55 protein-coding genes, 2 pseudogenes and 1 riboswitch (2 of these 58 cut by a window edge) are annotated in these 55,397 nt (G+C 71.9%); of the genes and pseudogenes, 28 read left to right on the plus strand and 29 right to left on the minus strand.

What is annotated here, in order from left to right:
* Positions 1 to 257: the 3' end of a CocE/NonD family hydrolase gene (locus ACXJMZ_RS00645; RefSeq protein ID WP_457027958.1), read on the plus strand. Its footprint begins 1,354 nt before the window's first position; 257 of the gene's 1,611 nt are visible here — the last part of the coding sequence; its start codon lies off the left edge, out of view; the stop codon is at positions 255 to 257.
* 8 nt (positions 258 to 265) lie between these two features.
* Here the strand turns inward: ACXJMZ_RS00645 and ACXJMZ_RS00650 are convergent, their stop codons facing one another.
* From ACXJMZ_RS00650 to ACXJMZ_RS00675, 6 genes are all read right to left on the minus strand, one after another.
* A complete protein-coding gene (locus tag ACXJMZ_RS00650) occupies positions 266 to 457 on the minus strand; it encodes a YybH family protein (RefSeq protein WP_457027959.1) in 192 nt (63 codons plus the stop codon).
* Between the two features lie 37 nt (positions 458 to 494).
* Positions 495 to 917 carry a hypothetical protein gene (locus ACXJMZ_RS00655; protein ID WP_457027960.1) on the minus strand — a complete coding sequence of 141 codons (423 nt, stop codon included), beginning with the start codon at positions 915 to 917 and terminating at the stop codon, positions 495 to 497.
* Positions 918 to 987: 70 nt separating this feature from the next.
* Entirely contained in the window at positions 988 to 2,091 is a 1,104-nt protein-coding gene (locus ACXJMZ_RS00660) for an ROK family glucokinase (RefSeq protein ID WP_457027961.1), read from the minus strand.
* Between the two features lie 54 nt (positions 2,092 to 2,145).
* On the minus strand, positions 2,146 to 2,952 hold the full coding sequence (locus ACXJMZ_RS00665; RefSeq protein ID WP_457028049.1) for an ATP-binding cassette domain-containing protein: 807 nt from the start codon (positions 2,950 to 2,952) through the stop codon (positions 2,146 to 2,148).
* Complete coding sequence (locus ACXJMZ_RS00670; RefSeq protein ID WP_457027962.1) at positions 2,919 to 3,938, minus strand: ABC transporter permease; 1,020 nt, start codon at positions 3,936 to 3,938, stop codon at positions 2,919 to 2,921. The genes ACXJMZ_RS00665 and ACXJMZ_RS00670 overlap by 34 nt, the downstream gene beginning before the upstream one ends.
* Positions 3,935 to 4,945 carry a substrate-binding domain-containing protein gene (locus tag ACXJMZ_RS00675; RefSeq protein WP_457027963.1) on the minus strand — a complete coding sequence of 337 codons (1,011 nt, stop codon included), beginning with the start codon at positions 4,943 to 4,945 and terminating at the stop codon, positions 3,935 to 3,937. The genes ACXJMZ_RS00670 and ACXJMZ_RS00675 overlap by 4 nt, the downstream gene beginning before the upstream one ends.
* A gap of 305 nt (positions 4,946 to 5,250) precedes the next feature.
* On the opposite strand from ACXJMZ_RS00675, the gene ACXJMZ_RS00680 reads away from it, so the two are divergent.
* Positions 5,251 to 6,330 carry an alpha/beta hydrolase gene (locus ACXJMZ_RS00680; RefSeq protein ID WP_457027964.1) on the plus strand — a complete coding sequence of 360 codons (1,080 nt, stop codon included), beginning with the start codon at positions 5,251 to 5,253 and terminating at the stop codon, positions 6,328 to 6,330.
* 71 nt (positions 6,331 to 6,401) lie between these two features.
* On the opposite strand, the gene ACXJMZ_RS00685 is transcribed toward ACXJMZ_RS00680, so the two are convergent.
* Complete coding sequence (locus ACXJMZ_RS00685; protein ID WP_457027965.1) at positions 6,402 to 7,994, minus strand: PucR family transcriptional regulator; 1,593 nt, start codon at positions 7,992 to 7,994, stop codon at positions 6,402 to 6,404.
* 401 nt (positions 7,995 to 8,395) lie between these two features.
* Between ACXJMZ_RS00685 and ACXJMZ_RS00690 the strand changes: the two genes are divergently transcribed.
* The 6 genes from ACXJMZ_RS00690 to ACXJMZ_RS00715 all read left to right on the plus strand — a co-directional run bounded on the left by ACXJMZ_RS00690 (position 8,396) and on the right by ACXJMZ_RS00715 (position 15,523).
* Positions 8,396 to 9,283, plus strand: a complete 888-nt coding sequence (locus tag ACXJMZ_RS00690) for an FAD binding domain-containing protein (RefSeq protein ID WP_457027966.1) — start codon at positions 8,396 to 8,398, stop codon at positions 9,281 to 9,283.
* Entirely contained in the window at positions 9,280 to 9,765 is a 486-nt protein-coding gene (locus tag ACXJMZ_RS00695; protein ID WP_457027967.1) for a (2Fe-2S)-binding protein, read from the plus strand. The genes ACXJMZ_RS00690 and ACXJMZ_RS00695 overlap by 4 nt, the downstream gene beginning before the upstream one ends.
* Positions 9,762 to 12,122 carry a xanthine dehydrogenase subunit D gene (pucD, locus tag ACXJMZ_RS00700; protein ID WP_457027968.1) on the plus strand — a complete coding sequence of 787 codons (2,361 nt, stop codon included), beginning with the start codon at positions 9,762 to 9,764 and terminating at the stop codon, positions 12,120 to 12,122. Before ACXJMZ_RS00695 ends, pucD begins: the two co-directional genes overlap by 4 nt.
* A gap of 251 nt (positions 12,123 to 12,373) precedes the next feature.
* On the plus strand, positions 12,374 to 13,858 hold the full coding sequence (locus tag ACXJMZ_RS00705; protein WP_457027969.1) for an NCS2 family permease: 1,485 nt from the start codon (positions 12,374 to 12,376) through the stop codon (positions 13,856 to 13,858).
* A gap of 84 nt (positions 13,859 to 13,942) precedes the next feature.
* A complete protein-coding gene (locus ACXJMZ_RS00710) occupies positions 13,943 to 15,118 on the plus strand; it encodes an XdhC family protein (protein ID WP_457027970.1) in 1,176 nt (391 codons plus the stop codon).
* Positions 15,119 to 15,229: 111 nt separating this feature from the next.
* The gene (locus ACXJMZ_RS00715; protein WP_457027971.1) at positions 15,230 to 15,523 is read left to right on the plus strand and encodes a hypothetical protein; all 294 of its coding nucleotides are present in this window, start codon (positions 15,230 to 15,232) and stop codon (positions 15,521 to 15,523) included.
* 7 nt (positions 15,524 to 15,530) lie between these two features.
* Here ACXJMZ_RS00715 and ACXJMZ_RS00720 read toward each other — a convergent pair.
* Both ACXJMZ_RS00720 and ACXJMZ_RS00725 read right to left on the minus strand, forming a co-directional pair.
* A pseudogene (locus tag ACXJMZ_RS00720) lies at positions 15,531 to 17,085 on the minus strand (putative PEP-binding protein).
* 17 nt (positions 17,086 to 17,102) lie between these two features.
* On the minus strand, positions 17,103 to 17,381 hold the full coding sequence (locus ACXJMZ_RS00725; protein ID WP_457027972.1) for an HPr family phosphocarrier protein: 279 nt from the start codon (positions 17,379 to 17,381) through the stop codon (positions 17,103 to 17,105).
* 211 nt (positions 17,382 to 17,592) lie between these two features.
* Here ACXJMZ_RS00725 and ACXJMZ_RS00730 point away from each other — a divergent pair, with 211 nt between their 5' ends.
* From ACXJMZ_RS00730 to ACXJMZ_RS00750, 5 genes are all read left to right on the plus strand, one after another.
* Positions 17,593 to 18,354, plus strand: a complete 762-nt coding sequence (locus tag ACXJMZ_RS00730; RefSeq protein ID WP_457027973.1) for a DeoR/GlpR family DNA-binding transcription regulator — start codon at positions 17,593 to 17,595, stop codon at positions 18,352 to 18,354.
* Positions 18,351 to 19,292, plus strand: a complete 942-nt coding sequence (gene pfkB / locus ACXJMZ_RS00735; protein ID WP_457027974.1) for a 1-phosphofructokinase — start codon at positions 18,351 to 18,353, stop codon at positions 19,290 to 19,292. Before ACXJMZ_RS00730 ends, pfkB begins: the two co-directional genes overlap by 4 nt.
* 109 nt (positions 19,293 to 19,401) lie before the next feature.
* Entirely contained in the window at positions 19,402 to 21,318 is a 1,917-nt protein-coding gene (locus tag ACXJMZ_RS00740; RefSeq protein ID WP_457027975.1) for a PTS fructose transporter subunit IIABC, read from the plus strand.
* Between the two features lie 124 nt (positions 21,319 to 21,442).
* Entirely contained in the window at positions 21,443 to 21,694 is a 252-nt protein-coding gene (locus ACXJMZ_RS00745; RefSeq protein WP_457027976.1) for a ribbon-helix-helix domain-containing protein, read from the plus strand.
* Positions 21,691 to 22,128: a PIN domain-containing protein gene (locus ACXJMZ_RS00750; protein WP_457027977.1), complete on the plus strand. Its 438-nt coding sequence runs from the start codon at positions 21,691 to 21,693 to the stop codon at positions 22,126 to 22,128. The genes ACXJMZ_RS00745 and ACXJMZ_RS00750 overlap by 4 nt, the downstream gene beginning before the upstream one ends.
* 18 nt (positions 22,129 to 22,146) lie before the next feature.
* On the opposite strand, the gene ACXJMZ_RS00755 is transcribed toward ACXJMZ_RS00750, so the two are convergent.
* Both ACXJMZ_RS00755 and ACXJMZ_RS00760 read right to left on the minus strand, forming a co-directional pair.
* Complete coding sequence (locus tag ACXJMZ_RS00755; RefSeq protein WP_457027978.1) at positions 22,147 to 22,593, minus strand: MarR family transcriptional regulator; 447 nt, start codon at positions 22,591 to 22,593, stop codon at positions 22,147 to 22,149.
* Positions 22,590 to 23,084, minus strand: a complete 495-nt coding sequence (locus tag ACXJMZ_RS00760) for a MarR family winged helix-turn-helix transcriptional regulator (RefSeq protein ID WP_457027979.1) — start codon at positions 23,082 to 23,084, stop codon at positions 22,590 to 22,592. Before ACXJMZ_RS00760 ends, ACXJMZ_RS00755 begins: the two co-directional genes overlap by 4 nt.
* A 70-nt stretch (positions 23,085 to 23,154) precedes the next feature.
* Between ACXJMZ_RS00760 and ACXJMZ_RS00765 the strand changes: the two genes are divergently transcribed.
* The 3 genes from ACXJMZ_RS00765 to ACXJMZ_RS00775 are packed head-to-tail and all read left to right on the plus strand — an operon-like array spanning position 23,155 to position 24,642.
* A complete protein-coding gene (locus ACXJMZ_RS00765; protein WP_457027980.1) occupies positions 23,155 to 23,604 on the plus strand; it encodes a protein-tyrosine phosphatase family protein in 450 nt (149 codons plus the stop codon).
* A 22-nt stretch (positions 23,605 to 23,626) separates the two neighbouring features.
* Positions 23,627 to 24,112 (plus strand): hypothetical protein, encoded by a 486-nt coding sequence (locus tag ACXJMZ_RS00770; protein WP_457027981.1) that lies wholly within the window; start codon positions 23,627 to 23,629, stop codon positions 24,110 to 24,112.
* Positions 24,113 to 24,159: 47 nt separating this feature from the next.
* Positions 24,160 to 24,642, plus strand: a complete 483-nt coding sequence (locus ACXJMZ_RS00775) for a hypothetical protein (protein WP_457027982.1) — start codon at positions 24,160 to 24,162, stop codon at positions 24,640 to 24,642.
* 150 nt (positions 24,643 to 24,792) lie between these two features.
* Here the strand turns inward: ACXJMZ_RS00775 and ACXJMZ_RS00780 are convergent, their stop codons facing one another.
* The 15 genes from ACXJMZ_RS00780 to ACXJMZ_RS00850 all read right to left on the minus strand — a co-directional run bounded on the left by ACXJMZ_RS00780 (position 24,793) and on the right by ACXJMZ_RS00850 (position 40,324).
* The gene (locus ACXJMZ_RS00780) at positions 24,793 to 25,281 is read right to left on the minus strand and encodes a DUF1203 domain-containing protein (protein WP_457027983.1); all 489 of its coding nucleotides are present in this window, start codon (positions 25,279 to 25,281) and stop codon (positions 24,793 to 24,795) included.
* A gap of 56 nt (positions 25,282 to 25,337) precedes the next feature.
* Positions 25,338 to 25,955: a LysE family translocator gene (locus ACXJMZ_RS00785; RefSeq protein ID WP_457027984.1), complete on the minus strand. Its 618-nt coding sequence runs from the start codon at positions 25,953 to 25,955 to the stop codon at positions 25,338 to 25,340.
* A gap of 6 nt (positions 25,956 to 25,961) precedes the next feature.
* Entirely contained in the window at positions 25,962 to 26,171 is a 210-nt protein-coding gene (locus ACXJMZ_RS00790; protein ID WP_457027985.1) for a cold-shock protein, read from the minus strand.
* A gap of 85 nt (positions 26,172 to 26,256) precedes the next feature.
* Entirely contained in the window at positions 26,257 to 26,778 is a 522-nt protein-coding gene (locus ACXJMZ_RS00795) for a hypothetical protein (RefSeq protein ID WP_457027986.1), read from the minus strand.
* A gap of 109 nt (positions 26,779 to 26,887) precedes the next feature.
* A complete protein-coding gene (locus tag ACXJMZ_RS00800) occupies positions 26,888 to 28,597 on the minus strand; it encodes an SDR family oxidoreductase (RefSeq protein ID WP_457027987.1) in 1,710 nt (569 codons plus the stop codon).
* The gene (locus tag ACXJMZ_RS00805) at positions 28,594 to 29,427 is read right to left on the minus strand and encodes a M24 family metallopeptidase (protein WP_457027988.1); all 834 of its coding nucleotides are present in this window, start codon (positions 29,425 to 29,427) and stop codon (positions 28,594 to 28,596) included. Before ACXJMZ_RS00805 ends, ACXJMZ_RS00800 begins: the two co-directional genes overlap by 4 nt.
* Before the next feature lie 3 nt (positions 29,428 to 29,430).
* Entirely contained in the window at positions 29,431 to 30,504 is a 1,074-nt protein-coding gene (locus ACXJMZ_RS00810) for a PDR/VanB family oxidoreductase (RefSeq protein ID WP_457027989.1), read from the minus strand.
* A gap of 168 nt (positions 30,505 to 30,672) precedes the next feature.
* Positions 30,673 to 31,569, minus strand: coding sequence for a metal-dependent hydrolase (locus tag ACXJMZ_RS00815; protein ID WP_457027990.1), 897 nt, complete (start codon positions 31,567 to 31,569; stop codon positions 30,673 to 30,675).
* A gap of 132 nt (positions 31,570 to 31,701) precedes the next feature.
* Positions 31,702 to 32,466, minus strand: a complete 765-nt coding sequence (locus tag ACXJMZ_RS00820) for an IclR family transcriptional regulator (RefSeq protein WP_457027991.1) — start codon at positions 32,464 to 32,466, stop codon at positions 31,702 to 31,704.
* A gap of 192 nt (positions 32,467 to 32,658) precedes the next feature.
* Positions 32,659 to 34,119 carry a catalase gene (locus ACXJMZ_RS00825; RefSeq protein WP_457027992.1) on the minus strand — a complete coding sequence of 487 codons (1,461 nt, stop codon included), beginning with the start codon at positions 34,117 to 34,119 and terminating at the stop codon, positions 32,659 to 32,661.
* A 192-nt stretch (positions 34,120 to 34,311) separates the two neighbouring features.
* Positions 34,312 to 35,577, minus strand: a complete 1,266-nt coding sequence (gene alc, locus ACXJMZ_RS00830) for an allantoicase (protein WP_457027993.1) — start codon at positions 35,575 to 35,577, stop codon at positions 34,312 to 34,314.
* An 11-nt stretch (positions 35,578 to 35,588) separates the two neighbouring features.
* A complete protein-coding gene (gene allB, locus ACXJMZ_RS00835; protein WP_457027994.1) occupies positions 35,589 to 36,953 on the minus strand; it encodes an allantoinase AllB in 1,365 nt (454 codons plus the stop codon).
* A 124-nt stretch (positions 36,954 to 37,077) separates the two neighbouring features.
* Positions 37,078 to 38,220 (minus strand): glycerate kinase, encoded by a 1,143-nt coding sequence (locus ACXJMZ_RS00840; protein ID WP_457027995.1) that lies wholly within the window; start codon positions 38,218 to 38,220, stop codon positions 37,078 to 37,080.
* Positions 38,221 to 38,545: 325 nt separating this feature from the next.
* Positions 38,546 to 39,439, minus strand: coding sequence for a 2-hydroxy-3-oxopropionate reductase (locus ACXJMZ_RS00845; protein ID WP_457027996.1), 894 nt, complete (start codon positions 39,437 to 39,439; stop codon positions 38,546 to 38,548).
* Positions 39,440 to 39,481: 42 nt separating this feature from the next.
* Positions 39,482 to 40,324, minus strand: a complete 843-nt coding sequence (locus tag ACXJMZ_RS00850) for a TIM barrel protein (RefSeq protein WP_457027997.1) — start codon at positions 40,322 to 40,324, stop codon at positions 39,482 to 39,484.
* Positions 40,325 to 40,489: 165 nt separating this feature from the next.
* On the opposite strand from ACXJMZ_RS00850, the gene ACXJMZ_RS00855 reads away from it, so the two are divergent.
* The 11 genes from ACXJMZ_RS00855 (at position 40,490) to ACXJMZ_RS00905 (ending at position 51,604) form a co-directional block, all read left to right on the plus strand.
* Positions 40,490 to 40,744 carry a thiamine-binding protein gene (locus ACXJMZ_RS00855; protein WP_200948515.1) on the plus strand — a complete coding sequence of 85 codons (255 nt, stop codon included), beginning with the start codon at positions 40,490 to 40,492 and terminating at the stop codon, positions 40,742 to 40,744.
* Positions 40,741 to 41,121, plus strand: a complete 381-nt coding sequence (locus tag ACXJMZ_RS00860; protein WP_057239713.1) for a helix-turn-helix domain-containing protein — start codon at positions 40,741 to 40,743, stop codon at positions 41,119 to 41,121. Before ACXJMZ_RS00855 ends, ACXJMZ_RS00860 begins: the two co-directional genes overlap by 4 nt.
* A gap of 172 nt (positions 41,122 to 41,293) precedes the next feature.
* Positions 41,294 to 41,797, plus strand: coding sequence for a 2-oxo-4-hydroxy-4-carboxy-5-ureidoimidazoline decarboxylase (uraD, locus tag ACXJMZ_RS00865; RefSeq protein ID WP_457027998.1), 504 nt, complete (start codon positions 41,294 to 41,296; stop codon positions 41,795 to 41,797).
* A 48-nt stretch (positions 41,798 to 41,845) separates the two neighbouring features.
* Positions 41,846 to 42,181, plus strand: coding sequence for a hydroxyisourate hydrolase (gene uraH, locus ACXJMZ_RS00870; RefSeq protein WP_457027999.1), 336 nt, complete (start codon positions 41,846 to 41,848; stop codon positions 42,179 to 42,181).
* A gap of 30 nt (positions 42,182 to 42,211) precedes the next feature.
* Positions 42,212 to 43,126, plus strand: a complete 915-nt coding sequence (pucL, locus tag ACXJMZ_RS00875; protein WP_057239707.1) for a factor-independent urate hydroxylase — start codon at positions 42,212 to 42,214, stop codon at positions 43,124 to 43,126.
* Between the two features lie 251 nt (positions 43,127 to 43,377).
* Positions 43,378 to 44,841: a nucleobase:cation symporter-2 family protein gene (locus tag ACXJMZ_RS00880; protein WP_457028000.1), complete on the plus strand. Its 1,464-nt coding sequence runs from the start codon at positions 43,378 to 43,380 to the stop codon at positions 44,839 to 44,841.
* 62 nt (positions 44,842 to 44,903) lie between these two features.
* Positions 44,904 to 46,286: an 8-oxoguanine deaminase gene (locus tag ACXJMZ_RS00885; protein WP_457028001.1), complete on the plus strand. Its 1,383-nt coding sequence runs from the start codon at positions 44,904 to 44,906 to the stop codon at positions 46,284 to 46,286.
* A 209-nt stretch (positions 46,287 to 46,495) separates the two neighbouring features.
* A complete protein-coding gene (locus ACXJMZ_RS00890) occupies positions 46,496 to 48,103 on the plus strand; it encodes an aldehyde dehydrogenase family protein (protein WP_457028002.1) in 1,608 nt (535 codons plus the stop codon).
* Between the two features lie 69 nt (positions 48,104 to 48,172).
* Positions 48,173 to 48,736, plus strand: a complete 564-nt coding sequence (locus tag ACXJMZ_RS00895; RefSeq protein ID WP_457028003.1) for an EF-hand domain-containing protein — start codon at positions 48,173 to 48,175, stop codon at positions 48,734 to 48,736.
* Positions 48,737 to 49,116: 380 nt separating this feature from the next.
* The gene (locus tag ACXJMZ_RS00900; protein ID WP_457028004.1) at positions 49,117 to 50,256 is read left to right on the plus strand and encodes a glycoside hydrolase family 16 protein; all 1,140 of its coding nucleotides are present in this window, start codon (positions 49,117 to 49,119) and stop codon (positions 50,254 to 50,256) included.
* Positions 50,257 to 50,381: 125 nt separating this feature from the next.
* Positions 50,382 to 50,538: riboswitch (cyclic di-AMP (ydaO/yuaA leader) on the plus strand.
* Positions 50,539 to 50,542: 4 nt separating this feature from the next.
* On the plus strand, positions 50,543 to 51,604 hold the full coding sequence (locus ACXJMZ_RS00905; protein ID WP_457028005.1) for a glycoside hydrolase family 16 protein: 1,062 nt from the start codon (positions 50,543 to 50,545) through the stop codon (positions 51,602 to 51,604).
* A 7-nt stretch (positions 51,605 to 51,611) separates the two neighbouring features.
* Here the strand turns inward: ACXJMZ_RS00905 and ACXJMZ_RS00910 are convergent, their stop codons facing one another.
* The 3 genes and pseudogenes from ACXJMZ_RS00910 to aceB all read right to left on the minus strand — a co-directional run.
* The gene (locus ACXJMZ_RS00910; RefSeq protein WP_457028006.1) at positions 51,612 to 52,286 is read right to left on the minus strand and encodes a hypothetical protein; all 675 of its coding nucleotides are present in this window, start codon (positions 52,284 to 52,286) and stop codon (positions 51,612 to 51,614) included.
* 60 nt (positions 52,287 to 52,346) lie between these two features.
* On the minus strand, positions 52,347 to 52,733 hold the full coding sequence (locus ACXJMZ_RS00915; protein WP_457028050.1) for an allophanate hydrolase-related protein: 387 nt from the start codon (positions 52,731 to 52,733) through the stop codon (positions 52,347 to 52,349).
* Positions 52,734 to 52,787: 54 nt separating this feature from the next.
* Positions 52,788 to 54,422, minus strand: a pseudogene (gene aceB, locus ACXJMZ_RS00920) (malate synthase A); the annotation flags it as partial.
* 190 nt (positions 54,423 to 54,612) lie between these two features.
* Between aceB and ACXJMZ_RS00925 the strand changes: the two are divergent.
* On the plus strand, positions 54,613 to 55,397 hold the 5' portion of the coding sequence (locus ACXJMZ_RS00925) for an IclR family transcriptional regulator (RefSeq protein ID WP_057239692.1). 10 nt of this gene lie beyond the right edge of the window; only the first 785 of its 795 coding nucleotides appear in the window; its start codon is at positions 54,613 to 54,615; its stop codon lies beyond the right edge, outside the window.

Consider the following 55,397-nt stretch of genomic DNA (forward strand, 5'->3'; position numbering starts at 1 on the left):
TCTACGACGTGGACGCCCTCGGCATCGGCAAGCTGATCACCCACGCCCCGTACACCTTCCTCGACCACGCCGCCCCGCTCACCGCCGACTTCCCGCTCCAGGCCACCGCCTACGACGTCCCGGCCGGCCACCGCCTCGCCCTGGTCGTCGACACCGTCGACCCGCTCTACATCACCCACAACCCGGCCTGGTCCTCACTGACCTTCACCTCACCGGCGGCCGACCCGTCCTGGGTCTCGATCCCGCTGCGCGGCTAGGGCCTGGCTCACGGGGCCCCGGCGGTGCCGAAGGGGTTGTCGATGAGATAGCGCCAGTAACCGTCGGGGCCCCGGCGGGCGACGTCCGTCGCGGTGCCGGTGAGGTCGACGGGGCTGCCGTCGGGGCCCGTGCCGGTGATGGTCCAGTCGACGACCAGGAGGGCGATCTCGTCGGCGGTGTAGGTGTGCCGGACGGGCACCGCGATCGGTGCGGCCGGGTAGCGGGCTGACGCCTGGTCAGACGGCGGCCGGGTAGGCGTCGCGCAGGTCCTCGCGGTCGGCGGCGGAGAGCGGCTCGGCCGGGCCGGGGTGGCGGTCGCGGCGGCCGGTCGCGGCCGACAGGACGGTCAGCAGGACGGCGGCCGCCAGGGCCGCGTACCGGGCGGGGCTGCCGGCCGCGAGGAGCAGGCCGAGCAGGGCGCAGGCGAGGCCGCCAAAAAGGACGGGGAGCACCGGCAGGGTGGACTTCGCCGTGGTGCCGACCGCGAGCAGCAGGGCCGCCGCGGCGGGCAGCAGGAGCAGGGCGAGCCCGCCGATCAGTGACCGGTCGGCGAGCAGCAGGCCGTCGGCCACCGCGAAGGCGGCACAGAGCAGCAGACCTGCCCACCGCCCGGCGCTCACCCGGGGAATGCCGTGCCGGAGCTTCGCTATCGCTGCCACAAGCCGGATGCTAGCCGGGCTTTCCCTGCATTAGTAGGTCTTTAAACCTAATTGTTAGGGAACAGCCCGGTCACCCGGTGACCGCGCGCTCCACCCGGTGCCGCTTGATGGTCCGGAACCGCCGCGCCACCTGTCGGGCCAGGTCGGCCGCACCGACCAGACCGGCGTCGTTGCCCAGCGCCGCGTGCACGATCTCCGCCTCCGGGCGGAAACCGCGTCCGGTCAGCGTGCGCTTGAAGGCGTTCCGGGCCGGCGCGAGCAGCAGCTCCCCCGACTCCGAGACCCCGCCGCCGATGACGAACCGTCCGGGGTCCAGCGCCGCCGCCAGGTTGGCGATGCCGACGCCCAGCCAGGTGCCCACGTCGTACAGCAGCTCGGTCGCCACCGGGTCGCCGCCCCGGGCCGCCTCGGTGATCAGCGGGCCGGTCAGCCCGGCCGCCGTGCCGCCCGCCAGGGCGAGCAGCGGCTGGACCACCGGCGACTCCTCGGCGACCAGCTCCCGGGCGTCCCGGACCAGCGCGTTGCCGGAGGAGTACTGCTCCCAGCAGCCCCGGTTGCCGCACGGGCAGCGGTGGCCGCCCGGCACCACCTGCATGTGCCCGAACTCCCCGGCCAGGCCGTACCGGCCCCGGTCCACGTACCCGTCCCTGACCTGGGCGCCGCCGATGCCGGTGCCCAGGGTGAGCATCACCATGTGCTCCTCGCCCCGTCCGGCGCCGAACCGCCACTCGGCCCAGGCCGCCGCGTTGGCGTCGTTCTCCACCACCACCGGGAACCGGAGCCGGGCGCTCAGCGCGTCCCGCAGCGGCTCGTTCCGCCAGTTCAGGTGCGGGGCGAACAGGACGCGTGAGCGGTCCGCGTCCACCCAGCCGGCCGCGCCGACGCCGACCGCGTGCACGTCGTGACGGTCCGCCAGCTGGAGCACCAGGTCGACGATCACGTCCTCGACCACCTGCGGGCTCTTGCTCTTGTCGGGGGTGTCGGTGCGCAGCCGCTCCAGCACCCGGCCCTCGCCGTCCACCACGCCCGCCACCACCTTGGTGCCGCCGATGTCCACCCCGACCGTGGGCAGCCGCAGGATGCTCGCGGGCAGCGCCCGGCGCCGGCGCTCGGCCCGGGGGCCGATGCCGCCGAGCAGGGTGGGGAAGACGGCGGGGCGCTGCGGGTTGCTCAAAGGTGCTCCTTCAGCGGAGTCGGAAACGTACGGGGCCCATCCTCCCGCGCCGGATCACCGGTCCGCCTCCGGGCCCGGGCGGCCGAGCTCGTGCGAGAGCTCGGCCAGCTCGGAGCCGCCCGCCATCTCGGTGGTGAGCTGCTCCAGGGTGATCTCGGCGCGCGGGTGGCTGCCCGCCATCCGGCCCCGCTTGAGCAGGGTGAAGTGGTCCCCCACCAGGTAGGCGTGGTGCGGGTTGTGGGTGATCAGCACCACGCCCAGGCCCTCCGCGCGGGCCGCCGCCACGTACTTGAGCACCACCCCGGACTGCTTGACCCCGAGCGCGGCGGTCGGTTCGTCCAGCACCAGCGCGCGGGCGCCGAAGTGCACCGCCCTGGCGATCGCCACGCACTGCCGCTGGCCGCCGGAGAGGGTACCGATCGGCTGGTCCACGTCGGCCAGTTCGATGCCCATCCTGGCCAGCGCCTCCCGGGTGACCTCGCGCATCCGGGCGCTGTCGAGCCGGAACCGGCTGCCGAGTTCGGCGCCGAGGAAGAAGTTCCGCCAGACCGGCATCAGCGGGACCACCGCCAAGTCCTGGTAGACCGTGGCGATGCCCCGGTCGATCGCCTGCCGGGGCGAGCTCAGCCGGACCTCCTGATCCCCGATCAGATACCGGCCCTCGTCGTGCCGGTGCAGCCCCGCGATGATTTTGATCAGGGTGGACTTGCCCGCGCCGTTGTCGCCCAGCACGCAGGAGATCTGCCCCTGGCGCACCGTCAGCGAGACCCCTTCCAGCGCCCGGACGCTGCCGTAGGACTTGCCCACGTCCTCCAGTGTCAGCAGGTTCACCGGCCGCGCTCCGCCCGTTGTTTGACCCAGGAGTTGAGCAGCGCGGCCAGCAGCAGCATCGCGCCCAGGAAGAACTTGAACCAGTCCGGGTTCCACTGCGCGTACACGATGCCCTTGCTGACCATCCCGAAGATCAGCGCGCCCAGTGCCCCGCCGACCACCGAGCCGTACCCGCCGGTGATCAGACAGCCGCCGATCACCGCCGCCACGATGTAGATCAGCTCGTTGCCGACCCCCTCACCGGACTGCACGGTGTCGAACGAGAACAGCAGGTGCTGCCCGAGCACCCAGGCGCAGAAGCCGACCCCGAGGTACAGCCCGATCTTCGTCCGCCCGACCGGGACGCCGACCGCGCGGGCCGCCGCCGAGTCGCCGCCGACCGCGAACACCCAGTTGCCGTACCGGGTGCGCAGCAGCACCCAGGAGCCCACCACCACCAGACCCAGCCACCACCAGACGGTGGCCTTGAGCGTCATCCCACCCACCGTCAGCTCCGAGGCGAACAGCCACCGGCAGGAGTCGAAGCCCTGCATGTCGCCGATCGGCTTGGTGGTGACGGTGCCGGAGATCAGCTTGGTGAAGCCCAGGTTGGCGCCGGTCAGCATCAGGAAGGTGCCGAGCGTGACGATGAAGCTGGGCAGCCGGGTGCGGCCGAGCATCCAGCCGTTGAAGCCGCTGACCGCCAGTGCCACCAGCAGCGAGACCAGGACGCCGACCCAGGTCACGGCGGTCAGCTGGTAGCTGACCATCGAGGAGGTGAGCGCGGCGGTGGTGACCAGGACGCCCGCCGAGAGGTCGAACTCGCCGCCGATCATCAGCAGCGAGACCGGCACCGCCATGATGCCGATGGTCGAGGCCGCGTACAGCACGGTGCCGATCGAGGAGGCCCGCAGGAAGCTGTCGGCCACCACCGAGAAGAACACCAGCACGGCCACCGCCGCCAGCGCCGCCCCCAGCTCGGGGCGGGCCCGCCGGTGCCTGCCGGGCGGCCGGGAGACCAGCAGGTCGGAGCTCATCGGGTCCCCCGGGCGACGTACTGGGCCAGCGCGGCCGCGTCGTCCTTGGTGAGGATCTGCGGGCCGGTCAGCACCGGGCCGCCGCCGCCCAGCACGTCCAGGTTGTAGCGGTAGAGCCAGAGCAGGTCCACGCCCTGGTACCCCTGCAGGTAGGGCTGCTGGTCCACCGCGAAGCCGACCGTGCCCGCCTGGAGCCCGGTCACCACCTGGGTGCCGAGGTCGAAGGTGTCCAGCTCGACCGGCCTGCGGGCGTCCTGGACGGCCTGCAGGCCGGTCGCGGCCAGCGGGGCGCTCAGGGTGAGGACGGTGTCCACCGCCGGGTCGGCCTGCAGCTTGGCGGCGATCGCGGCCCGGGCGTCGGGCAGGTTGACCCCGTCCACGTACAGGGTCTGCAGGGTGCCGCCGAAGGCGCCCTTGGCGCCGCCGCAGCGCTGCTCCTGGCCAATGTTGCCCTGCTCGTGGATCACGCAGAGCACCGACCTGCGCCCGCGCCTGCCCAGCTCGGTGCCGGCCGCCCGGCCCGCCGTGCTCTCGTCCTGCCCGATGTGGGTGAGCGCGCCGAACCGGGCCGAGAACTCCTGGCCGGAGTTGATGCTGATCAGCGGAATTCCTGCTGCCTTCGCCTTGGCCAGTACGTCGGTCAGCGCCTCGCCCTTGGCCAGCGAGACCAGCAGCCCGTCCACCCGCTGGTCGATCGCGGCCTGGATCAGCTGCACCTGGTTCTGGGTCTGCGCGTCGTTGGAGTACAGGAAGGTGATGTTGTCCTTCGCGGCGGCCTGTTCGGCGCCCTTGCGGACGGTGTCCCAGAACGCGTCGCCCGCGCCCGCGTGGGTCACCATGGCCACCGTCCAGCGCGGTGTGTCGACCGCGCCGCCCGCCGTCGCCGCCCGGCCGCGGGCCTGTTCGGCGCGGCGGCCGCCGGTGCTGCTGCACCCGGACAGCGTCGCGGTCACCAGCAGGAGCGCGGCGAGCGGCAGGAGGACGGGGCGGAGCCGGCGGACTGACACTCCGACAGTTTCCCGTATGGGACTGTTCGAACCGGCCGACTCGCTGGGAGTCGGCCGTACCCGTTCGACGGGTACGACCATGCGAGTGGCACACTGGTCCGGGCCGTTCAGACAATTCTCACGGAATACGTGATGTTCCTCTCAGCTTTCGCCAAGGTTGGAGAGCAACTGATCACCCGTTCGGAAACGTCTGATCCCATCGAAGTGCTTCCGGGGCGATGCGGATCCGGGGCGGCGGACGATCCGGATACGAGAACTTGATGCAACTGACAGGCACACCCTTCCTCATCGTCACGATCATCCTCGTGCCGGTCTCCATCGCGGCGGCACTGCTGCTCTGGGGGCGAGTGCGCGGGCCGAAGCCGGTCCAGGTGCTGGCGAGACTGGTGATGATCCTGGTCTGTCAGGTGACGGCCGTGGTGACGGTCTTCGTGATGGTGAACAACGCCAACCTGATCTACGGCAGCTGGTCCGACCTGCTCGGCACGGGCAACCACATTCGGGCCGTGCCGAACGTCACGGCCGACGACCCGGCGGGCGGCGGCAAGGCGAGCAAGTCCCCCGAGCCGAAGGTGATCCAGTCCTTCAAGAACGTGGACGACCCGAAGGTGCCCGGTGACGTCAAGCGCACCGATCTCAAGGGGCGGCTCTCCGGCGTGGACGGCGAGGTGCTGGTCTGGACGCCGCCGCAGTACGACAAGCCCGAGTTCAAGGACAAGAAGTTCCCGGTGGTCGAGCTGCTCCCCGGCTACCCCGGCTCCTCCTCCACCTGGTACGGCACGCTGCGGGTGTCCGAGCAGCTCAAGCCGCTGATGGAGAGCGGGCAGGTGGCGCCGTTCATCCTGGTCTCGCCGCGCACCCTGCTGCTCGACAAGGGCCAGGACACCGGCTGCGCCGACATCCCCGGCAAGGTCAACGCCGACACCTGGCTCTCCCGGGACGTCCCGCAGATGGTGCTGGACAACTTCCGCGCCGACCCCTCGCCCGACCGCTGGGCGGTCGCCGGGTACTCGGCCGGCGCCCACTGCGCCACCAAGCTCGGCGCCGAGCACCCCAACCGCTACCGCGCCAGCATCAGCCTCTCCGGCTACAACGACCCCGCCCAGGAGCCCGACTCGCTCACCGCGAAGGACCCGGCGCTGCGGGAGAAGTCCAACCCGGTCAACATCCTGAAGAACGCCCCTCAGCCGCCCAAGGTCGCCTTCTACCTGAGCGGCAACAAGGGCGACGGCTACGAGGCCGCGCTCGCCCTCAAGGCGGCCTCCAAGGCCCCGACCACCGTCACCCCGGTGGAGAGCACCGGCGCCCACTCCAGCGACGTCTGGAAGCCGATGGTCCCCGACGTCTTCAAGTGGCTGACCACGATCATCCCGGCCGGCCACTGACGCACCGACACCACGCGGCCCGCCACCCCCGAACGGGGTGGCGGCCGGTCAGCGGGGCCGACCGCCCGGGCTCACGCCAGCTCGAGCGCCAGGTAGAAGTCCACCCGGTCCTCCAGACGGGAGAGGTCACGGCCCGTCAGTTCCTCGATCCGGCCGATCCGGTAGCGCAGGGTGTTGACGTGCACGTGCAGCTGGGCGGCGCAGCGGGTCCAGCTGCCGTCCGAACGCAGGAACGCCTCCAGGGTGCGGACCAGGTCGGCCTGGTGCTCGATGTCGTACGCGATCACCTTGTCCAGCAGCCGGCTGCGGAAGGCGCGGCGGACCTCGTCCGGCACCGCCGCCAGCAGCAGCACGTGCGAGGCGAGCTCCTCGGGACCGGCCACGCAGATCCGGCCGACCCGGGCGGCGGCGATCCGGCGGGCGTGCCGGGCCTCCTCCAAGGCGCCGCGCAGGCCGCCCGCTTCGGCGGCGGGGGCCGAGACGCCGAGGGTGATCCGGCCCTCCGAGCCGAGGCCGGCCTCCAGCGGGGCGAGCAGGTCGCGGAGCGCGTCGGCGGGCACGGCGGTGCCGGGGGCGGGCAGCACCACCACGGCGCCGGTGCCGGCGCCCGCGACCAGGGCGCGGTCGGAGGAGTCGGTGAGAGCTTCCTCCAGGATTGAACGGACCGCACCGTCCGGCAGTCCCGTCCCTTCCGCACTCAGCACCAGCCAGGACCCTTCGGCCTCGGCGGGCCCCACGGCGGCGCCCTCGTACCGGGCGGCCATCGCGGACGAGGCGTACAGCGTGCGGCTGATCTCGGCCGGGTCGGCGTCGCGCTGAAGCAGCGTCAGCACCTCGTCGGCGAGCCGGCGGCGCAGTCGGCGGCTCTCGTCCCTGCGGGTGCGTTCGGCGGCGGCCAGCCGGGCCAGGTTGTCAGCGAGCTGCTGGCGCTTGCCGGTCCATTCGGTGACGTCCCCGGCGACCGCGAGCACCCAGTCGGCCAGCGAGGCGTCCGCCTCGGTGGAGGCGGGGGCGGGGATCAGCGAGTACGAGCCGCTGGCGAGGCGGGCCCGGTGCGGGGGGCGGCGGCGCTGGCGCTGGGCGGCCAGGTGGGCCCGGACCAGCTGGTCCCGGTCCTCGGCGGAGAGCCGGTCGGCGGGCCCGGCGATCACCCGGCCGGTGGGGGCGAGCACCCAGCAGTCCAGGTCGATGTCGCCGCCGAGCATCTCCAGCACGGCGTCGAGCCCGCCGCCACCGGCGGCGGAGACCAGCAGGCGGTGCCGGTCGACCAGCGCGGCCAGGTCGGCGGCCCGGTCGACCGAGACCTGTCTGCCGATGAACTCGGTGACGGTGCCGAAGGCGATGTCGTCGGGCACGGCGAGCAGCGGCATCCGGTGCCGGCGACAGGCGTCCACCAGATCCTCGGGCACCGGGCCGACCTCGGCCTCGCCGGCCGCCAGCGCGACCGCGCCGCCCGCCACGATGGTGCGCACGAAGCGCTCGGAGTCCTCCGGGCCGGTCCGCCAGAGCATGCCGGTGAGCACCAACTCACCGCCGTGCAGGTAACGGCCGGGGTCGTGCAGGTCGGTCGTCATCACACCGCTGACCTGCCGGTCGAGCTCGTCCTCGGCAGCGAGCAGCCGCAGCCTCGGTGCCCCGGGGGCGAGCAGGTCTCGGACGCGCATCCGCCGACTCCTTCGTCTGATCTGGTGGTTTCGGTGGGCCAGTGTGCCCCAGGTCGGGCGATCGGTGTTACGTATCAACCCGGCGCCGGGTCACGGGGCCATAGCGTCCGAATCACGGCCGGATTACGGTCGTAAGTGGTGGCGCGCACTTCGCTGTACAGGGCAATTGTCCGCCTTAGAGGAACGTACAGGATGCCGGGCGACAGCGAGGTGAGGGCTTCATGCCATCGGTGACTGCCTCCGGGAGAGCGGTCGGCGGTTCACTGGCAACACGCCGCCGGACACACCCCGGTGACCAGGACTCAACGCCGAGGCAACGAGGCGGTAGCAAGGTCCGATACACCGAATACCGGGCACTGTGCCCAACTGTCCGGCTGGCGACGACTTGAGGAGAGACCCGCATGGAGTTCCTTCGGCCCGGTACCTGGGACGAGGCGCTCGCGGCGAAGGCTGAGTACCCGACCGCGCTGCCGATTTCCGGCGGCACGGACGTCATGGTCGAGATGAACTTCGACGTGCACCGGCCATCCGCGATTCTCGACCTGAACCGCATCACCGAGCTGACCGAGTGGTCGAACGACGGCGACGTCGTCAGGCTCGGCGCCTCGGTCCCCTACACCCGGATCATCGACGAGCTGTCCGGGCCCCTCCCCGGTCTCGCGCTCGCCTCGCACACCGTGGGCTCGCCGCAGATCCGCAACCGCGGTGGCGTCGGCGGCAACCTCGGCGGCGCCTCGCCCGCCGGTGACGCGCACCCCGCGCTGCTCGCCGCCGGACGTGACGTCTTCGTCGAGGCCACCTCGGTGCGCGGCACCCGGATGATCCCGATCGACGAGTTCTACGTCGGCGTCAAGCGCAACAGCCTGGAGCAGGACGAGCTGATCCGCGCCGTCCACATCCCGGTGGCGGACGGCCCGCAGCAGTTCTCGAAGATCGGCACCCGGAACGCGATGGTCATCGCGGTCTGTGCGTTCGGCTTCGCGCTGCACCCGAAGAACGGCACGGTCGGTACCGGGATCGGCTCGGCTGCCCCCACGCCGCGCCGCGCCGTGGAGGCCGAGGAGTACCTGCAGGGCGTGCTCGCCGAGCGCGGTCTGTGGGAGTCGGGAGACCTGCTGGGCGCCGAGGTGATCCAGCGGTTCGGTGAGCTGGTGAAGGCCGCCGCCTCGCCGATCGACGATGTCCGGGGCACCGCCGACTACCGGCGGCACTCGCTGGCCGTGATGGCCCGCCGCACGCTGACCTGGACCTGGAACGACTACAGCAAGCAGATCAGGAGCGCGGCATGAGGGTCACTTTCACCGCCAACGGCAAGCCCGTCGAGGCGGACGACGTCTGGGAAGGCGAGAGCCTGCTCTACGTGCTGCGCGAGCGGGTCGGCCTGCCGGGCTCCAAGAACGCCTGCGAGCAGGGTGAGTGCGGTTCCTGCACGGTCTACCTGGACGGCACCCCGGTCTGTTCCTGTCTGGTCGCGGCCGGTCAGGTGCAGGGCCGCGAGGTCCGCACCGTCGAGGGCCTGACCGACGAGAACGGCGAGCTGGGCCTGGTCCAGCAGGCGTTCGTCGACGCGGGCGCCGTGCAGTGCGGCTTCTGCACCCCCGGTCTGCTGGTGCAGACCGACGCGCTGCTCGCGGACGAGCCGCAGCCGAGCGACAACGACATCCGCGAGGCGCTGTCGGGCAACCTGTGCCGCTGCACCGGTTACGAGAAGATCATGGACGCGGTGCGGCTGGCTTCCGCCCGCAAGTGCGCGAAGGCGGCCTCCGAATGAGCACTCGTACCATCCAGGGTCAGAAGAACCTGCAGGACATCCGGACCTCCAGCCCGGACGGCATCGGCGGCTCGCCGCTGCGCCCGGACGGCAACCTGAAGGTCAGGGGCGAGTTCGCCTACTCCTCCGACATGTGGCACGAGGACATGCTCTGGGGCATGGCACTGCGCTCGCCGCACCCCCGGGCCAACCTGCTGAGCGTGGACATCTCCGAGGCGCTCAAGGTGCCCGGCGTCTACGCGGTGCTGACCCACAACGACATCCCGGGCTCGAAGTTCTACGGCCTGGAGATCCAGGACCAGCCGGCCCTGGCGATCGACAAGGTCCGCTACCACGGTGAGGCGATCGCGCTGGTCGCGGCCGACCACCCGGAGACGGCCCGCCGCGCGGTGAAGAAGATCAAGGTCGAGTACGAGGTGCTCACCCCGATCGTCACCGAGGAGCAGTGCCTCGACCCGCAGACCCACGGCTACGTGCACGAGCCGCACGAGTACAAGTCGCACGGGTACGACAACATCTGCCACGAGCAGAAGCTGGTCTCCGGCCTCGGCGTGACCGACGAGGTCCGCGCACTGGCCGACGTGGTGGTCAGTGGCCACTACGAGGTCGGCATGCAGGACCAGGCCTTCCTCGGCCCGGAGTCCGGCCTCGCGGTGCCCTCCGAGGACGGCGGCATCGACCTCTACGTGGCCACCCAGTGGCTGCACGTGGACCGTCAGCAGATGGCCCCCGTACTGGGTCTGCCGGAGGAGAAGGTCCGGCTCACCCTGGCGGGTGTCGGCGGCGCCTTCGGCGGCCGCGAGGACCTGTCGATGCAGATCCACGCCTCGCTGCTGGCGATGCACACCGGCAAGCCGGTCAAGATCGTCTACGCCCGGGACGAGTCCTTCTTCGGCCACGTGCACCGCCACCCGGCCAAGATGTACTACGAGCACGGCGCCACCCGCGACGGCAAGCTGGTCTACGCCGACGCCCGCCTGGTGCTGGACGGCGGCGCGTACGCCTCCGCCTCCCCCGCCGTGGTCGGCAACGCCGCCTCGCTGGGCCACGGCCCGTACGTGATCCCGAACGTGCGGATGCACGCGATCGCGCTCTACAGCAACAACCCGTCCTGCGGCGCGATGCGCGGCTTCGGCGCGGTCCAGGCGGCCTTCGGCTACGAGTCGCAGATGGACAAGCTGGCGGCCGAGCTGGGCATCGACCCGGTCGAGCTGCGGCAGCTGAACGCGATGTCGGAGGGCGACCACATGCCCACCGGCCAGCTGATCGACTCGCCGGCCCCGGTCGCCGAGCTGCTCCAGCGGGTCAAGGACATGCCGCTGCCGCCGCCGCTCGACCTGGACAACCTGGACATCCGGGCCGTCCCCGGCGCGCTGTCCAACACCTCGCACGGCGAGGGCATCGTCCGCGGCATCGGTTACTCGGTCGGCATCAAGAACGTCGGCTTCTCCGAGGGCTTCGACGACTACTCCACCGCCCGGGTCCGCCTGGAGGTGATCGGCGGCGAGCCGGTCGCCATGGTGCACACCGCGATGGCCGAGGTCGGCCAGGGCGGCGTCACCGTGCACGCCCAGATCGCCCGGACCGAGCTCGGCGTCGAGCAGGTCACCATCCACCCGGCCAACACCGAGGTGGGGTCGGCCGGTTCGACCTCCGCGTCGCGGCAGACCTACATGACCGGTGGCGCGGTGAAGCTGGCCGCCGAGGCGGTCAAGCAGGCGCTGATCACCAAGGGCCGCCGGCGCTACGGCTGGACCCACAACGACATCGACCTGGTCGGTGGCAAGGTGGTCTCCGAGTCGGCCGGCGCGCTGATCTCGATGGTGGACCTGCTCGGCGAGGAGGCCATCGACCTCACCCGCGAGCACCACCACCGTCCGACCGTCCCGTTCGACAAGGAGACCGGGCAGGGCTTCGGCCACGTCCAGTACACCTTCTGCGCCAACCGCGCGGTGGTCGACGTGGACGTCGAGCTGGGTCTGATCAAGGTGGTCGAGCTGACCGCCGTCCAGGACGTCGGCAAGGCGCTCAACCCGCTCTCGGTGGTCGGCCAGATCCAGGGTGGCTGCACCCAGGCACTTGGCCTGGCCGTGATGGAGGAGATCATCGTCAAGGACGGGAAGGTGCGCAACGCCTCCTTCACCGACTACCTGATCCCCACCATCCTGGACACCCCGCCGATCCCGGTGGAGATCCTCGAACTTCCCGACCCGAACGCCCCGTACGGGCTGCGCGGTGTCGGCGAGGCCCCCACCGTCTCCGCCACGCCCTCGATCGTCGCCGCGATCCGGGCCGCCACCGGGATCGCCCTGAACCGGATCCCGGTCCGGCCGGAGCACCTCACCGGCACGCTCTAGCCACCAAGCCTCCCCGGGGCGGCGACCGTCTTCCCCGCCGCCCCGGGGCGCACCACACAGCAGAACAGTTGACGCACCGTCAAGCACCATCGCTGCCGCCTCTCCCACGCCGGGGTTCTGCAGCAGTGCGTACCACCCCGCACCCGCTTGAGTGTGCACCTCGTGAGTCGAACAGTCCCCCTGTGCCTCCTCCAACCGGCAAATCAGGTCGACTCGCCCACCCCAACCCCCTTTGAACCTTGGGAGTGGACATGACCCGGATCTCCACGGAGCCCGGCACCACTGACGACAGACCCGCCACGGACGACACCCTCACGCCGTCCGAGGCAAACCCGCCGAAGAACAAGCTGGACGCCTACTTCAAGATATCGGCGCGCGGCTCGACCTTCGGCAATGAGCTCCGCGGTGGCCTCACCACCTTCATGGCGATGGCCTACATCCTGCTGCTCAACCCGATCCTGCTCGGCGGCGCCGACAAGAACGGGGTGCACCTGGACCACGCGCAGCTCACAACGGCCACCGCGCTCGCCGCAGCCGTGACCACGATCCTGCTCGGAGTGGTCGGCAACGTACCGCTGGCCGCGGCGGCCGGACTCTCGGTCTCCGGCGCGATCTCCGCGATCGTCGTCCCGCACACCACCTGGGAACAGGCCTTCGGTCTGTGCGTGATCTACGGTCTGGCCATCGTGCTGCTGGTCGTCTCCGGTCTGCGCGAGAAGATCATGAACGGCATCCCCCTGCCGATCAAGCACGCGATCACCATCGGCATCGGCCTGTTCATCGCTCTGATCGGTCTGAACAAGGCGGGCTTCGTCTTCCAGGGCAAGGGCCCGCTGCTCTCGCTCGGCCCCACCGGTGAACTGTCCGGCTGGCCCGTGCTGATCTTCTGCATCACCCTGCTGACCATCTTCGTGCTGCTGGTCCGCAACACCCGGGGCGCGATCCTGATCGGCCTCGCGGCCGGCACCGTGATCGCCTTCGTCGTGAACGCGGCCGCCGGTCTGGACGACAAGGTCTGGGGCCTGCAGGTGCCCAAGTGGCCCGGCGACGGCCCGGTGGCCGCCCCCGACTTCGGCCTCTTCGGCCACGTCGACCTGTTCGGCGCCTTCGGCAGCCAGGGCATGGGCGCCATCTCCGCCTCGGTCGCCGTCTTCACCCTGGTGCTGGCCGGCTTCTTCGACGCGATGGCCACCATCATCGGCGTCGGCACCGAGGCCGGTCTGGCCGACAAGCAGGGCCGGATGCCCGGCCTGAGCAAGGCGCTCTTCGTGGACGGTGCCGGTGGCGCCATCGGCGGCCTGTCGGGTGCCTCCGGGCAGACCGTCTTCGTCGAGTCCGCGACCGGCGTCGGCGAGGGTTCCCGTACCGGCCTGGCCTCCGTGGTCACCGGCGGTGTCTTCACCCTGATGCTCTTCTTCACCCCGCTGGCCGGCATCGTGCCGGTCCAGGTGGCCTCGGCCGCCCTGGTGGTGATCGGCTCCATGATGATGAGTCAGGCCCGGCACATCGACTGGTCCGACCGCGAGGTCGCCATCCCGGCCTTCCTCACCTGCGTCCTGATGCCGTTCACCTACAGCATCACCGCCGGTGTCGCGGCCGGTGTCGTCACCTACTGCGTGATCAAGGCAGGCCGCGGCAAGTGGCGCGAGCCCGGTCCGCTGATGTGGATCCTCACCGGTGTCTTCCTGATCTACTTCGCCTTGACTCCGATCAAGGCCTGGCTGGGAGTTCACTAGTACCAGAGCCGCTGTGCGGGGGGTCAGCCCTCGCACAGCGGCTGGTCCGTTCCACCCCCTCTTCTTCCGTTGGGAGCCCCCGAAATGCAGGACATCGCCGAGCAGCTGCTGGCCTGGCACTCCTCCGGGCGCTCCTTCGCCGTGGCCACCGTGGTCGGCGTCTCCGGCAGCGCGCCGCGCGACCCGGGCGCAGCGCTCGCGGTGGACGCGGACGGCGAGGCGATCGGCTCGGTCTCCGGCGGCTGCGTCGAGGGCGCGGTGTACGAGCTCTGCCAGGAGGCGATCGCCTCCGGCACCCCCGTCCTGGAGCGGTTCGGCTACAGCGACGAGGACGCCTTCGCGGTCGGCCTCACCTGCGGCGGCATCCTGGACGTCTTCGTCCAGCCGGTGGTCCCCGGCGCCGACCCCGCGCTCGACGCGGGCATCACCTACATCGCCTCCGGCACCCCGGTCGCGCTGGCCCGGATCGTGGCCGGCCCGGCCGCCCTGCTCGGCGCCACCGTCGCGGTCACCGCCGACACCCACCACGGCTCGCTCACCCCGGCCCCCTCGACCACGTTTCTGCTGGAGCGCGCCGCCGTCGCCGAGGCGCGGGCCATGCTGGACGCGGGCCGCACCGGGCAGCTGGTGCTCGGCCTGGACGGCCGCCCCTGCGACGATTCCGACCAGGGCACGGTCACCTTCTTCATCGAGTCGTACGTGCCCGCGCCCCGGATGCTGGTCTTCGGCGCGATCGACTTCGCGGCGGCGGTGGTGCGGATCGGTAAGTTCCTCGGCTACCGGGTCACCGTCTGCGACGCCCGTCCGGTCTTCGCCACCGCCCGGCGCTTCCCCGAGGCCGACGAGGTGGTGGTCGACTGGCCGCACCGCTACCTGGAGTCCCAGCTCACCGCCATCGACGGCCGGACCGTGCTGTGCGTGCTGACCCACGACGCCAAGTTCGACATCCCGCTGTTGGAGCGCGCCCTGCGGCTGCCGGTCGCCTTCGTCGGCGCGATGGGCTCCCGCAAGACCCACCGCGACCGCAACGCCCGCCTCCGCGAGGTCGGCCTGACCGACGCCGAGATCGGCCGGCTGCGCTCCCCGATCGGCCTCGACCTCGGTGCCCGCACCCCCGAGGAGACCGCCGTCTCGGTCGCCGCCGAGATCGTCGCCCACCGCCGCGGCGGCTCCTGCCTCCCGCTCTCGGCCGGCGACGGCCCGATCCACCACGACCTGGCCCGCGCCGCCGCCGAGGAGAGCACGGCCACTGCCGCCTGACTCACCCGGATGGCGGCCTCCGATGGCGCGCGAGACGCTGGTACGCAAGGACAGGCCGACGAAACCCGCCGACCCGTCACCGCCCCCCAGGTGACGAAAGGTGCCAGGACCATGCGCACCCTCATCCAGGTCGAGTTCGACACCGAAACCGCCAACCGGCTGATCGCCGACGGCACCATGCCCAAGGCCCTGCAGGGCATCATGGCCTCCCTCAAGCCCGAGGCCGCGTACTTCGCCCCCACGGCCGGCCGCCGCTGCGCCTACCTGTTCGCCGACCTCCCGAACGAGTACTCCCTGGTCCCCCTGCTGGAACCCCTCTGGGAACTCAACGCCGAGATCAGCATCACCCCGTGCATGAACGCCGACGACCTGGCCAAGGGCCTGGGCATCCTCTCCGGCAGCTGAGCCGGCGTCAGGCGTTCCGCAGCTCGGCGTTCATCGACCGCCGGACCAGCGTCCGGGCGGTCTCGGCGTCGGCTGCCGTCCGGGCCAGTTCGGCCAGCTCCCGGCAGTCGCGGAGGGTGTGCGCGGCCAGCGCCGCGCGGACGGCGGGCAGGCAGGACGGCGCCATCGAGAGGCTGCTGACGCCCAGTCCGACCAGCACCAGAGCCAGCTCCGGATCGGCGGCCGCCTCGCCGCAGACCCCGACCGGCCGGCCCGCCGCCGTCCCGGCCGCGGCCGTCGCCGCCACCAGGTCGAGCAGCGCGGGCTGCCAGGGGTCGAGCAGTGCGGCCAGCGGAGCGAGCAGGCGGTCGGCCGCGAAGGTGTACTGGGACAGGTCGTTGGTGCCGATGCTGAGGAAGTCGCAGACCTCGGCCAGCCGCCCGGCCCGCAGTGCCGCCGCCGGGACCTCGACCATCGCCCCGGCCAGCGGCAGCCCGTGCGCCCGTACCCGGACGGCGAACTCCTCGGCCTCACGCGGCACCGAGACCATCGGCGCCATCACCCACACCTCGGCCGCAGTGCCCCGGGCCGCCGCCGCGCCGGCGGCCCACAGGGTTGTCCGCGCCCGCGTCCAGCGTGCGGACCACCACCTTGCGCCCCGCGAACGCCTCGAACACCCGCCGGTACGCGGCCGTCTGCTCGGCCGGGCCGGGGGCTTCGGCGCGGTCCAGGAAGAGGAACTCGGTGCGGAACAGGCCCACCCCCTCGGCATCGGCCGCGGCCGCCCCGTCCAGTTCGGCGAGCGCGCCGAGGTTGATGAGCAGGCCGACGGGGTGCCCGTCCGCCGTCCGGCCGGGGCCGCTGACGCCGCGCTCGCGTTCGCGGCGGCGCTGCTCCCGCTCCGCCGCCCGCCGCACCGAACCCGGCTCGGGGTCGACCTCGACGATGCCCTCGGCGCCGTGCAGCAGCACCGGTTGACCGTCGGTCAGCCCGGCCGCCCCGGCGCAGCCGACCACCGCCGGCAGGCCGAGCGCCTTGGCCAGGATCGCGGTGTGGCTCGTCGGGCCGCCCCGGACGGTGACCAGGCCGAGCACGACGGCCGGGTCGAGCAGCGCGGTGTCGGCGGGCGCCAGGTCCTCGGCGACCAGCACGTACGGGTGGCCCGGGTCGGGTAGGCCGGGAGTGGGCAGGCCGAGCAGCCGGGCCACCGTACGGTCCCTCAGATCGTCCAGGTCGGCTGCTCGTTCGGCCAGGTAGCCACCGGCGGCGGTGAGCAGCGCGCGGAACTCCACGTAGGCGGCGGTGACGGCGTGCGGGCCGTCGGTGCCCTCGGCGACCAGGGCGGCCACCCGGTCCAGCAGGGTGGGGTCGGCGGCCATCAGTGCCTGCGCCTCCAGCACCTCCCCGGCCACTCCCCCGGCCAGCTCGGCCCGGTCGGCGAGTTCGGCGGCCACCTCCCGGACGGACCGTCGGACGGCCGCCGTCTCGGCCGCGGGGTCGGCGACCTGCCGGGGTGCGGGCAGCGCGGGCGGCGGTGCCATCCGGGCCACCGGCCCGGCCGCGCTGCCGGTACCGACACCCATCCCGTCGAGCAGCCGGCTCACCGGGCGGCCGGGGCGTCGTGGTCCTCGGTGATCAGCGCGGCCAGCTCGGCCAGCGCCTGGTCCGCGCCCTCGCCCACGGCGGTCAGCTCCAGCGCCTCGCCCTGCCTGGCGGCCAGCGCCAGCACGGAGAGCAGGCTGCGGGTGTCCACCGCGGTCTGCCCGGGACGGGCCAGCGTGACCCTGGCGGTCTGCCGGGCGGCGGCCTGGACGAGCAGCGAGGCCGGGCGGGCGTGCAGCCCGCTGGCGGAGCCGACGGTGACCTGGAGCTGAGGCATGAGGGTCCCCTAGATGTGGTTTCGGGCCCGTTACGGGTGGATTGCTGTTGGTTCTACGCCCGATTCCGTGCGGGTGTCAACACAATCGGGCAGAAGTCTCGATCTGTGAGCATGTCCGATTGGGCGTCCGAAAATCTTTGCTTTCCGGCGGCCCGCGCGTATCGTCCTGGTTGACCAGACGGAAACGGACACGAAACGGATCTGATCCCACATGTACGCTCCGGAGCGCCAGCAACAGATCCTGCTCCTCGCCCAGGAACACGGCCGGGTCGACGTCCCCTCGCTCGCCGAGGAGTTCGGCGTCACGCAGGAGACCGTCCGGCGAGACCTGAGCGCGCTCGACAAGGCCGGGCTGCTCCGCCGGGTGCACGGCGGCGCGCTCCCGGCCGGCGGCCTCCACCTGGAGCCCGGCCTCGCCGAACGCGACTCCACGGCCGCCCCGGAGAAGGAGCGGATCGCCCGCGCCGCCCTGGAACTGCTGCCCACCGAGGGCAGCCTGCTGCTGGACGCCGGCACCACCGTCTCCCGGCTGGCCGCGCTGCTCCCCCTGGACAGCACGCTGACCGTGGTCACCAACGCCCTCCCGGTCGCCGCCCGGCTGGCCGACCACCCGGACCTGACGCTCCATCTGGTCGGCGGGCGGCTCCGGCACCGTACCCAGGCCGCCGTGGACGCCTGGGCGCTGCGCGACCTGGCCGACGTGCACGCCGACCTCGCGGTGGTCGCCACCAACGGCTTCGGGCCGGAGAGCGGCCTGACCACCCCCGACCTGGCCGAGGCCGCCGTCAAGCGCGCCATGATCGCCGGGGCGGGGCGGGTGGTGCTGCTCGCCGACTCCTCCAAGTACGGCAGCCGGCAGTTCGCCCGCTTCGGCACGCTCCGCGAGGTGGACGTGCTGGTCACCGATACCGGCCTGACGGACCAGCAGGTCGCAGAGATCGAGAACCTCGGACCGGAAGTGATCCGCGCATGATCGTCACCATCACCCCCAACCCCAGCCTGGACCGCACCTACGAACTACCGGACCTGGCCCGGGGCGAGGTCAACCGCGCCACCACCGACCGGGTCGACCCCGGCGGCAAGGGCGTCAACGTGGCCCGCGCGCTCACCGCCGCCGGACACCGGGCGGCGGCCGTGCTCCCGCTCGGCGGCTTCTCCGGACTGCTGCTCTCCGACCTGCTGCTCCGTCAGGGCATCGAGGTGGCCAGCGTCCCGGTCCGCGGCGAGACCCGGATCAACGTCTCGATCGTCGAGGGCGACCACACCCTCACCAAGATCAACGCGCCCGGCCCGGAACTCAGCGCCGAGGAGTCGGCGGCCCTGCTCGCCACCGTCCGCCGCGACTACACCGGCCCGGACATCGACTGGCTGGCCTGCTGCGGCAGCCTGCCGCGCGGCCTGACCCCCGACTGGTACGCCGACCTGGTCGCCCAGGTCCACTCCGGCGGCGCCCGGATCGCCCTCGACACCTCCGGCCCCGCACTGCTCGCCGCCCTTCGGGCCAGGCCCGACGTGGTCAAGCCCAACCGCGAGGAGCTCGCCGAGGCGGTGGGACGTCAACTCGGCACCGTGGGCGAGGCGGTGGCCGCCGCCGAGGAGTTGCGCGCCCGCGGCGCCCAGCAGGTGCTGGCCAGTCTCGGCGCCGACGGCATGCTGCTCGTCTCCGCCGAGGGCACCTGGTACGGCACCGCCCCCGTCGCCACCGTCCGCAGCGACGTGGGTGCGGGCGACGCCTCGCTGGCCGGCTTCCTCGGCACCGGCGGTACCGGCCCCAAGGCCCTCGCCGCCGCCCTCGCCCACGGCGCCGCCGCCGTCCAACTCCCCGGCAGCGCCATGCCCACCCCCGCCGACCTCACCCCCGACCAGGTCACCGTCACCACCGACATCCCCCACACCCGGCCCCTCACGTAACAGGTTCGGCCGGCCCAGGTGCTCCGCTCCCGCTGCGCGCCCACGCGGCGGAGCCGCACATCGGCAGAGCCCCGCGCCCCTGGGATCACCGAACTCTCAAGGACCCCCGATGAGACTGATCACCCCCGCCCTCGTCGACCTCTACCTGGCCCCCGCCGACAAGGACGACGCCCTCCGCTCGCTGGCCCAGCGGCTCGTCGCCGAGGGCCGCGTCACCGACCTCGACGGCTTCCTGGCCGACATCGCCGCCCGCGAGGCCCAGGCCCCCACCGGCCTCGGCGACGGCATCGGCATCCCGCACTGCCGCTCGGCCCACGTCACCGCCCCGAGCCTGGCCTTCGGCCGCAGCTCACAGGGCATCGACTTCGACGCCCCCGACGGCACCCCCGCCGACCTGATCTTCATGATCGCGGCCCCGGACGGCGCCGACGACGCCCACCTTCAGATCCTCGCCTCGCTGGCCCGCCGCCTGATGGACCCTCGGTTCACCGGCGCCCTCCGCGCGGCCACCGACCCGACCGAAGTGGCCGCCCTGGTCAACGACGAACAGCCGGAGGAGGCCCCGCAGCAGCAGGAGGGCCCGCTGCTGGTCGCCGTCACCTCCTGCCCCACCGGCATCGCGCACACCTACATGGCCGCCAAGGCGCTCGAACTGGCCGCCGCCAAGGCCGGTGCCCGGATCCAGGTGGAGACCCAGGGTTCCGCCGGGTCGACCCCACTCGACCCGGCGGTCATCGCCGCCGCGCACGCGGTGATCTTCGCGCACGACGTCGAGGTCCGCGACAAGTCCCGGTTCGCGGGCAAGCCGACCATCGACGTCGGCGTCAAGGCCGGGGTCAACCGCGCCGACCAACTCGTCGCCGAGGCACTCCAGTTGGCCACTGTCGAGCCCGGCACGGCCAGGCCCGCGGCCGCTCCCGCGCCCAAGCGCGAGGAGCACTGGGCCAACCGCCTGCGCGGCTGGCTGATGACCGGCGTCAGCTACATGATCCCGTTCGTCGCGGCCGGCGGTCTGCTGATCGCGCTCGGCTTCGCCATCGGCGGGTACGAGATCTCCGCCGCCCCGTCCGTGGTCGGCCACTTCGACTGGACCTCACAGCACAGCTGGGCGGCGATGCTGTTCCAGGCGGGCGCGGCGGCCTTCGGCTTCCTGGTCCCCGTGCTCTCCGGTTACATCGCCTACGCGATCGCCGACCGGGCCGCCCTCGCCGCGGGCATCGTCGGCGGCGCGATCTCGGTCACCGTCGGCGCGGGTTTCCTCGGCGGTATCGCCTCCGGTCTGATCGCCGGTCTGCTGGTGCGCTGGATGGTCCGCCGGAAGGTGCCCTCGTCGATCGCCGGGATCATGCCGGTGGTGGTGATCCCGCTGGTCTCGGTGGCGATCGTCGGGTTCCTGATGTTCGTGGTGATCGGTTCGCCGATCGCCTCGGTGATGACCGCGCTGACCGACTGGCTGAACAGCCTCTCCGGCGCCAACGCGGTCCTGCTCGGCCTGCTGCTCGGCGCGATGATGGCCTTCGACCTGGGCGGCCCGCTCAACAAGGTGGCGTACACATTCGCGGCCGGTGCACTGACCACCGCCGGGTCCGTCCCGGACGCGGGCAGCCTGAAGGTGATGGCGGCCGTGATGGCGGCCGGCATGACCCCGCCGCTCGGCCTGGCCCTCGCCACCACCGTCCGGGGCAGGCTGTTCACCCGCGAGGAGCGGGAGAACGGCAAGGCCGCCTGGGTGCTCGGCGCCTCGTTCATCACCGAGGGCGCGATCCCGTTCGCGGCCGCCGACCCGCTCCGGGTGATCCCGTCCGCGATCGCCGGCTCGATGGCCACCGGCGGCCTGGTGATGGCCTTCGGCTCCACCCTGCGCGCCCCGCACGGCGGCATCTGGGTGCTGCCGCTGATCGGCAAGCCGCTGCTCTACGTCCTCGCCATCGCGGTCGGCACGGTGATCACCGCCACCCTGGTCGTCCTGCTCAAGGGCCTGCGCAAGCAGCCCGCCGCCGAGCCCGAACTGCTCACCGCGACCTGACCCGGCGTCAGCCCTCCCGGCCGGGCACCGCCGCCCCCTCCGTCCCAAGGAGCGGGGCGCCGGCGCCCGGCAGCTGACCCGCCGAACCCCGCTCACCGACGTATGTCGGCAGTACCATACGTTCATGGCACTCAAGCGCACCACGGTCTACGCGGAGTCCGAGGACCTGGCCGTCATCAAGGCTGCCGCCGCCCGCCGGGGGATAGCGGAAGCGGAGATCATCCGCGAGGCGATCCACCTCGCAGCGATGGCCAACCGGGTCTGGGACGAGCCGTTCTTCACCACCACCTACCCCGGCACCGGCTCGATCGGCGCCGAGGAGGTCCGGGCCGAGCAGGCCCGCGCGTACGAGGCCACCAAGCGCGGTCGCGAGTGATCGTCGTGGTGGCGGACACCTCCGGCCTGCTCGCCGCACTCGACTCCACCCACCCGCTCGGCAGCGCCGCCCGGGACGTGCTGCGCGCAGCCGGGACCTTGGTCATCTCCCCGGTCCTGCTCGCCGAACTGGACCACCTGGCCCGCCGGATCCTCGGCCCGCAGGCCGCCCACTCGGCCATCGACGACATCCGTCGATGGGTCCGAGCCGGCCGGGCGGTACTCCCGGAGATCACCGCCGACACCCTGGACACCGCGCAGGCCGTCCGTCTCCGCCATGCCGGCCTGGGGCTGGACCTGGCCGACGCGGTCAACGTCGCGCTCGCCGCCGAGTTCCGCACCGACTGCGTGCTGACGCTCGATCAACGCGACTTCCGGGCGATCCGCCCGCTGACCACCCACCAGGCGTTCCGGATCCTGCCGCACGATCTCTAGGTCATGGCCGCAGGGCGGTCAGGCGGTCAGCGCCGCAAGCTCCGCGTTGGCGCGCTCGGTGACCAGGGCGAGGACGCGGCCGGCGGCGGCCAGGTCCTCGGCGGGGATGTCGCCCCAGACGCGGGCGGTGATGGGGGCGGTCTCCGCACCGAGGGCGGCGAGCAGCTCGCGCCCGGCCTCCGTCGGGTGGAGGTGTGCGCCGTCCTCGACGAGCAGTTGCTTGGCCAGCAGCTCGTCGAGCGTGGCGCGGATGTCGGCCGGATCGGCCTTGAGGGCGCCCCGGACCTGGGCGACGAGTTCGTCCGGAGTCGGCGGGGCGTCGGCGGTGACGGCGGCGCGCAGGACGACCTGGCCCTGGAACGTGGCGCCGTGCTTGGCCAGGACGAACTCCAGAACGCCGCGGGCGGCGTAGTGGGCCAGACCGAGGGCGCGGGCGTCGGCAACGGGTGCAGCGGTGGTGGTCATGGCGTGATCCCCTGAGTTCTCTCGTCGTTCGGCATGGATGGTGCGAGAGGTGCGTCGAGCAGGGCCGTCAGCTCCTCGGTGAACGCCTGCGTCCGCGCGGCGTCGAGACCGCCGAGCGGCTCCAGCAGCTGCTGAAGGAGCTCCTGGACCACCGCGACGGCCTGCCGCGTGACGGTCTGGCCCTGGTCGGTGAGGGCGAGCTGTACGGCGCGCGGGTCGCGGGGATCGCGGGTGCGCTCGATCAGCCCGGCCGACTCCAGGGCGCGCGCCAGCTTCGAGACGTACAGCGCCTCCAGGCCGGTGTGGTCGGCGAGTCGGCGCTGACTGGGCCGTTCACCGGCGCACTGCAGGCCGTACAGCGACGCGACCAGGGAGTACTGCGCGTGGGTGAGGCCCAGTGGAGCCACCGCGCGATCGACCGCGACGCGCCACTTGTTGGCGAGCCGCCACACCAGAAAGCCGGGGGTAGGACCCGGCGCACTCTTGCTCATGTCGAATAGAGTACATAGCTACTATGTCCATGGCTAGGATGATCCCGTCCCCGATCGCTACGGTTGGCGGATGACCGAGACCTGGAACCCTGCCGACACCGGTGTCCTGCTGCTCCCCTCCGGGCGCCTGGTCCGCGGCCGTGCGCTCAGCCGACCCCTCCCGCCCGGCCCGACCCCCGGATACGCGCTGTATCTGCTGGGCCGTCAGCCTCCCGCAACCCCCTGGGAGGCCGGCTGGTTGCACTGGCCGGACTTCCGGCTGCCCGGTGATCGCGGACAGGCCCGGACGCTGCTGGCCGACGCCTGGGCCCGGGCCGGGACCGAACGCGTCGAGGTCGCCTGCGCCGGCGGGCGCGGCCGGACCGGCACCGCGCTGGCCTGCCTCGCCGTCCTGGACGGCGTACCGGCCGACCGGGCCGTGGACTTCGTCCGCCGCAACTACCATCCCCGCGCCGTCGAAACACCCTGGCAGAAGCACTACGTCCGCCACTTCGCCGGCCCCGCCCCTGACGGTCCGTGACGCACCAGGAGGGCCGGGCACCGTGAACATCAGGGTGCTCACCCGGTTGGCCTGGACGGCGATCCGGGTGTCGGCGTCTCCGATCTCGGCGGCCAACTCCTGGGACCGGCTGAGCCATTGGAGGTGGCGGTGGAACGGCCAGCCGCTCACCGAGGGGATGGCCAGGGTGGACATCGCCCGGGCGGCCAGCTCCGGCCGGTCGGTCAGGTCGGCGATCGCCTCGGCGATCTCCTCCCGTCCGGCCACCCCGGCGCCGGCCCGGTTGCGCAGCAACATCCCGGTGTTGAGCCGGAGTTCGCCTCGGACGGCGGTGGGCATCGACTCGCCGGCCAGCACCTCGCGCCGGAACGGCACCGTCCCCGGGCCGGGCCACCCGGTGAGCGCGGCCCGGCTGAGCTTGTGCGCCGGGCGGGCCCGCCGACCGCCGGTGCAGCGCAGCACCTCGGCGAGCAGGGCGGGAGCGGGCTCCTCGGCCGCGGTCGGCTGCCGGACCAGGCTGCCGAGCTGATCGAGGGTCAGCGGCTCGACGCCGAACTCGGTGACAGCGCAGCTGGCTTGGGCCAGGACGCCGGACAGGGTCAGCTCGGCGGCCGGGGACCGGCGACTGGTCAGCACCAGGTGCGCGGCGGGCGGCTGCGCCACCAGATGGCGGAGGAAGCGCACCGTCAGCGGATCGGCCGCGTGCAGGTCCTCCAGTATCAGCACCGGCCCGAGCTCCGCCAGCAGGGCGGTCAACCCACGGAACACCAGGTGGAGTTCACCACCCGTCGGGCCGGCGGCGAGCGGCGGTGGCAGCCGGCCGGACAGCTCCGGGAGCAGGCCGTGCAGCGCGGCGGTGACGGGCGGCAGGGCGGACGGCAGAGCGGGCGGCAGCAGGGCGGCGGCCGGGGCGAGCGCGTCCACCACCGCACCGAGCGGGAACCGGCGCCCGTCCGCGGTGCACCGGCCCGTCAGCACGGGCCGCCCACCGGGCTGCGGCAGGCGGGCCACCTAGCCGGGCACCGGTGTCCGTGGGACGGCCGGCGGAAAGACCCGTGACCCGCCGGGGTTTTCTGGGTGCTCCCGGCGCTTCCGGGCCCGGCGGGTCGGCATCCTCGGTYATCGATGCGGGGGCCACCTTCTCGATCGTCGCCCCGGCACCGCGCACCCCATGGCTCCGACCTACGAAGATCACCTGCCTTTCCGCACCTACCGCCCGCCGGCAGYGGCGCGGCGGACCTCGTGCATGAAGCAGCCGAACTCGACCGCCCGGACGTGCAGCACCGCCACCTCGGGGTCGGCGAGCAGTTCGGCCGCGCCGACGGCGGCCTCGGTGGGCTGGACCAGGCGGCCGCCGAGGATGTGGCCGGCGGAGTCGTAGGCGCGCAGCACCCGGGGGCCGGTGTGCATCGTGGCGGGCCAGCCTTCGGCGGGGCCGGGGCAGGGGGTGGCGTGGATGAAGACCGGGCCGCGCTCGTCGTACGGGCCCGGGTCGGCGCCGGTCTCGGCGGCCCAGCGGGCGAGCGGGGCGTACGAGACCAGGGCGATCCGGTCGCCGGGGCAGGCCCGGGTGAGGCAGCAGCGCAGCGGGGCGCCGCCGGTGGTGTCGACCGACTCGACCGGCGGGCGGCCCGCGTCGTCCAGCTCGCGGAGGCGGGCGCAGGTGGCGGGATCGATGGGGTTGATCTGCAGGTTCATGACTGCCAGCCTGCCGCCGCCGGGCCGGGATGACCGGCGGATTCGCGACGTCGCGTTCAGTCGGTGGTGGCCAGCCGCAGGCCGAAGCCGACCACCACGACGCCGGTCAGACGGTCCATCAGCTTCCGGGCGGCCGGGCGGCGCAGCCAGCCCCGCACCGCGCGGGCGAACGCGACCAGCACGGCGGACCAGACCAGCCCCTCGGCGACGTGCACGCTGGTGAGCAGGACACCCATCGGCAGCTGCGGCGCCCCCGCCGGGATGAACTGCGGGAGCACCGCGACGTAGAAGACCCCGACCTTGGGGTTGAGCAGATTGGTCAGCGCACCCCGGCGCCAGCCGGACCAGAAGCCGCCGCTGCCGGCATCCGGCTCGGGACCGGACAGCGCGCTGCTGCGCAGCATCTGGACGCCCATCCAGAGCAGGTAGACCACCCCGGCCCAGCGCAGCGTCTCGTACGCCAGGTGGGAGGCGGTGAGCAGGGCGCTGATGCCCAGTGAGCTGAGGGTGCCCCAGAGCATGGTGCCGGTACCGATCCCGAGGACCACGCCCCAGGCGCGGACCCGCTCACCGAGTGCGGCGGTCCGCAGGATCAGTGCGGTGTCGAGGCCGGGCGTCAGCGTGAGCAACCCGACGACCAGAGCGAAGGACCAGACTGCCGTGGTTGTCCCCATGCCGGGTCACCCTAGCGGTCGGACCTTCTCCGCCACCGGCCGGTCCTCCTGGACGGTCTCCTCGTACTCGACCTTCTGCCCGTCGGGCAGCGCCCGGTCGACGGCCTCGATCAGGATCGAGTCGTAGTAGAAGGTCAGTTCGGGCCCACCGCCGTCGGGAACGATCGTCCCGTACCCGTGGTCGGTGTGGAAGGTCTGCACGGTGCCGGTGGCCATCTGACGACTCCTCGGGGCGGGGCTTCGGGTGCTCCCCAGGAGTACCAAACACTCCTGCTCCACGACGTTCTGACACGCGGGGCGGCTACGCCCGGGCAGCCCGGGCCCGGTAGGACCGGGCGGCGGCCAGCAGGCCGATGCCCCAGACCAGGAACTGCGGGATCCCGTAGACGACGATCCACGGACTGAAGATCCCGGGCTTGTCGAACCGGGTGGCCAGCACCACGGCGGCGAACGCGGTGTACAGCAGCAGGACGGCGGCGACCGCGAAGGCCGTCACCGCGAGGGTCCGGCGCGGGACCTGACGCCCCGCCAGCAGCGGGACCCGCCGGGGGAACACCAGCCCCCACGGCCGCACCAGACCCACGGCCAGCAGACCCGCCAGCGCGGCCATCCCGTCGAGCACGAACAGGTACGGCCCACCGCCCTCGGCGTACCAGTCGCGGAACCTGTCCGCGTCGGCCCAGAGCGGGACGCCGACCGCCCACACCGTGTGCAGCGGGACGAAGCCGAGCGTCGCGGAGAGCGCGGACGCGTAGGCGGCCCGGACGGCCCACCGGGGCGGCGGCGGGACCTCGGTGGGCGGTACGGCAGTGCTGGCGGACATCGCGTGAACCTCCTGGGGGAAACGTGCTCAGGAGTCACGGTTGCAGGGGCCCGTACGCCCCCGCATCGGGCGCCGGGCCGATCCCCCTCCCCCGCCCGGGGGATGGGGATCAGGTGACGTTCAGCCGGGCGGCCAGCCGGAGCAGGCCGGGGGCGAGGCGGCTGAGCAGGTGGGCGCCCTTGGCCTCGACCGTGACCGGGACGAGTGCCTTGTTGCGGCGGACCGCCCGGACGATCTCGGTGGCGACCTTCTCCGGCGGGAAGTTGCGGCGGGCGTACAGCTTCGCGGCGCGGTCCTGCTTCGCGGCCTGCTCGTCGGCCGTGGTGGCGGAGAAGGTGGAGGTGCGGGTGATGTTGGTGTTGACCAGGCCGGGGCAGATCGCCGAGACGCCGACGCCCGCGGAGGCGAGTTCGGCGCGCAGGCAGTCGGAGAGCATCCGGACGGCGGCCTTGCTGGTGGCGTACGCGGCCAGCGCCTTGGAGGGCAGGTAGGCGGCGGCCGAGGCGAGGTTGACGATGTGTCCGCCGTGGCCGCGCTCGGCCATCAGGGTGCCGAAGGCGCGGCAGCCGTGGATGACGCCCCAGAGGTTGACATCCAGGACCCGCTGCCACTCCTTCTCGGTGGTCTGCAGGAAGGTGCCGGAGTGGCCGATGCCGGCGTTGTTGACCAGCACGTCGGGGACGCCGTGCTCGGCGGCGATCTGCTGGGCGAAGGCGTCGAAGGCCGTGCCGTCGCTGACGTCCAGCTGGTACGCGTACCCGGTGCCGCCGCTCAGGGTGCACAACTCGGCGGTACGGACGGCCGATTCGAGGTCCAGGTCGCAGACCACCACCCGCGCCCCCTCGGCCGCGAAGGCCAGGGCGGTGGCCCGGCCGATGCCGCTGCCCGCGCCGGTGATCACCACCAGTTCGCCGGTCGCCTCGGGCTCGGAGCCTGCGGAGACCGCCCCGACGAAGCTGCGGACGTGCTCGGCGACCACCGGGCCGTGCTCCAGCAGCGCCGACCAGTGGGTGCCGTTGACGGTCCGTCGGGTCAGCCGGGGCACCCAGTGCTCCAGGCCCTCGGAGAGGAACTCGTTGACGTAGTGGTCCCGGCTCAGCGTGAGCAGCTGGACGGGGACCTCGGTGTACCGCTCGCGCGGGCTGCGGATGGTCGGCCGCATGTTGGCCCGGTACAGCTCGATCCCGCGCACCGCGTCCTGCTTGAGGGTGGCCTGCGGGTGCCCGGGGCGCGGGTTGACCGCCTCCAGGTCGCGCAGCACCCGGGGCCAGGACTTGGCCAGCCAGAGCTTCCAGGTGGCTGGGGCGAGCAGCGGCAGGTGGAAGGCGGTGATGTACCAGGAGTGCGCGCCCTGCACCAGCAGCTGCCGCAGGTGACGGGGCGTCGGACGGCGGAACCGCTTGCGCATCCAGAAACCCAGGTGGTCCAGGCAGGGTCCGCTCATGGTGGTGTACGAGGCGAGCCGCTGCTCGGCACCCGGCTCGGTGACGGCCTCCCAGGACTGCACCGAGCCCCAGTCGTGCGCGACCACGTGCACGGGCGCGTCGGGGCTGACCGCGTCGGCGACCGCGAACAGGTCGGCGCCGAGGTGCTCCAGCCGGTAGCCGTCCCGGTTCGCCGGGACGCCGGACTCCCCCGCGCCGCGCACGTCGTAGCGGACCACGTGGTGGTCGACGGCCAGGTCCTCGGCGATGTCGTCCCAGACCACGTGGGTGTCGGGGTACCCGTGCACCAGGATCACGGTGGGGTGGGCGGGATCGCCCTGCTCGAAGACGGCGAGCGGCAGTCCGCCGGAGTCGACGGTGCGGCGGCTGATCATCGGGCTGCTCCCTCGGTGGTGGTCCAGCGGCGGACGTGCGGCAGGTCGTCGTCGAGCCAGTAGGCGTCGTCGTCCGTCACGACCAGCAGTTCCTCGAACTTGATGCCGACCTCGCGGAAGCCGATGTGCGGCTCGACCGCCCAGATCCCCGGCGTCGGCGCGTGCCGGGAGGAGCGGCCGTCGGCCCAGAGCGGCGACCGGCCGTGCAGCCGCTCGCTGATCAGCTCCCGGCCGAGCGTCTGGAGTGTACGCACCCCGAAGCCGAACAGGTTCACCCCGGCCGGGCCGCGCGCGGTCATCCGGGTCACCTGGTGGCCGATCACCCGGCCCGGGTAGACCTTGTGCCGGTTGTCGTAGCCGTGCGCGGCGATCTGGGCGTCCACGGCGGTGTAGATCTCGTTCAACGGCTTCCTGGCCTGCACCTCGCGCAGGATCAGCTCCCGGTAGACCTTGAGGTCCCCGGCCAGCCTGTCCCAGACCGGGTTATCGCCGACCTTGCCGCCGTAGCCGATGTCGGCGGTGTAGCCGTCCACCACGGGGGCGCAGTCCAGCACGTACGGCATGCCCTCCTCGAGCTTCCGGCTGCCCGCGAAGAACTGCAGCGGGGTGTGGAAGTGCCGGAACGCCGTCCGGTCGCCGAACCAGGCGAACGGCACGTGGAAGAAGTCCTGCACACCGGCCGCGACCAGGCACTTGCGCAGCTTGGCGGTGGCCTGCCGCTCCGTCACCCCGGGCTCGATCCAGGCCGCCACCTGCTCGGCGCAGTGGTACGCGAGCTGCTGGGTCTCCCGGAACCGGGTGAGGTCGTGCTCCGTGAAGGGGAACGTCATCGGTCAGACCTCCAGTACCAGGGTCTCGCCCTCGGCGGCCCGGGAGACACAGGGCAGGAACGCCCCGGCGGCCCGGTCCTCCTCGGTGAGACGGCGATCGCGGTGAACGGGTGTGCCACTGCCCAGCCTGACCTTGCAGGTGCCGCAGAAGCCCTGATGGCAGGAGTACGGCAGCTCGGGTCGGACCTCACGCAGCACGTCCAGCGCGGAGCGGTCGGCAGGGACGGTCAACTTCTGCCCGTCCTCGCCGAGTTGGACGCTGAACGGTTGGCCGCCCAGGATCGGGGCGGCGCCGAAGCGCTCGAAGTGCAGAGCGCGGACGGCGGCCGGGTCGTACGCCTGCTGGACGGCGGCCAGCATCGGGGCCGGGCCGCAGCAGTACACCGCCGCACCGCGCGGGGCGCGGGCCAACAGCTCGGCGGCCGGGGTGAGTTCGGTCAGGAACTCGACCCTGGACGGGTCCAGCGCGCGCAGCTCCTCGGTGAACGGCATCGACTCGGCACTGCGGCCGACGTGCACCAACCGCCAGTCCAGACCGAGCTGTTGGGCCTGCCGGGCCATCGGCAGCAGCGGCGTGATGCCGATCCCACCCGCCAGCAGCAGCACGGCCGGCTCGGCACAGAACGCGAAGCCGTTCCTGGGCCGGCGGGCGGTGAGCCGCACCCCCGGGTGCAGCCGGTCGTGGATCTCGGCCGAACCACCACCGCCCTCGGGCAGGTGACGGACCGCGATCCGGTAGCTGGTGCGATCGGCCGGGTCGCCGCACAGCGAGTAGTGCCGCACCAGACCGGAGGGCAGCGTCAGCTCGATCCGGGCGCCGGGCTGCCAACTCGGCAGCGGGCTCCCGCCGGGGTCGGCGAGCCGCAGCTCGACCACGTCCTCGGCGACCGACCGGTGCACGGTGACCACCAGTTGCAGCGGCGGCGTCGGCCTCGGGCCGGGCCGACGCGGGCTCCGGCGCAGCCCGGGCCGCCCCATCTTCGGGTCGTACCACTCGGCGAACGCGGTCATCCGCCGCAGGAAGCCGTCCGGCTTGGGGCGGCCGTACAGATCGGGCGGCAACGCTTCGAGGTCCATCTTGGAGCTCCATCTTTTCGGCACACGATTCGGCAGCCAGGGGCCCGGGGAACGGCGGCGCCGACCTCAGGAGCGTTCAACGTGCGTACAAGGCCAGGCACTTTCGCAGTGACCCCGGCGCCAGATCTCCTCGCAGTTCCCCGAGCCCCTGGTTTCACGTGGTTGAACTCAGCGGGTAGCTGCAGCCCGCGCGGCAGGCGAGCCCGCCAGGTAGCTGAGGGCCTGGCTGGAGGAGCCCTCCTGGGTGGGGTGGTAGCCCGGGCGGAAGTAGCGGAGCGCCGAGCGGGCCATCCGCGAGGGCTCGGGGAGCAGCCCGCACCGGGCGATCCGCTGGGCCTCGCGCCAGGTGGGCCGGACCGAGCCGTTCAGGCTGGGGTCGGCGGCGAGCAGGAAGCGGACGCCGCGGATCCAGAGGTGGATCAGGGTGGGACCGGAGACCAGCATGCCGCGCAGCCGCCGGAGGTAGCCAGGGTCCAGATGCACCATCAGGTCGAAGGCGACGCTGCGGTGCTCGACCTCCTCGGCGCCGTGCCAGCGCAGCAGGTCGAGCATGGTGGGGTCGGCCTTGGCCCGGTCCAGGCCGGGCGAGTTGAGCGCCCAGTTGCCCAGGAAGGCGGTGAAATGCTCGATCGCGGCCACGAAGGCGACCCGCTCGATCAGGTTCTCCCGCTGCTGAGCGGGCGTCAGGCCGGGCCGCTTGCCGAGCACCCGGCGGAACAGCCAGGTGACCTGCCGGACGTACGGGCGGGGGTCGAGGCCCTGGCCGAGCAGGTGGTCCAGCACCTCCTGGTGTGCCTCGGCGTGGATCGCCTCCTGGCCGATGAAGCCGAGCACCTCCTCGCGGAGCTGGTCGTCGGTGATCAGCGGGAGCGCGTCCTTGAAGACCTCGACGAACCAGCGCTCGCCCTCGGGCAGCAGCAGGTGCAGGACGTTGACGGTGTGGGTGGCCATCGGCTCGTCCGGGATCCAGTGCAGCGGCAGCTGCGACCAGTCGAACCGGACGTCACGGGGCTCCAGCACCAGGCTGTCGTGGACGGCGGGGGGCACAACGGGGCGGGGCGGCATGGCGGACCTCCTGGCCGAGGGTTGGGCGGCTCGACTCCAGGCAACCTACTCGCGGGTACGACCGCCCACAAGGGGTTCGGGCGTTCTTATCAACAGCCAGTCTAATAACTCCGCCGCCCGCCAACCGTCGCCTCAGACCGCCATCGCCAGCATCAGCGGCGCCGCCCGCTCCGCCAGCAGCTCCGCCGCCGCCCGCAGCCGGTGCACCTGACCGACCGGCAGCGAGGTGGCCAGGCAGCCCACCGTGCTGCCGGCCGTGACCGGCACCGCCGCGCAGACCGTGCCGAGCGCGTACTCCTGGATGTCGAGCACCGGCACCGTCGAGGGCTGGCACTCCAGCCGGTGCATCAGCTGCTGCTGGTCGGTGATGGTCCGGGCGGTCAGCCGGGCCACCGGGTGCCGGGAGAGGTGGTCCCGGCGGCCGTCGTGGTCGAGCTGGCTGAGCAGGCACTTGCCGATCGCGCTGGCGTGCGCGGTGGCCCGGAAGTCGACCCACTCGCGGACCGCCGGGGCGTGCTCGGCCGCCGAGACCACCTCGACCGTCAACTCCCCGTCGTGGTACCGGCTGAAGTAGACCGCCGCGCCAAGCTCGTCCCGCAGCTCGGCCAGCCGGTGCTCCATCCTGACCCGGACCAGTTGCTCCCGGTTCTGCTGGCCGAGCACCGCGACCGCGCCGCCGAGCACCCAGAGCCCGTCCTCCAGCGCGAGGTACCCCTCCAGCTCCAGCGCCTCGGCCAGCTCCCTGACCACCACCCCGGGCAGCCCCAACTCGCGTGCCAGCACCGCCTCGGGCACCCCGCCCGGGTGGCGGTCCACCGTCTCCAGCACCCGCAGGGCGCGCTGCATCACCCCGAACGGCCCGGCCGAGACCGAAGCCCCCTGTCCCCGTACCGACATGGCGTCCCCTTCCCCGTCCCTGCCAATCAGTCCAGCGTAACCACCCGCACGCCCGCGCACGGGCCCGAGTCGACACCTGGCCAGTTGGCATATGCCAGGGAACGCCGGAACGGGCCCCTCCCCCACTGCCCTGGGGGGAGAGGCCCGTCGGCCGGTCGACCGGGTGGGCACCCGGTCACCGATGAGGGTTGGTCAGTTGTCGTTACCGGCCCGCAGCTTGGCGACAGCGGCCGCCAGGCGGGCGCCGTACTCCTCGTCGGCCGCGTGGAAGTGGGCGAGGTTCTTCTCGACGATGTCGTCCCGGCTGACCTGGGCCAGGAAGCCCGCGATGTTGTCGATCAGGCGGGACTTCTCGCCGTCCGACATCAGGCGGTAGAGCTCACCGGCCTGGAAGAAGTCGTCGTCCTTGGTGTGCGCCGGGGTGGTGTACGTCCCGGTGTGGCCGTCCAGCCGGACCGGGGCGGCCAGCGGGGCGTCGGTCTGCGCCGGGCCGTCGTACGAGTTGGGCTCGTAGTTCTTGCCACGGCCGGCGGCGTTGACCGCCGACAGACCGTCCCGGCCGTAGTTGGCGGCCTCGGTCGCCTTCGGAGCGTTCACCGCGAGCAGGGTGTGGTTGACCCCGAGGCGGTAGCGCTGGGCGTCGGCGTAGGCGAACAGGCGGCCCTGGAGCATCTTGTCCGGGGAGGGACCGATGCCGGGGACGAAGTTGTTCGGCGAGAAGGCCGACTGCTCCACGTCCGCGAAGACGTTCTCCGGGTTCTTGTTCAGCACCAGGCGGCCGACCTTGACCAGCGGGTAGTCCGCGTGCGGCCAGACCTTGGTCAGGTCGAACGGGTTGAAGCGGTACTCGGCCGCCTCGGCGACCGGCATCAGCTGCACGTACAGGGTCCAGGACGGGAACACGCCCCGCTCGATCGCCTGGTGCAGGTCACGCTGGTGGCTGTCGGCGTCGGCGCCGAGCACCTCGGCCGACTGGCCGCCGTCCAGCGAGCGGATGCCCTGGTTGGTCTTGAAGTGGTACTTGACCCAGAACGCCTCACCCTGGGAGTTGACCCACTGGTAGGTGTGCGAGCCGTAGCCGTTCATGTGGCGGTACGAGGCCGGGATGCCGCGGTCGCCGAACAGCCAGGTGATCTGGTGGGTGGAGGCCGGCGAGTGGGCCCAGAAGTCCCAGACGTTGTCGGCTTCCTGCACGCCCGTGAAGGGGTCGCGCTTCTGCGAGTGGATGAAGTCGGGGAACTTGATCGGGTCCTTGATGAAGAACACCGGGGTGTTGTTGCCGACCAGGTCGTAATTGCCCTGCGCGGTGTAGAACTTCAGCGCGAAGCCGCGCGGGTCGCGGACCGCGTCGCTGGAGCCGAGGTTGCCCGCCACCGTGGAGAACCGCAGGAAGACCTCGGTGCGCTTGCCGACCTCGGCGAGGAAGTCCGCGTGGGTGTACTGCGAGACCTCGTCGGTGACCTCGAAGTAGCCGTATGCGCCGGAGCCGCGGGCGTGCACGACGCGCTCCGGGATGCGCTCACGGTTGAAGCGGGCCAGCTTCTCCAGCAGCTGCTGGTCCTGGATCAGCAGCGGGCCGTACTCGCCGGCCGAGGCGGAGTTCTGGTTGTCGGCGATCGGGGCGCCGGACTCGGTGGTCAGGGTCTTCGACATGACGGTCCTTCAGTAGGTGCAGGAGGGTCAGAGGCCGGCTGGCTGTCCGGGCCGGATCAGCCTGCGGCGTCTGGTGCGTGCGATTGCAAGGCGCCGGAGCGCCCTCGTAGCGGAGCTACTTGGGCGTTTCGGCAACGCGGCAAGCGTGCGTGCCAGGCGGCGGAGGCCCGGCCCGGACAGCCAGCCGGCCTCTCAGACGCCGAGCAGGCGCCAGATGGCCGAACGGCGGCGGGAGGACTGCTCGCCGTCGGGGCCGTCGGTCGGCTGCAGGGCAGCGACGGCGGCGGTGGTCGCGGCGGCGTCCGCGAGCGGGCGGGCGGCGGTCAGCTCGGTGGCCTCGGCCGCGGTGAGTCCGGCCTCGGTCAGCGCGGCGGCCGCCTCGGTGGCCGGGACGGTGTTGAACCAGCGCAGCGCGAGCGCGGCGCGGCCGGCCTCGGTCAGCTTGCCGGTCAGCCGGAGGCGGGCCAGGCCGCCGTCCGGGTAGACGTTGATCCGCACGTGGGTGACGGTCCGTCCGGCGGTCAGCCGGAGGCGGTGCCGGGTGTCCGGCTGGAGCCGGGTCCGGGGCAGCAGCTCGAACCAGCCGTCGGCGTCCGACGACGGGTCACCGCCGTTGGAGGCGTCGTAGCCCACCAGGTCGGCCCAGCCAGGGGCGTTGGCGACGAAGTAGGACGTGTCCACCTCGGCGGCCAGGACCTCGCCGCCCCCGGCCAGGGCGATCTGTACCCAGTCGTTGGCCTTGTCGCGCCGACGCCGGGTCTCCCAGCCGTCGCCCATGACGGAGGCGCGGCCCGGAGCGTTCAGGTTGTGCGGGGAGGAGAAGTAACGGTCCGAGGCGGCCTCGGCCACGCCGCCGAACTCCTGGGCGGCCAGGTCGAAGGCGAGGCCGTCCAGCTCACGCGGGTCGGTCACCACCTCGCCGTGCACCCGCAGCCGGGCGACACCGCCGTCCGGCCAGATGTTCAGCCGGACGTGGGTGTACCGGGCCGGGTCGGTGACCTCGAACTCGTGGGCGGTGTTGCCCTTGAGCGTGGTGCGCGGCACCAGGTCGACCCACTCCGCGGCGGCCAGCTCCTCCGGCGCGGGGTGCCCGGGGATCGAGGCGCCCTGGACGGAGCCGGTCTCCGGGTAGTTGCCGGTGAAGAACGCGGTGTCCACGATCACGCCGTGGATCACGCCGGCCACGCCGAGCCGGACGATCGCCCAGTCGTGGTCCTCGTCGGTCGGGTGCGGCTGCTCGGCCGAGACGCCACGGCGGCGCTTGGACTCCCAGCCGTCCATGATCTGGCCCTTGTGGCCGAAGGTGTGCGGGCGGAACTCGGCGGGCTTGGCGACCAGCAGGTTCTCCGCGTCGGCGAAGGTGTCCTCGTTGGTGGCGACCACACCGGCGCCCAGCAGGCGGGAGGCCAGGTTGACCAGCTCGGTGAACGGAGCGCTCGGGGTCTGACTGGTACTCACTTGAGTCTCCTTTAGTTTCGAGTGATCTGACGGCCGAACGGTGCGGCGTCGACGTCCACGACCTGCCCACGGAGCCAGGTGGTGCGGACGGAGCCACTGAGGGTCTTCCCCGCGTACGGCGTGACGGGGTTGCGGTGGTGCAGGTTCTCGGCGTGCACGGCGAACTCGGCGTCCGGATCGAAGGCCACCAGGTCGGCGTCGTACCCGACCGCGATGGCGCCCTTGGTGCCGGTCAGACCGACCAGCGAGGCCGGGCCGCTGCTCATCCAGCGCACCACGTCTTCGATCGAGTGGCCGCGCCTGCGGGCCTCGGTCCAGATGGCCGGCAGGCCGAGCTGGAGCGAGGCGATACCGCCCCAGGCGGCCGCGAAGTCACCGCTGCCGCCGTACTTCTGCAGCAGCTTCAGATCCGGGGTGGAGGGCGAGTGGTCGGAGACCACGGCGATGAACTCGCCGTCGGCGAGCGCCGCCCAGAGCTGGTCGCGGTTGGACTCGTCCCGGATCGGCGGGCAGCACTTGAACGCGGTGTCGCCGTCCGGCACCTCCTCCGCCGCCAGCGTGAGGTAGTGCGGGCAGGTCTCGGCGGTCACCCGGACACCGTCCGCGCGGGCCTGCCGGAGCAGCGGCAGCACGGCGGCCGAGGAGACGTGCAGGATGTGCACCCGGGCGCCGGTCCGGCGGGCGGTGTCGAGCAGCCGGGCCACCGCCGCCGCCTCGGCGTCGTCGGGGCGGGAGGCCAGGAAGTCGCGGTAGTGCACGCCCGGCTGCTGCGGGGCGGCCTCCAGGACGGCCGGGTCCTCGGCGTGGATGATGGCCAGCGCGCCGATCCTGGCCTGCTCGGCCAGTGCCAGCTCCAGGTCGGCCTGCTCGACGTGCGGGAACTCGTCCACCCCGGACGGGGCGAGGAAGCTCTTGAAGCCGAACACGCCCTCGCGGTGCAGGGGTTCGAGGTCCTCGACGTTGCCGGGGATCGCGCCGCCCCAGAAGCCGAGGTCGACCCAGGCCTGACCCTCGGCGATCTTCCGCTTGGCCGCCAGGCCGTCCACCGTGGTGGTGGGCGGGATGGAGTTCAGCGGCATGTCGATGATCGTGGTGACCCCGCCCGCGGCGGCCGCCCGGGTGGCGGTGGCGAAGCCCTCCCACTCGGTCCGACCGGGCTCGTTCACGTGCACGTGGCTGTCGACCAGGCCGGGCAGCAGCGCGGTGTCACCGAGGTCGGTCAGGTGGCGGTCCCCCGCGAGCAGCGAGCCGTACTCGGCGATCTGCTCGATCCTGCCGTCCCGGATCAGCACGTCAGCGGGACGCTCGCCGTCCGGCAGGACCACCCGGCGGGAACGGATCACCGCTGTGGTCGCGGGCGTCTCACTGAGGGGCATCTGGGACCTCCGAACCGATAGTACGAGTGGGGGTATACCGAAGGCGCGCCGGGCAGTTGGGGCCCGTGAACCGGGAGCCTAGGCCCGCCTTCAACAAAACGTCAATGTAGGAAAGTACGATGAGTCAGGACTGCAGCAGGTCGCCCGCGAGACGCGCTCCGGCCACCTCGGCCAGCTCGCCCGCCTTGGTCATGCTGTCGCCCGGCTGCTCGGCCAGGTCGGTCAGCGCGTACGCCGCCACGAAGCCCGCCGCCCGCCACTGGTCCTCCGAGAGTTCCAGCCGTCCGGCGACGGCGGCCACCCGAACCCCCGCCCGAGTGGCCGCCGCAGCGACGCCGGCGGGGGCCTTGCCGTGGAGCGTCTGCGCGTCCAGGCAACCCTCGCCGGTAACGACGAGGCGTGCCCCACGCACGGCCTCGTCGAAGCCCAGCAGCTCGAGCAGGAGCTCGATGCCGGGCCGCATGGTGGCGCCGAGCAGCGCGAGGGCGGCGAAGCCCACCCCGCCTGCGGCCCCGGCGCCGGGGGCGTTCCGGAAGTCCCGGCCCGTGGTGTCGCGGACCACGTCCGCCCAACGGGTCAGGCCCTCTTCGAGAATCAGCAGGTCGTCGCCGTCCGCACCCTTCTGCGGGCCGTAGACGGCCGTCGCACCGCGGGTGCCGAGCAGCGGGTTGTCCACGTCGCAGGCGACCACGATCTCGACGCCGGTGAGAGTGTCGGCGAGCGACCCCGGGTCGATCCTGGCCAGCTTGCGCAGCGCGGCTCCGCCGGGCGCCAGTTCGGTGCCGTCGGCGTCGTACAGGCCGACGCCGAGCGCCTGGACCATGCCCGCACCGCCGTCGGTGCAGGCGCTGCCGCCGAGACCGAGCACGATCCGCTTCGCGCCGAGGCTGACGGCGCGTCCGATCAGCTGGCCGACGCCGTAGGAGCCGGCCGCGAGCGGGGCCGTCCGGCCACCGGGGAGCCTGGCCAGTCCGGAGGACTGCGCCAGCTCGACCACGGCGGTGTCGTCCCGGAGCGCGATCGCGGCGTCCACCGGCAGGCCGGTCGGACCGGCCACCTTCACGGCGACCCGCTTGAAGCCTGCGGCCAGCGCGGCGGCCAGCGTGCCCTCGCCGCCGTCGGCGACCGGGAGCTCACGGATCTCCACGCCGGGGGCGACCCGGCGGATGCCGGCCGCGATCCGGGCGGCGACCTCGGCGCCCTCCAGCGTGCCCTTGAACTTGTCGGGGGCGACGACGACATGACCCTGAGTGGGGGTGGCGGGCATGCGTGGGCCTCTTTCCGTATCGCTGACGTTCAAATGCAAATGTGCCCAGAAGTAATGTGCCCAGAAGTTTGGGGGTGCGCCCCCTCCCCGCCGTTCCTCTCGTCCCGCTTCCGACGTACGAGAGGCTCCCCTCGGCGAAGGAGGGGGCCGGGTGACCCACGCGAGCACGACCGAAGTGCACCCGGGAGGGTAGTGCGTGGGTCACCGGTTTGGGACGGTCGGCAGGGGGGCGGTATGAGCCCCAGCCCGCCTGCCGACCGAACCTGGCCTCCTGGTGGCGCGGGCACGACCGGACAGGTACACGCCACCAGGAGGAGCTGGAGGGTTACTTGACCTCGCGGCCCGAGAGGCGCTCGACGCCCCGCAGCAGGGCCGAGTGGTCCAGCGAACCGTCGCCGTTGGCGCGGGCGGAGGCGACCAGCTGGGCCACCACCGCGCCGACCGGGAGAGCCGCACCGACGGCGCGGGCGGCGTCGGTGACGATGCCCATGTCCTTGTGGTGCAGGTCGATCCGGAAGCCCGGGGCGAACTGACGGTCGATCATGTTGGCCTTCTTGCGGTTCAGCACGGTAGAACCGGCCAGACCGCCGCCGAGCACGTCGAGGGCGGCGGGGAGGTCGACGCCCGCGTTCTCCAGGAAGACCACGGCCTCGGCCAGCACCTGGATGTTGACGGCCACGATCAGCTGGTTGGCGGCCTTCACGGTCTGACCGGCACCGGCCGGGCCGACGTGGATGACCGTGGTGCCGAGCGCGTCCAGGATCGGCTTCGCCTCGGCGAAGTCGGCCGCGTCGCCGCCGACCATGATCGAGAGCACGGCCTCGATCGCGCCGGCCTCGCCACCGGAGACCGGGGCGTCCAGGGTGCGGATGCCCTTCGGCTTGGCGGCGGCCTCGACCTTGATCGAGGTCTGCGGGGTGATGCTCGACATGTCGATGACCAGGGTGCCCTCGGCCACGTTCGCCAGCACGCCGTCCGCACCGAGGATGACCTGCTCGACCTGCGGGTCGGCGGGGACCATGGTGATGACGATCTCGGCGTTCTTCACCGCGTCGGCGATGGAGCTCGCGCCCTTGCCGCCGGCCGCCACCAGGGCGTCGATCGGGGGCTGGGTCAGGTTGAAGCCGGTGACGTCGTGGCCGGCCTTCACCAGGTTGGCGGCCATCGGGCTGCCCATGATGCCGAGGCCGATGAAGGCGATCTTGCGGGAGGCGCTCATCTGCGTCTCTTTCCTTAGTGCTGGGAGGATGGGAGAGCGTGCTCAGCCGGCGCGGTACTCGCGCGGGAGCCACTCGAAGCTGTCGGCGCTGACGCCGTTCGCCGGGCGGTACTCGAGGCCGATCCGGCCGGTGTAGCCGGCGGCGGTCAGGCGGGCGAAGAGGTCCTCGAAGTCCAGCTCGCCGGTGCCGGGCTCGTTACGGGCCGGGGTGTCGGCGATCTGCACGTGGCCGATCTTGTCGGCGTGGGTGGCGATCACGGCCGCCAGGTCCTCGCCGTTGCGGGCCAGGTGGTAGAGGTCGCAGAGGAACTTCGCGTTGCCCAGGCCGGTGGCCACGTTCACCTTGTCGACGACCGCGATCGCGGCCTCGGCGGTGACCAGCGCGTAGTCCGGGGACTCGGCCTTGTTCAGGGTCTCGATCAGCAGCACGGCGCCGATCGAGTGGGCGGCCTGCGCGGCCAGGGTGAGGTTCTCCAGTGCGAGCTCGTCCTGCTCCGCGGCGGAGACGCCCTCCACCCGGTTGCCGTAGAGCGCGTTGAGCGCCCTGGTCCCGAGCGACTCGGCGAGCGCGACGGCGACCGGGATGTTCTCCCGGAACCGCTCGCTCTCGGCCGGTACGGAGACCGTGCCGCGGGCGCCCTTGGTGAGGTCGTCCAGGAAGTTGAGGCCGGTGAGCTGGACGCCCGCGTCGGTGAAGGCCTTGCGGAGCGCGTCCTGCTCGGCGTCCGAGGGGGTGTGGTTCTCACCGAACGGCCACCACAGCTCGGCGGCGGTGAAGCCGGCGGCCGCGGCGGCGGCGGGGCGCTCCAGGAGCGGAAGCTCGCTGAACAGGATCGACAGGTTGACCGTGTAGCTCAGCTTGGAAGCGGCAGTCACGTCAATCACCTTTCACTCTTCCGTTCGCAACTTCCACGATCCGGAAGAGCGATTCTGCTTGGTGGAAGCATGCCCCGCGACCCGAGAGACCGTCAAGACCGCCGCAACAATTTGTTGAAGAGCCCTGCCTCTTCCACCGGGACCCCTGATCGATACAGTGAGCAGGTGCGATTGATGGTGGAGTTCACGACAGAGCCGTTCGAGCTGGACACGTTCCCCGAGCACGCGGTGGCCGCCCGCAAGGTGGTCGACGAGGCCGGGCTGGACGTCGCGGTCGGCCCGTTCGGGACCGGCGCCGAGGGCGAGGCCGAACAGGTGCTCGCCGCCGTGACCAAGTTGCTGCACGAGACGCTGGCCGCCGGCGCGACCCGGATCTCGGTCCAGGTCAGCGTGCTGGACCAGCACCAGGAAGGAGTGGGTACCCCGTGAGCGACGCCCTGGAACACCCGCTCGCCGCGGCGATAAAGCCGCTGCTGGAGGCCGTCGGCGCGACCCAGGTCTCGATCGACGAGGCCCGGGCCGACGACGTACTGCTGGAGTGGGACGGCCAGGCGGCCGTCGCCGTCCGCCTCCCGCACCTGAGCAGCGCCCTGGAGCGACTGCTGGCCGAGATGACCCGTCAGTTCGACGGCCGTCCACTGACCGAGCTGGACCGCTGGGAGAAGCAGCGCGTGGTCGCCCTCCTGGAGGAGCGCGGCGCGTTCACCGTCCGCCATGGGGTGGAGACGGTGGCGTCGGCGCTCGGCGTCAGCCGGTTCACGGTGTACAACTACCTCAACCGGCAGGACGGCTCGAAGACCGGCTGAGCCCAGTCTGTCCGACCCGGCGGGCCGGGCACACTTGGCTAATCGCACACGAAAAGGGCTGGTCACACGGCCCGAATCAAAACGTAACCACCAACAGTTCAACAAAGTGTTGACGACTGGGGGTGGCGGATCTAGCTTTTGCGGGTGGCACCACTCTTCAGGAGGTCCACCCGTGACCAACCTTCCCACCACTCCTGACGCACTGTCGGCGATCCCCGCCGGCGAGCTGACGGAGACGCTGCTGGAGATCTGCTCCAGCCCCAGCTGGGCCGCCGCTGTCGCGGAGACCCGGCCCTGGTCCGACCGGGCCGAGCTGTTGGCCGCCAACGAGGCGGCGATGGCGAAGCTGACGGTCGAGGACCTCACCGACGCGATGGCCGGCCACGCCCGGATCGGCAAGCCCAAGGCGGGCGACGCCACCTCCGAGCGCGAGCAGGCCGGCATCCAGGGAGTCGACTCCGCACTCCTGGACGAGCTGCACGAGGCGAACGCCGCCTACGAGGCGAAGTTCGGCCACGTGTTCCTGATCTGCGCCACCGGCCGCACCGCCGGCACCATGCTCGCCGCGCTGCGCGAGCGCTTCCCCCACGACGCCGCCACCGAGGCGGAGATCGTCCGGGGCGAGCTGCGCAAGATCAACGACATCCGTATCAACCGGCTGTTCGACGCGGCCTGATCCGCTGTCGATCAGTCAGTTCCTGCCATCAGTAAGGTCATTCAACCCATGACTGGCATCTCCACGCACGTGCTCGACACCAGCCTCGGCCGCCCGGCCGAGGGCGTCCCGGTCGAGCTCGCACTGCACACCGAGGGTGGCTGGCAGGTGCTCGGCACCTCCGCCACGGACTCCGACGGCCGGGCCAAGGACCTGCCGGCCGTGGAGGCGGGCTCGGTCGTCCGGCTGCTCTTCGACACCGCTTCGTACTTCACGAAGAAGTCCGAAGAGCCGCCGTTCTTCCCCGAGGTCTCGATCGTCTTCACGGTCGCGCCCGCGCAGCACCACTACCACGTGCCGTTGCTGCTCAACCCGTTCGGATACTCGGTCTACCGCGGAAGCTAGTAGACCGCTGGAACCCTTAGGAGCCATGTCATGGCCCACGTGCTCGGTCAGAACCAGTACGGCAAGGCGGAGAACCGCATCGTCCGGGTCTACCGCGACTCGACCCGCCACGAGATCAAGGACCTGAACGTCTCGGTCGCCCTCTCCGGTGACCTCGACGACGTCCACCTCACCGGTTCGAACGCCAACTGCCTGCCCACCGACACCACCAAGAACACGGTGTACGCCTTCGCCAAGGAGTACGGCATCGAGTCGGCGGAGGCCTTCGGCATCACGCTGGCGAAGCACTTCGTCGACAACAACGAGCCGATCCACCGGGCCCGGATCCGGATCGAGGAGTACACCTGGGACCGGATCAAGACGCCGGACAGCTCGGCGCGCTTCATCGGTTCCGAGGAGGTCGGCCACTCCTTCACCCGCAACGGCGGCGAGGTACGGACCAGCGAGATCACCTATGACGGCACCACCGTCCAGGTCATCTCCGGTCTCAAGGACCTGACCGTGCTGAACTCCACCAACTCGGAGTTCTGGGGCTACATCAAGGACAAGTACACCACCCTGCAGGAGGCGTACGACCGCATCCTGGCCACCCAGGTGACGGCCCGTTGGAAGTACGGCTTCAGCGGCGCCGAGGGCGAGGCCCAGCCGAACTGGAACCGCTCGTACCAGCACATCCGCCGCCACATGCTGGAGGCGTTCGCCGAGACCTACTCGTACTCGCTGCAGCAGACCCTGCACTCGATGGGGACCCGGGTGCTGAACAACCGGGCCGAGGTGGACGAGGTCCGGCTCGAACTCCCCAACAAGCACCACTTCCTGGTCGACCTGTCGCCCTTCGGTCTCAAGAACGAGAACGAGGTCTACTACGCCGCCGACCGGATGTACGGCCTGATCGAGGGCACCGTGCACCGCGAGGGCGTCGTCCCGGTCATCCCGGTCGCCTGACCCACCCCATGAGCACCGTCCAGCACCGCTGCACCCACCGGCCGCACCAGGCCGGACGGTGCCGGACGGGCAGCAACACCTGCACCACCTGTTTCTCCACCCCCACCATCCGGAGATCGTGCTCGCCTCACGGCGGCCGGCCCGGGGAGCTGGAGAAACATCCCGGAGGACCCTTGCACCGCCGTCCCGCCTCCGGGACATCTCCAGCGCCACGGGCGCGCCGGGAGCCACGAGCACAAGAGGGGCTCGACATGGCAACCAGCTCAACCCGAACCACAGACGGCGGTTCAACCCCAGACGGGCCTGCACGGCCGGACGGTGTGTCAACCAACCTCCCCGACACGCCTGACGGCCGTGCGGTCCACCCCGTGGACGAGCTGCTGCCGAAGGTGAAACTCTTCACCACCGGACTCCAGCACGTCGCCGCGATGTACGCGGGCGTGGTCGCGCCCCCGCTCATCGTCGGTGCCGGTGTGGGTCTCTCCCCCACCGAGCTCGCCCTGCTCATCTCGGCCAGCCTGTTCACCGCAGGACTGGCCACCCTGCTCCAGACCCTGGGGGTCTGGAAGATCGGCGCCCGGCTGCCGTTCGTGAACGGCGTCTCGTTCGCCGGGGTCGCACCGATGCTGGCGATCGCCAAGGAGCACGGCCCCGACCAGGCCCTGCCGGTGATCTTCGGCGCGGTGATCGTCGCGGGGCTCCTGTGCTTCCTCGCGGCACCGTACTTCTGCAAGCTGATCAGGTTCTTCCCGCCGGTCGTCCAGGGCACCGTGATCACCCTCATCGGGGTGTCCCTGCTGCCGGTCGCGGTCAACTGGGCGCGTGGCGGTTCACCCGCCGCCCCCGGTTACGGCTCCGTCAAGGCCATCGGCCTCGCCGCGTTCACCCTCACCGCGGTGGTGCTCTGCAACAAGCTGCTCCGCGGCTTCTGGCAGCAGCTCTCCCTGCTGGTCGGGCTGGCCGTCGGCACCGCAGTGGCCTTCCCGCTCGGGCTGGCCGACTTCGGTGCGGTCTCGCAGGCCGAGGTGTTCGCACTGCCGTCCCCGTTCCACTTCGGGGCCCCGGTCTTCGAGCTCACCGCGATCGTCTCGATCTGCATCGTGATGATCGTGTCGATGACCGAGTCCACCGCCGACATGCTGGCGCTGGGACGGATCGTCGACCGCGAGGCCGACGAGCAGACCCTCGCCGCCGGCCTGCGGGCGGACGGCCTGGCCACCGCGATCAGCCCGGTCTTCAACGGCTTCGCGGCCAGCGCCTTCGCCCAGAACATCGGGCTGGTGGCACTGACCAACATCCGCAGCCGGTTCGTGGTCGCGGCCGGTGGCGGCATCCTGATCCTGCTCGGGCTATTCCCGGTGCTCGGCTCGCTGGTCTCGCTGGTGCCCTCGCCCGTCCTGGGCGGCGCCGGGATCGTGCTCTTCGGCACGGTCGCCGCGAGCGGTATCCGGACCCTGGCCGAGGCGGGGATGGACTCCAGCGCCAACACCATCCTGGTCTCGGTCTCGCTCGGGGTCGGCATCATCCCGATCGCGGCCCCGACCTTCTACGACGCCTTCCCGGAGGCCGTCCGCACGCTGATGCACTCCGGCATCTCGGCCGGCTGTGTGCTGGCCGTCCTGCTCAACCTGCTCTTCCACCACGTCGGTGCCAACCGTCAAGCCTCATCCGGCGGTTCCACCGGTGCGACGGTGTCAACGGCGACACCGTCCTGACCGGTGAGGGGCGCGCACCGCTCACCGCGCGTCCCTCACCCTCCCCCCATAGGAGAAACACCATGGCAGTCCAGCCCCCGCGCCCCGACCAGCGGATCGTGATCGAGAACGTCGCCATCGCCACGGTCGACGCCAACGACACCGAGTACGCCCGCGGCCACGTCGTGGTCCTCGGCAACAGGATCGAGTCGGTCGGCAACGGCCCCGCCCCGCAGTGGCTGGACAACGTGGTGCGCCGGATCAACGGCGAGGGTCACCTGATCACCCCGGGCCTGGTCAACACCCACCACCACTTCTACCAGTGGATCACCCGCGGCCTGGCCCAGGACAACATCCTGTTCGACTGGCTGGTCGCGCTCTACCCGACCTGGGCCCGGATCGACGACCGCCTGGTGCACGCCGCCGCCCAGGGCTCGGCCGCCGCGCTGCTCAAGTCCGGCTGTACCACCGCCTCGGACCACCACTACGTGTTCCCGAAGGACGGCGGCGACATCCTCGGCGCCGAGATCGAGGCCGTCCAGGAGCTCGGCATGCGCTTCACCGCGCTGCGCGGCTCGATGGACCGCAGCAAGAAGGACGGCGGCCTGCCGCCGGACCACGCGGTGGAGAAGACCGAGGACATCCTGATCGCCTCCGAGGCGGCCGTGGACAAGTACCACGACTCCTCCTTCGACTCGATGCTGCAGATCGCCATCGCGCCCTGCTCGCCGTTCTCGGTCTCCACCGAACTCATGCGCGAGGCCGCCCTGCTGGCCCGCCGCAAGGGCGTACGGCTGCACACCCACGGTTCCGAGACCGCCGAGGAAGAGGCGTTCTGCAAGGAGCTGTTCGGGATGGGCCCGACCGACTACTTCGAGTCCACCGGCTGGCTGGGCGAGGACGTCTGGATGGCGCACTGCGTCCACATGAACGACTCGGACATCGCCAAGTTCGCCGAGACCGGCACCGGTGTCGCGCACTGCCCGTCCTCCAACGCCCGTCTGGCGGCCGGCATCGCCCGGGTCCCGGACATGCTGAAGGCCGGCGTGCCGGTCGGCCTCGGCGTGGACGGCACCGCCTCCAACGAGTCCGGCGAGCTGGGCACCGAGCTGCGCAACGCGCTGCTGATCAACCGTCTGCACGGCTCCCCGACCGCGCTCACCGGCCGCAGTGCGCTGCGCCTGGGCACCATGGGCGGCGCCCGGGTGCTCGGCCGGCAGAACGAGATCGGCTCGATCGAGGTCGGCAAGCTCGCCGACCTGGCGCTCTGGAAGATCGACGGCATCATGCACTCCTCGATCGCCGACCCGATCGCCGCACTCACCCTGGGCGCGCTCCCGCCGCTGGCGCTGCTGCTGGTCAACGGCAACGCCGTGGTGGAGAAGGGCAACCTGACCACCGTGAACGAGGACAAGATCGCCCAGGACTGCGCCCGCGCCGCCAAGGAACTGGCCGCCCGCCTCTGATCACCCCTCAGCTCCGGTCCGCACCCGGGACGGTGCGGTAACCGGACTCCTCCCCCTCGGGGGCCTGGAGAGCAGCCCCGGACTCACGGCGAGAGTCCGGGGCTGTCACCTGTCCGTGAACGTCCACACCGTGCAGGGAAAGTCCCACCTTCGGGTAGCGATCGGGCTCATCAGGGTCAAATCCCCACAAGCTGGCCCAAGATCGGTGCATGCGCTACTCCTATCCCGTCCTGGTCGGCGGCGAGCCGCAGCCCGGCGAGGGCTGGTACCACTGGCCGCACGCCTCGGCCCTGCTGCGTGAGACGTACGACGTGATGGCGCTCAAGGCGCGGCTGGACTTCGGCCGGGCGGCCGAAGGCGCGGACCGGGATCCCCGGCTGGCCGGTCGGGTGGCGCGGTCCACCCCGGAGCAGGCCAAGGCTGCCCTCGTTCTGGCCCGGGAGGCCCAACCGGCCTGGGCCCGTAAGCCGTTGGCGCACCGGCTGGCCTTCGCCGAGGCGGTGCACCGTGAACTGCTGGCCCGCGGCGAGGAGTTCACCGAGGTGCTGGTCGCCGAGGGCCACCCGCTGACGGTCGCCCGGTGGGAGCTGGCCTTCATGCTGAGCATCACCCACCCGGCCTCGCTCCGGCACGCCCGGCAGAGCCTGGTGTGGGAGGGCGAGCAGGCCGGGCGGCGGATCCGGCTGGTCCGCAAGCCCGACGGGGTGGTCGGCCTCAACCCGGCGCTGAACGCGGCGGCCGGGACTTCGATGTTCGGCGTCCTGGTGCTGGCCGCCGGCAACTGCCTGGTGCTGAACGCCCCTTCGGCCGCGCCGCTCGGAGCAGCCTTCGTCTACCACGAGATCGTGGCCCCGCTACTGGCCGAGTTCGGCGCGCCGCCCGGCGTGCTCAGTGTGCTGGCCGGTCCGGCCCGGCCGCTGCTGAAGAGCTGGCTGGAGTCCCCGGACTGCGACGACGTGTTCTGGTTCGGCGCTGCGGAGAACGGCGCCAAGGTCGCCAAGTCCTGCCTGGAGTACGGCAAGAAGCCGATCCTCGAACTGTCCGGGAACGACGCGCTGGTGGTCTGGCGGGACGCCGATCTCCCACAGGCCGCCCAAGCGGCCGCCGAGCGTTACCACGCCTCCGGCCAGCTCTGCCTCTCCCCCAAGTTCGCCCTGGTCCACCCGGCGGTGGCCGAGGAGTTCACCGAGCTGCTGCACCGCCGGGTCGCCGCGCTGCGGATCGGCCCGCCGGGTGACCCCGAGGTGCTGCTCAGCCCGGTGGTCAAGCGGGCCCAGTGCCTGGAGGTGCTGGCCGACGCGGTCGAGCAGGGAGCCGAACTACTGTGCGGCGGCGAGCTGGTGGACGTCGACGACGCGCCGAGCGCCCGTGGCCCGTTCGTCCGTCCGGTGCTGCTGCGGGCCCACGGCCTGCGGGCGGCGGCCGGGATGCGGGCCGTCCGGGAGGAGACCTTCTTCCCGCTGATGTGCGTGGTCGTCCCCGACGACGCCCCGGACGAGGAGCTGCTGGACCAGCTGATCGCCTTCGTCAACGGCAACCGGTACGGACTGCGCAACTCCTTCTGGGCCAACGACCCCCGGGTGATCGAGCGCTTCACCGAAGAGGTCAGCAACGGCGGCCTGTTGAAGGTGAACGACAGCCACATCGGCACCCTGCCGGTGCTGCCCATGGTCGGTGGCACCGGCCTCACCGGCGGCGCCTTCGGCGAGGGCAATCTCGCCTACCTGCGCACCACCAGGCTGCAGGGCGTCAGCATCGCTCCCGGCTCTGCCGGCCCGGAACTCTTCGACCATCTCACGGCGGCCACCGCCCCATAGACCCTGCTTCCGGATCACCGCCCATGGTCGGTCCGGGGATCAAGTACGCCTCCACGGAAAGAGACTGCGATGTCCGTCATCAGCGAAGACAGCCTGCTCGACCAGAAGATCGACCGGTGCTTCGGGCACATCGACAAGGAAGGCCGGGGCTCGGTCGACCACGACGACCTGCTCACCCTCGGCGCCCGGCTGCTGGCCCAGTTCGGCGAGCAGCCCACCTCACCCCGGGGCACCCGGCTGATGCTGGGCATGACCGAGTTCTGGGACGCGCTGTACGCCGCCGCCGACACCGACGGTGACTCCCGGCTCAGCCTGGCGGAGTACCGGGCCGGGATGAAGGGCGCCTTCATCGCCTCGGCCGCCGGCTTCGACGCCACCTTCCGCCCGCTCACCGAGGCGATCTGCACGCTGCTCGACACCGACGGCGACGGCGAGGTGAGCGCCCAGGAGTTCTACGACTGGCAGAAGACCTTCGGCGTCAAGCCCGCCGAGAGCCAGGCCGCCTTCCAGGCCCTGGACACCGACGGCAGCGGCGCACTGAGCGTGACCGAGCTGCTGGCCGCGATGCGCGAGTACTACACCGGCCGCTCCGCCGACGCCCCGGGCAACCAGCTGTACGGCCCGCTGATCTGACCCCCCTGGGCCGGGCCGCCCCCGCCCGGGCGGCTCGGCCAATTCTGTTGACAACTCCCCTTCGCTGCCCGACAGTTCGATCACCACAGTGGGGCCGGGGCGGGGGTGCTGACGGTGGATCACGCGGGCGACTACGACTACCCGACCGACGTGGACGGGCGCGGCGTCACCGAGCTGGTGGTGCACGGCTGGGGCAGCTCGGGGCCGGCCGAGGTGCTGAACGATCCCGAGGTGCGACAGGTGGCGGGCGACGCCGCCCCCCAATTGCCGGTCGGTCTGGGTCCGGGCGCTGCTCCATCGAGACCATCCCGACGACCTCTTTCGGTTCTCCCCGGAGTGCCGACCGGCCCGGGCGGGGGCGCGGGGTTAGCTTCCTGGGCATGCCCCAGATCGAGTTGCCGACCGGCCGCCGAGCTGCCTCGGCGGTCGCGGCCGCACTGCTGACCCTGCCGTTCTCCGGGGTGGCCGCGGCCGCCCCACCGGTGGTGGAACAGGTACGGCTGACCGCCCCTCCGATGACCGCCGGGCTGGCCAGGTCCGCCTCCCTGACGGTCCGTTCGCGGGTCTGTGTGCCGGCCCGGCGGGTCGGCGTGGCGGTCCGCAGCGCGAGCGGGGCCAACCTGGATTTCCCCGGCGGTGCGCGCAACGTCCGGATCTGCTCCGGCGGCCTGACGGTCACCACCGAGGCCAGAGCGTTGCCGGCCGGAAGCTACCGGGTGTTCGGGTTCTGGCAGGACCCCGGAGGCGGCTGGCACAACCTGCCCGAGCAGACCCTGACGGTCGCCGCCTCGGGTGAGCCCACCTGGTCGGACGGCTTCGACGGGGTGACCGTCCCGCTCGGCAGCTGGGACGGCTGCGTCGGCGCCCCCGTCGTCCGGGACCGGCACTGCACCGGGCTGCCCGCCGCCCTGGACGCCAACTGGTGGGCCTATCCCCAGGGTTGGGCGGACACCAGCGGCCTCGGCAGCTACAGCCCGGCCCGCACGCTCTCGGTCGCGGACGGCCGGATGACGATCCGGCTCAGCCGCGACGACACCGGCACCTGGGTGGCGGCACCGACGCCCAAGCTGCCCGGCGCCTCCCCGGCCGGCGGCGTCAGGTACGGCCGCTTCGAGATCACCTGGCGGGCCGACCACGCGGCCGGCTTCAAGCTCGCCTGGCTGCTCTGGCCCGACTCCGAGCTCTGGTCCAGGGACGGCGAGATCGACTTCCCCGAGGGCGACCTGAACGGGAACGTCTCGGCCTTCATGCACCGCAGGGGCAGCACCTCCGACACCGACCAGGACGGCTACCCGACCGACGTCCCGATGGCCGGCGCCTGGCACACCACCGTGATCGACTGGCAGCCGGACTCGCTCTCCTTCTACCTGGACGGCACCCTGCTCGGCACCTCCACCACCGGGGTTCCCGACACCCCCATGCACTGGGTGCTCCAGTCCGAGACCTCCGCCACCGGCCCGGCCGGCGGCACCACGGCCGAGATCACCGTCGACGCCGTGCGGTACTGGAAGGCCGGCTGACCGGTGTGAGGCACGCAACAGCGGCTCCTGCTGTCGGATTCCTGTCAGGTACTGTGCACGAGTTGCCCGCCGGTCGTTGCGGGCCCCGCCGCCGGGACGCCTAATCCTGTCCGCCCGGCTGCGGTGTCGTTCGAGCTCCGAATCGGACAGGAGCGGGGGACCCAGGTAAGTCGCCGTGCCCTCGTGGCACGGCTCGGGGTGAAGCCGCTTTCCGTACCGGCGGCCGGGCTACCCACGGCCCGAACCCGACAGCTCACCTCGCAGGCGTCGTGGAGGGAACCTCTCGATGCTTTCCCGAAATGCCCGGATAGGCGCGGTCGCCACCGTCGGACTGATCGCCATACCCATGATCGTCAACGCCGAGGTCGCCAGCAGCGCGCCGCGCTCGACCCAGCAGACCAAGAACCACTGGCGCTGGCAGCCCAGCCCTACGCCGACCCCGGCCCCGACACCGACGGTCGCCCCGAGCCCGACCGCCACCGCGACACCGACGCCGACGCCGACCGCCACCGCGACGCCGACCCCCACGGCCACCCCCACGGCCGCCCCGACCGTCGCACCGACGCCGACACCGACACCGACGCCCACCGCGACGCCGACCACGGGCCCGGCTCCCACCTGGTCCGAGGACTTCACCGGCCAGTCCGTCCCGCTCGGCAGCTGGACCGGCTGCAGCTCCAGCGGCGCGATCCAGAACAGCCACTGCACCGGCCTGCCGAGCGCGGTCGACAGCAAGTGGTGGGCCTACCCGAGCGGCTGGCAGGACACCAGCAGGAACGGCGCGTACGACCCGGCCAAGACTCTCTCGATCGCCAACGGCGCACTGAACATGCACCTCAACCGGGACAGCGCGGGCACCCACGTGGCCGCGCCGGTGCCCAAGCTCCCCGGCGCGGTGGGCCCGGGCGGCGGCGTGCTGTACGGGAAGTTCGAGGTGACCTGGAAGACCACCTCGGCGGCCGGCTTCAAGACCGCCTGGCTGCTCTGGCCGGACTCCGAGACCTGGCCCCGGGACGGCGAGATCGACTTCCCCGAGGGCGACCTGAACGGGAACGTCTCGGCCTTCATGCACCGCCAGGGCGGCACCTCCGGCGGCGACCAGGACGCCTACTCGACCAACGTCCCGATGGCCGGCGGCTGGCACACCTCCACCATCGACTGGCAGCCCGGCAGCCTGACCTTCTCCCTGGACGGCAAGGTGATCGGCCACTCCACCAGCCGGGTGCCGAACACCCCGATGCACTGGGTCCTGCAGTCCGAGACCGCCCTGGACGGCACCCAGCCGGCCCAGGGTGCGAGCGCGGACATCAGCATCGACTCGCTCCGCTACTGGAAGACCACCGCCTGACCCCCGATCAGGAGAGCTCCGGGTCAGGGTGCACCGGTACCCGGTTCGCACCCACGAGCAGGTCCATCACCCGCTCATGGGTGTCACCGACCCGATCGGTCACCCTGACCCGGATCCAGACGCTCTCCACCACCGCCATCGCCTCGGCGGTGAACCAGCCCAGCATCGCCCTTCCCTGGGCGGGCAGCGGCCGCCCCGCGCCGATCAGCGAGAGCCGGAAGTCGTGCCCGACGACCGCTCCCCGCTCGGCAATCAGCTCGGCCGCCCGCTGCATCTCCACCCATCCGGCCTGACCCCCGGTCGGCTCGGCGAAGGTCACCAGGTAGCGCACCTCGGTGATGACTGCCACGTCCTGGGCCGCGTTCTGCAGGTGCCCCTGCCAGGCGATCCGCTCCTCGGGTGCAACGCCCGCCACCGCCCGGCCGAAGAAGCCCAGGGCCGGCCGGACGGTTCGCGCGTACTGGGCCCGGGCCAGCGCCGCGCCCGTGGTGGCCAGCGCGGCCGCCGTGGCGCTCTGCCCGTCCATCAGCTTGAGCCGCCACGGCCAGTCGTTCAGCAGTCTGGGCGGCAGGTTCTCCCGGACCGTCCCGTAGATCAGGATCACCAGCGCCAGTACCGCCAGTGCTGTGAGCAGTCGGGACAGCAGTACATTCCGTCGCACCACTCGCTGTGCCGTGTTCATCACGTCCACCCCTGAGACCAACTCTAGTGCGGGGCACCAGTGTTCGAACAGGGCGCTCAGTCAGGCGGTCCGGCCCAGGGTGGCCAGGTAGGTGCGCCAGCCGCCGTGCTCGGTGATCTCCCGGTGCACGCCACGCTCCAGTTCGCCCCGGGCCAGCAGCATCGACAGGCAGGCGGAGCCGTCCGCGAGCTCGATCACGCCGAGTTCGAGCTCGCGGGGCTCGCCGGGGAGGATGACGTCGCGCAGGTGGGCCAGGTCCACGTCGTAGAGCTCGCCCTCGATGGCGGTGTCCACGGCGGGGTCGGGCAGCAGGCCGGGGCAGACGTCGCCGATCGAGAAGAACCGGTAGCCGGGGGCGGTGCTGACCGGGCCGATCAGGGCGTCGGCGACCGAGGCGTGGAACGGGCCGCCCACCATGGCCTGGCCGTTGAAGAAGATGCGTGCCATCAGGTACTCCTCAGGAAAGCCGTACGGGCCCCCCCGCGGGGGGGGGGGCGAGAGCGCGGGCAGGGTGAGGAAGTCGACGAACTCCTCGGCCAGTGCGACCTGCTCGAAGAGCTTGGCGGCCTCGTTCCAGCGCCCACCGGCGTACGCGGCGTCGCCCGACTCGGCTCGCAGCGCGGCGAGTTCCTCGGTCACGAGCCGACGGACCAGCTCGGCGGTGGCCTTCTCGCCGGTGTCGGCCAGCACCACGTCGTTGTTGATCCACTGCCAGATCTGCGAGCGGGAGATCTCGGCGGTGGCGGCGTCCTCCATCATGTTGAAGATGCCGACCGCGCCGAGGCCGCGCAGCCAGGCCTCGATGTAGCGGACGCCGACCTGGACCGCGTTGTGCAGACCGGCCTCGGTGCAGCTGCCGCCCGCGCCCGCGATGTCGAGCAGCTGGGCGGGCGTCACCGGCTCGGCGGAGCCGGGGTTGTCCTTCTGGTTCGGCCGGTCACCGAGCACCGCGTCGAAGCAGGCGCGGGCGACCGGGACCAGGTCGGGGTGGGCGACCCAGGAGCCGTCGAAGCCGCCGGTGGCCTCGCGCTCCTTGTCGGCCTTGACCTTCTCCAGCGCGGCGGCGTTGACCTCGGGGTCGCGGCGGGACGGGATGAAGGCGGCCATGCCGCCGATCGCGTGCGCGCCGCGCTTGTGACAGGTCTGCACCAGCAGCCGGGCATAAGCGGCCATGAACGGGGAGGTCATCCCGACCGTGTTGCGGTCCGGGAGGATGTAGTGCTCGCCCGCGTCCCGGAAGTTCTTCACGATCGAGAACAGGTAGTCCCACCGGCCGGCGTTCAACCCGGCGGCGTGGTCCCGGAGTTCGTAGAGGATCTCGTCCATCTCGAACGCGGCGGTGATGGTCTCGATCAGGACCGTGGCCCGGACGGTGCCGTGCGGAATGCCCAACTTCGCCTGGGCGTGGGTGAAGACGTCGTTCCAGAGCCGGGCTTCCAGGTGGCTCTCGGTCTTCGGCAGGTAGAAGTACGGTCCTGAGTTCGGGTCCTCGGCGCCGCGCGCGATCAGCCGGGCGGCGTTGTGGAAGAAGTACAGGCCGAAGTCGAACAGACCACCGGAGACCGGGGTGCCGTCCACCATCAGGTGGCTCTCGTCCAGGTGCCAGCCACGGGGGCGGACCACCACGGTGGCCAGCTCGGCGGCGGGCTTGAGGGCGTAGGACTTGCCCGCGTCGGTGGCGAAGTCGATCCGGCCCTCGAAGGCGTAGATCAGGTTGACCTGGCCGCTGACCACGTTCTCCCAGGTGGGGGCGGTGGCGTCCTCGAAGTCGGCGAGCCAGATCTTCGCACCGGAGTTGAGGGCGTTGATCACCATCTTGCGGTCGGTCGGCCCGGTGATCTCGACCCGGCGGTCCTGCAGCGCGCGCGGCGCCTCGGCGACCTTCCAGTCCCCGGCCCGCACGGCGGCGGTCTCCGGGAGGAAGTCGAGGGTGCCGGCCGCCGCGATCTCGTCACGGCGGGTTTTCCGTCGGGCCAGGAGCTCCTGCCGGCGGCCTTCGAAGGCGCGGTGGAGACCGACCACGAAAGCGACCGCCTCGGGAGTGAGCACCTCCTCGCTGCGGGGGACGCGCGGTCCGGCGACAGTGACGACCGGAGCGGCGGGGGAAGCGCCGACGGGTCCCTGATCTGCAGCCATGGGCAGAACACTCCTTGGACAGTTGAGCCAACTAGGGAAGTTCCGGTGGGAACTTCCTCGATACCGACCCACCTACTGGCGGGTTCGGTTCTGTAAGGTGGAGACTAGTTTCCGCGATACAGAATTTCAACGCTTTGTTGAGGTAGATCGCTGGGACTCTACTCCTCCTCCGACAGCGAAGGGAACGCCGGTGGCCAGCACCTCCGCCGCAGCACCCACAGGGGCCGACCGTGCCACCGGCGGCGTGCAGTCCGTCGAGCGCGCCTTCCAACTCCTCGAAGCCCTGGCCGACTCCGGCGGGGTGGCCACCCTGAGCGAGCTGGCCGCCACCTCGGGGCTGCCGATGCCGACCATCCACCGGCTGATTCGTACCCTCGTACAGCAGGGCTATGTCCGGCAGGACACCGCCCGCCGCTACACCCTCGGTCCCCGGCTGATCCGGCTCGGCGAGACCGCGGGCCGGCTGCTCGGCAGCTGGGCCCGGCCGTACCTGGCCGAGCTGATGGAGGCCACCGGCGAGACCGCCAACCTGGCCGTCCTGGAGGGCGGCGAGGTGGTCTACGTCGGGCAGGTGCAGTCGCGCCGGTCGATGCGGATGTTCACCGAGGTCGGCCGCCGGGTGCAGCCGCACTGCACCGGTGTCGGCAAGGCCCTGCTGGCCCAGTTGGAGGAGGCCGAGGCGCGCGGCGTGCTCGGCACCCAGCCGCTCCAGTCGCACACCCCGTACACCGTCACCGACCCCACCGAGCTGTTCGCCCAGCTGGCCCAGGCCCGGGAGCGCGGCTACGTGGTGGACGACCAGGAGCAGGAGATCGGCGTCCGCTGCATCGCGGTCGCCGTCCCGGGCGCACCGACGCCCACCGCACTCTCGGTCTCCGGCCCCGAGGCTCGGATCCGCGCACTGGAGGCCCAGGCGGGCAACACCTCGCTGGTCCCGGTGATGCGGCAGATCGCGAGCCGGCTCGGCCAGGTGCT

This window comes from Kitasatospora sp. P5_F3 (assembly GCF_054049135.1).

Bases quoted from the DNA above. Each gene is read 5' to 3' on its own strand.
- ACXJMZ_RS00670 (WP_457027962.1), bottom strand. From the start codon at position 3,938: ATGAGCTCCGACCTGCTGGTCTCCCGGCCGCCCGGCAGGCACCGGCGG.
- ACXJMZ_RS00685 (WP_457027965.1), bottom strand. From the start codon at position 7,994: ATGCGCGTCCGAGACCTGCTCGCCCCCGGGGCACCGAGGCTGCGGCTG.
- ACXJMZ_RS00690 (WP_457027966.1), top strand. From the start codon at position 8,396: ATGGAGTTCCTTCGGCCCGGTACCTGGGACGAGGCGCTCGCGGCGAAG.
- ACXJMZ_RS00695 (WP_457027967.1), top strand. From the start codon at position 9,280: ATGAGGGTCACTTTCACCGCCAACGGCAAGCCCGTCGAGGCGGACGAC.
- pucD (WP_457027968.1), top strand. From the start codon at position 9,762: ATGAGCACTCGTACCATCCAGGGTCAGAAGAACCTGCAGGACATCCGG.
- ACXJMZ_RS00705 (WP_457027969.1), top strand. From the start codon at position 12,374: ATGACCCGGATCTCCACGGAGCCCGGCACCACTGACGACAGACCCGCC.
- ACXJMZ_RS00710 (WP_457027970.1), top strand. From the start codon at position 13,943: ATGCAGGACATCGCCGAGCAGCTGCTGGCCTGGCACTCCTCCGGGCGC.
- ACXJMZ_RS00715 (WP_457027971.1), top strand. From the start codon at position 15,230: ATGCGCACCCTCATCCAGGTCGAGTTCGACACCGAAACCGCCAACCGG.
- ACXJMZ_RS00725 (WP_457027972.1), bottom strand. From the start codon at position 17,381: ATGCCTCAGCTCCAGGTCACCGTCGGCTCCGCCAGCGGGCTGCACGCC.
- ACXJMZ_RS00730 (WP_457027973.1), top strand. From the start codon at position 17,593: ATGTACGCTCCGGAGCGCCAGCAACAGATCCTGCTCCTCGCCCAGGAA.
- pfkB (WP_457027974.1), top strand. From the start codon at position 18,351: ATGATCGTCACCATCACCCCCAACCCCAGCCTGGACCGCACCTACGAA.
- ACXJMZ_RS00740 (WP_457027975.1), top strand. From the start codon at position 19,402: ATGAGACTGATCACCCCCGCCCTCGTCGACCTCTACCTGGCCCCCGCC.
- ACXJMZ_RS00745 (WP_457027976.1), top strand. From the start codon at position 21,443: ATGGCACTCAAGCGCACCACGGTCTACGCGGAGTCCGAGGACCTGGCC.
- ACXJMZ_RS00755 (WP_457027978.1), bottom strand. From the start codon at position 22,593: ATGACCACCACCGCTGCACCCGTTGCCGACGCCCGCGCCCTCGGTCTG.
- ACXJMZ_RS00760 (WP_457027979.1), bottom strand. From the start codon at position 23,084: ATGAGCAAGAGTGCGCCGGGTCCTACCCCCGGCTTTCTGGTGTGGCGG.
- ACXJMZ_RS00765 (WP_457027980.1), top strand. From the start codon at position 23,155: ATGACCGAGACCTGGAACCCTGCCGACACCGGTGTCCTGCTGCTCCCC.
- ACXJMZ_RS00785 (WP_457027984.1), bottom strand. From the start codon at position 25,955: ATGGGGACAACCACGGCAGTCTGGTCCTTCGCTCTGGTCGTCGGGTTG.
- ACXJMZ_RS00790 (WP_457027985.1), bottom strand. From the start codon at position 26,171: ATGGCCACCGGCACCGTGCAGACCTTCCACACCGACCACGGGTACGGG.
- ACXJMZ_RS00795 (WP_457027986.1), bottom strand. From the start codon at position 26,778: ATGTCCGCCAGCACTGCCGTACCGCCCACCGAGGTCCCGCCGCCGCCC.
- ACXJMZ_RS00800 (WP_457027987.1), bottom strand. From the start codon at position 28,597: ATGATCAGCCGCCGCACCGTCGACTCCGGCGGACTGCCGCTCGCCGTC.
- ACXJMZ_RS00805 (WP_457027988.1), bottom strand. From the start codon at position 29,427: ATGACGTTCCCCTTCACGGAGCACGACCTCACCCGGTTCCGGGAGACC.
- ACXJMZ_RS00810 (WP_457027989.1), bottom strand. From the start codon at position 30,504: ATGGACCTCGAAGCGTTGCCGCCCGATCTGTACGGCCGCCCCAAGCCG.
- ACXJMZ_RS00815 (WP_457027990.1), bottom strand. From the start codon at position 31,569: ATGCCGCCCCGCCCCGTTGTGCCCCCCGCCGTCCACGACAGCCTGGTG.
- ACXJMZ_RS00820 (WP_457027991.1), bottom strand. From the start codon at position 32,466: ATGTCGGTACGGGGACAGGGGGCTTCGGTCTCGGCCGGGCCGTTCGGG.
- ACXJMZ_RS00825 (WP_457027992.1), bottom strand. From the start codon at position 34,119: ATGTCGAAGACCCTGACCACCGAGTCCGGCGCCCCGATCGCCGACAAC.
- allB (WP_457027994.1), bottom strand. From the start codon at position 36,953: ATGCCCCTCAGTGAGACGCCCGCGACCACAGCGGTGATCCGTTCCCGC.
- ACXJMZ_RS00840 (WP_457027995.1), bottom strand. From the start codon at position 38,220: ATGCCCGCCACCCCCACTCAGGGTCATGTCGTCGTCGCCCCCGACAAG.
- ACXJMZ_RS00845 (WP_457027996.1), bottom strand. From the start codon at position 39,439: ATGAGCGCCTCCCGCAAGATCGCCTTCATCGGCCTCGGCATCATGGGC.
- ACXJMZ_RS00855 (WP_200948515.1), top strand. From the start codon at position 40,490: ATGGTGGAGTTCACGACAGAGCCGTTCGAGCTGGACACGTTCCCCGAG.
- uraH (WP_457027999.1), top strand. From the start codon at position 41,846: ATGACTGGCATCTCCACGCACGTGCTCGACACCAGCCTCGGCCGCCCG.
- pucL (WP_057239707.1), top strand. From the start codon at position 42,212: ATGGCCCACGTGCTCGGTCAGAACCAGTACGGCAAGGCGGAGAACCGC.
- ACXJMZ_RS00880 (WP_457028000.1), top strand. From the start codon at position 43,378: ATGGCAACCAGCTCAACCCGAACCACAGACGGCGGTTCAACCCCAGAC.
- ACXJMZ_RS00885 (WP_457028001.1), top strand. From the start codon at position 44,904: ATGGCAGTCCAGCCCCCGCGCCCCGACCAGCGGATCGTGATCGAGAAC.
- ACXJMZ_RS00890 (WP_457028002.1), top strand. From the start codon at position 46,496: ATGCGCTACTCCTATCCCGTCCTGGTCGGCGGCGAGCCGCAGCCCGGC.
- ACXJMZ_RS00895 (WP_457028003.1), top strand. From the start codon at position 48,173: ATGTCCGTCATCAGCGAAGACAGCCTGCTCGACCAGAAGATCGACCGG.
- ACXJMZ_RS00900 (WP_457028004.1), top strand. From the start codon at position 49,117: ATGCCCCAGATCGAGTTGCCGACCGGCCGCCGAGCTGCCTCGGCGGTC.
- ACXJMZ_RS00905 (WP_457028005.1), top strand. From the start codon at position 50,543: ATGCTTTCCCGAAATGCCCGGATAGGCGCGGTCGCCACCGTCGGACTG.
- ACXJMZ_RS00910 (WP_457028006.1), bottom strand. From the start codon at position 52,286: ATGAACACGGCACAGCGAGTGGTGCGACGGAATGTACTGCTGTCCCGA.
- ACXJMZ_RS00915 (WP_457028050.1), bottom strand. From the start codon at position 52,733: ATGGCACGCATCTTCTTCAACGGCCAGGCCATGGTGGGCGGCCCGTTC.